The organism is Pseudomonas mangrovi, from assembly GCF_003052585.1.
GTDB classification, from domain to species: Bacteria; Pseudomonadota; Gammaproteobacteria; order Pseudomonadales; family Pseudomonadaceae; genus Aquipseudomonas; species Aquipseudomonas mangrovi.
Genome location: NZ_QASN01000002.1, coordinates 452360 through 508309, shown reverse-complemented (window position 1 = coordinate 508309; position 55950 = coordinate 452360). Strand labels below are relative to the sequence as shown.

The 55950-nt window shown below is 67.3% G+C and carries 50 protein-coding genes (2 of these 50 only partly in view); 33 read left to right on the top strand and 17 right to left on the bottom strand.

Going from position 1 to position 55950, the window contains the following annotated elements; genetic code table 11:
• The 12 genes from glnE to DBO85_RS02320 all read left to right on the top strand — a co-directional run.
• On the top strand, positions 1 to 1214 hold the 3' end of the coding sequence (gene glnE, locus DBO85_RS02375) for a bifunctional [glutamate--ammonia ligase]-adenylyl-L-tyrosine phosphorylase/[glutamate--ammonia-ligase] adenylyltransferase (protein WP_108104906.1). It extends 1690 nt beyond the left edge of the window; only the last 1214 of its 2904 coding nucleotides appear in the window; the start codon falls outside the window, past its left edge; the stop codon is at positions 1212 to 1214.
• Between the two features lie 45 nt (positions 1215 to 1259).
• Positions 1260 to 2183, top strand: coding sequence for a branched-chain amino acid transaminase (locus DBO85_RS02370; RefSeq protein WP_108104904.1), 924 nt, complete (start codon positions 1260 to 1262; stop codon positions 2181 to 2183).
• 115 nt (positions 2184 to 2298) lie between these two features.
• Positions 2299 to 3342 carry a lipopolysaccharide heptosyltransferase II gene (waaF, locus tag DBO85_RS02365; RefSeq protein ID WP_108104902.1) on the top strand — a complete coding sequence of 348 codons (1044 nt, stop codon included), beginning with the start codon at positions 2299 to 2301 and terminating at the stop codon, positions 3340 to 3342.
• Complete coding sequence (waaC, locus tag DBO85_RS02360) at positions 3343 to 4359, top strand: lipopolysaccharide heptosyltransferase I (protein WP_108104900.1); 1017 nt, start codon at positions 3343 to 3345, stop codon at positions 4357 to 4359. It abuts the gene before it with no gap.
• Positions 4359 to 5480, top strand: coding sequence for a glycosyltransferase family 4 protein (locus DBO85_RS02355; protein ID WP_108104898.1), 1122 nt, complete (start codon positions 4359 to 4361; stop codon positions 5478 to 5480). Before waaC ends, DBO85_RS02355 begins: the two co-directional genes overlap by 1 nt.
• A gap of 805 nt (positions 5481 to 6285) precedes the next feature.
• The gene (gene rfaP / locus DBO85_RS02350) at positions 6286 to 7095 is read left to right on the top strand and encodes a lipopolysaccharide core heptose(I) kinase RfaP (protein WP_108104896.1); all 810 of its coding nucleotides are present in this window, start codon (positions 6286 to 6288) and stop codon (positions 7093 to 7095) included.
• A complete protein-coding gene (locus DBO85_RS02345; protein ID WP_108104894.1) occupies positions 7092 to 7823 on the top strand; it encodes a lipopolysaccharide kinase InaA family protein in 732 nt (243 codons plus the stop codon). Before rfaP ends, DBO85_RS02345 begins: the two co-directional genes overlap by 4 nt.
• On the top strand, positions 7820 to 8572 hold the full coding sequence (locus DBO85_RS02340) for a lipopolysaccharide kinase InaA family protein (RefSeq protein ID WP_108104892.1): 753 nt from the start codon (positions 7820 to 7822) through the stop codon (positions 8570 to 8572). The genes DBO85_RS02345 and DBO85_RS02340 overlap by 4 nt, the downstream gene beginning before the upstream one ends.
• Positions 8572 to 10008: a lipopolysaccharide kinase InaA family protein gene (locus DBO85_RS02335; RefSeq protein WP_108104890.1), complete on the top strand. Its 1437-nt coding sequence runs from the start codon at positions 8572 to 8574 to the stop codon at positions 10006 to 10008. The genes DBO85_RS02340 and DBO85_RS02335 overlap by 1 nt, the downstream gene beginning before the upstream one ends.
• A 96-nt stretch (positions 10009 to 10104) precedes the next feature.
• Positions 10105 to 11859 (top strand): carbamoyltransferase family protein, encoded by a 1755-nt coding sequence (locus DBO85_RS02330; protein ID WP_108104888.1) that lies wholly within the window; start codon positions 10105 to 10107, stop codon positions 11857 to 11859.
• Complete coding sequence (locus tag DBO85_RS02325; RefSeq protein ID WP_108104886.1) at positions 11846 to 12754, top strand: glycosyltransferase family 2 protein; 909 nt, start codon at positions 11846 to 11848, stop codon at positions 12752 to 12754. Before DBO85_RS02330 ends, DBO85_RS02325 begins: the two co-directional genes overlap by 14 nt.
• 36 nt (positions 12755 to 12790) lie before the next feature.
• The gene (locus tag DBO85_RS02320) at positions 12791 to 14236 is read left to right on the top strand and encodes a hypothetical protein (protein ID WP_108104884.1); all 1446 of its coding nucleotides are present in this window, start codon (positions 12791 to 12793) and stop codon (positions 14234 to 14236) included.
• Positions 14237 to 14288: 52 nt separating this feature from the next.
• On the opposite strand, the gene DBO85_RS02315 is transcribed toward DBO85_RS02320, so the two are convergent.
• Positions 14289 to 14921 (bottom strand): phosphotransferase, encoded by a 633-nt coding sequence (locus DBO85_RS02315; RefSeq protein ID WP_108104882.1) that lies wholly within the window; start codon positions 14919 to 14921, stop codon positions 14289 to 14291.
• A 142-nt stretch (positions 14922 to 15063) separates the two neighbouring features.
• Here DBO85_RS02315 and msbA point away from each other — a divergent pair, with 142 nt between their 5' ends.
• The 6 genes from msbA (at position 15064) to DBO85_RS02285 (ending at position 23595) form a co-directional block, all read left to right on the top strand.
• A complete protein-coding gene (gene msbA / locus DBO85_RS02310; RefSeq protein WP_108104880.1) occupies positions 15064 to 16893 on the top strand; it encodes a lipid A export permease/ATP-binding protein MsbA in 1830 nt (609 codons plus the stop codon).
• Complete coding sequence (locus DBO85_RS02305) at positions 16893 to 17789, top strand: GNAT family N-acetyltransferase (RefSeq protein ID WP_108104878.1); 897 nt, start codon at positions 16893 to 16895, stop codon at positions 17787 to 17789. Before msbA ends, DBO85_RS02305 begins: the two co-directional genes overlap by 1 nt.
• Positions 17790 to 17791: 2 nt before the next feature.
• A complete protein-coding gene (locus DBO85_RS02300) occupies positions 17792 to 19186 on the top strand; it encodes a PIG-L deacetylase family protein (RefSeq protein WP_108104968.1) in 1395 nt (464 codons plus the stop codon).
• Between the two features lie 284 nt (positions 19187 to 19470).
• A complete protein-coding gene (gene hldE / locus DBO85_RS02295) occupies positions 19471 to 20895 on the top strand; it encodes a bifunctional D-glycero-beta-D-manno-heptose-7-phosphate kinase/D-glycero-beta-D-manno-heptose 1-phosphate adenylyltransferase HldE (protein WP_108104876.1) in 1425 nt (474 codons plus the stop codon).
• 3 nt (positions 20896 to 20898) lie between these two features.
• The gene (locus tag DBO85_RS02290) at positions 20899 to 21546 is read left to right on the top strand and encodes an acyltransferase (protein WP_108104874.1); all 648 of its coding nucleotides are present in this window, start codon (positions 20899 to 20901) and stop codon (positions 21544 to 21546) included.
• 105 nt (positions 21547 to 21651) lie between these two features.
• Positions 21652 to 23595 carry an acyltransferase family protein gene (locus DBO85_RS02285; protein ID WP_233356532.1) on the top strand — a complete coding sequence of 648 codons (1944 nt, stop codon included), beginning with the start codon at positions 21652 to 21654 and terminating at the stop codon, positions 23593 to 23595.
• A gap of 113 nt (positions 23596 to 23708) precedes the next feature.
• On the opposite strand, the gene DBO85_RS02280 is transcribed toward DBO85_RS02285, so the two are convergent.
• The 4 genes from DBO85_RS02280 to DBO85_RS02265 form a co-directional block, all read right to left on the bottom strand.
• Entirely contained in the window at positions 23709 to 24608 is a 900-nt protein-coding gene (locus DBO85_RS02280; RefSeq protein WP_108104872.1) for a metal ABC transporter ATPase, read from the bottom strand.
• Between the two features lie 94 nt (positions 24609 to 24702).
• On the bottom strand, positions 24703 to 25509 hold the full coding sequence (locus tag DBO85_RS02275) for an aldo/keto reductase (RefSeq protein WP_108104870.1): 807 nt from the start codon (positions 25507 to 25509) through the stop codon (positions 24703 to 24705).
• Positions 25506 to 26681 carry an NAD(P)/FAD-dependent oxidoreductase gene (locus tag DBO85_RS02270; RefSeq protein WP_108104868.1) on the bottom strand — a complete coding sequence of 392 codons (1176 nt, stop codon included), beginning with the start codon at positions 26679 to 26681 and terminating at the stop codon, positions 25506 to 25508. The genes DBO85_RS02275 and DBO85_RS02270 overlap by 4 nt, the downstream gene beginning before the upstream one ends.
• Before the next feature lie 41 nt (positions 26682 to 26722).
• Positions 26723 to 27055 (bottom strand): DMT family transporter, encoded by a 333-nt coding sequence (locus DBO85_RS02265; RefSeq protein WP_108104867.1) that lies wholly within the window; start codon positions 27053 to 27055, stop codon positions 26723 to 26725.
• A 116-nt stretch (positions 27056 to 27171) separates the two neighbouring features.
• Here DBO85_RS02265 and waaA point away from each other — a divergent pair, with 116 nt between their 5' ends.
• The 4 genes from waaA to DBO85_RS02245 all read left to right on the top strand — a co-directional run bounded on the left by waaA (position 27172) and on the right by DBO85_RS02245 (position 30573).
• Complete coding sequence (gene waaA, locus DBO85_RS02260) at positions 27172 to 28458, top strand: lipid IV(A) 3-deoxy-D-manno-octulosonic acid transferase (RefSeq protein ID WP_108104865.1); 1287 nt, start codon at positions 27172 to 27174, stop codon at positions 28456 to 28458.
• A gap of 23 nt (positions 28459 to 28481) precedes the next feature.
• Complete coding sequence (gene trhA / locus DBO85_RS02255) at positions 28482 to 29102, top strand: PAQR family membrane homeostasis protein TrhA (RefSeq protein ID WP_108104863.1); 621 nt, start codon at positions 28482 to 28484, stop codon at positions 29100 to 29102.
• A gap of 128 nt (positions 29103 to 29230) precedes the next feature.
• Positions 29231 to 29917: a class I SAM-dependent methyltransferase gene (locus tag DBO85_RS02250; RefSeq protein WP_108104861.1), complete on the top strand. Its 687-nt coding sequence runs from the start codon at positions 29231 to 29233 to the stop codon at positions 29915 to 29917.
• Positions 29914 to 30573: a lipopolysaccharide kinase InaA family protein gene (locus DBO85_RS02245; protein ID WP_233356531.1), complete on the top strand. Its 660-nt coding sequence runs from the start codon at positions 29914 to 29916 to the stop codon at positions 30571 to 30573. The genes DBO85_RS02250 and DBO85_RS02245 overlap by 4 nt, the downstream gene beginning before the upstream one ends.
• Before the next feature lie 272 nt (positions 30574 to 30845).
• Here DBO85_RS02245 and DBO85_RS19175 read toward each other — a convergent pair whose 3' ends face one another.
• The 3 genes from DBO85_RS19175 to DBO85_RS02235 form a co-directional block, all read right to left on the bottom strand.
• Positions 30846 to 31013, bottom strand: coding sequence for a hypothetical protein (locus DBO85_RS19175; protein ID WP_158268863.1), 168 nt, complete (start codon positions 31011 to 31013; stop codon positions 30846 to 30848).
• 87 nt (positions 31014 to 31100) lie between these two features.
• The gene (ppa, locus tag DBO85_RS02240; protein ID WP_108104857.1) at positions 31101 to 31628 is read right to left on the bottom strand and encodes an inorganic diphosphatase; all 528 of its coding nucleotides are present in this window, start codon (positions 31626 to 31628) and stop codon (positions 31101 to 31103) included.
• A 149-nt stretch (positions 31629 to 31777) separates the two neighbouring features.
• Positions 31778 to 32590, bottom strand: a complete 813-nt coding sequence (locus DBO85_RS02235) for a M90 family metallopeptidase (RefSeq protein ID WP_108104855.1) — start codon at positions 32588 to 32590, stop codon at positions 31778 to 31780.
• A 119-nt stretch (positions 32591 to 32709) separates the two neighbouring features.
• Here DBO85_RS02235 and DBO85_RS02225 point away from each other — a divergent pair, with 119 nt between their 5' ends.
• Positions 32710 to 34293, top strand: a complete 1584-nt coding sequence (locus tag DBO85_RS02225) for a serine/threonine-protein kinase (protein WP_158268862.1) — start codon at positions 32710 to 32712, stop codon at positions 34291 to 34293.
• A gap of 1 nt (position 34294) precedes the next feature.
• Here DBO85_RS02225 and DBO85_RS02220 read toward each other — a convergent pair whose 3' ends face one another.
• From DBO85_RS02220 to DBO85_RS02210, 3 genes are all read right to left on the bottom strand, one after another.
• Positions 34295 to 34768, bottom strand: coding sequence for a GNAT family N-acetyltransferase (locus DBO85_RS02220; protein WP_108104851.1), 474 nt, complete (start codon positions 34766 to 34768; stop codon positions 34295 to 34297).
• Between the two features lie 165 nt (positions 34769 to 34933).
• Positions 34934 to 35755, bottom strand: coding sequence for an ethanolamine ammonia-lyase subunit EutC (eutC, locus tag DBO85_RS02215; RefSeq protein ID WP_108104849.1), 822 nt, complete (start codon positions 35753 to 35755; stop codon positions 34934 to 34936).
• Between the two features lie 37 nt (positions 35756 to 35792).
• On the bottom strand, positions 35793 to 37190 hold the full coding sequence (locus DBO85_RS02210) for an ethanolamine ammonia-lyase subunit EutB (RefSeq protein ID WP_108104848.1): 1398 nt from the start codon (positions 37188 to 37190) through the stop codon (positions 35793 to 35795).
• A 313-nt stretch (positions 37191 to 37503) separates the two neighbouring features.
• On the opposite strand from DBO85_RS02210, the gene mpl reads away from it, so the two are divergent.
• The 4 genes from mpl to DBO85_RS02190 all read left to right on the top strand — a co-directional run bounded on the left by mpl (position 37504) and on the right by DBO85_RS02190 (position 40192).
• Positions 37504 to 38859, top strand: coding sequence for a UDP-N-acetylmuramate:L-alanyl-gamma-D-glutamyl-meso-diaminopimelate ligase (mpl, locus tag DBO85_RS02205; protein ID WP_108104846.1), 1356 nt, complete (start codon positions 37504 to 37506; stop codon positions 38857 to 38859).
• Between the two features lie 101 nt (positions 38860 to 38960).
• On the top strand, positions 38961 to 39590 hold the full coding sequence (gene ubiX / locus DBO85_RS02200; RefSeq protein ID WP_108104844.1) for a flavin prenyltransferase UbiX: 630 nt from the start codon (positions 38961 to 38963) through the stop codon (positions 39588 to 39590).
• Positions 39591 to 39593: 3 nt separating this feature from the next.
• A complete protein-coding gene (locus tag DBO85_RS02195) occupies positions 39594 to 39905 on the top strand; it encodes a DUF2845 domain-containing protein (RefSeq protein WP_108104842.1) in 312 nt (103 codons plus the stop codon).
• Positions 39902 to 40192: a YceK/YidQ family lipoprotein gene (locus DBO85_RS02190; RefSeq protein WP_407681432.1), complete on the top strand. Its 291-nt coding sequence runs from the start codon at positions 39902 to 39904 to the stop codon at positions 40190 to 40192. Before DBO85_RS02195 ends, DBO85_RS02190 begins: the two co-directional genes overlap by 4 nt.
• Positions 40193 to 40444: 252 nt before the next feature.
• Here the strand turns inward: DBO85_RS02190 and DBO85_RS02185 are convergent, their stop codons facing one another.
• The 5 genes from DBO85_RS02185 to DBO85_RS02165 form a co-directional block, all read right to left on the bottom strand.
• Entirely contained in the window at positions 40445 to 41311 is an 867-nt protein-coding gene (locus tag DBO85_RS02185; RefSeq protein ID WP_108104840.1) for an MBL fold metallo-hydrolase, read from the bottom strand.
• Between the two features lie 166 nt (positions 41312 to 41477).
• Positions 41478 to 42656 (bottom strand): acetyl-CoA C-acetyltransferase, encoded by a 1179-nt coding sequence (locus tag DBO85_RS02180; protein WP_108104838.1) that lies wholly within the window; start codon positions 42654 to 42656, stop codon positions 41478 to 41480.
• A gap of 138 nt (positions 42657 to 42794) precedes the next feature.
• Positions 42795 to 44567, bottom strand: coding sequence for an acyl-CoA dehydrogenase C-terminal domain-containing protein (locus tag DBO85_RS02175; RefSeq protein WP_108104836.1), 1773 nt, complete (start codon positions 44565 to 44567; stop codon positions 42795 to 42797).
• 78 nt (positions 44568 to 44645) lie between these two features.
• Positions 44646 to 46016: a solute carrier family 23 protein gene (locus tag DBO85_RS02170; protein ID WP_108104834.1), complete on the bottom strand. Its 1371-nt coding sequence runs from the start codon at positions 46014 to 46016 to the stop codon at positions 44646 to 44648.
• An 87-nt stretch (positions 46017 to 46103) separates the two neighbouring features.
• Positions 46104 to 47726, bottom strand: a complete 1623-nt coding sequence (locus tag DBO85_RS02165) for an acyl-CoA synthetase (protein WP_108104832.1) — start codon at positions 47724 to 47726, stop codon at positions 46104 to 46106.
• A 156-nt stretch (positions 47727 to 47882) separates the two neighbouring features.
• Here DBO85_RS02165 and DBO85_RS02160 point away from each other — a divergent pair, with 156 nt between their 5' ends.
• Both DBO85_RS02160 and DBO85_RS02155 read left to right on the top strand, forming a co-directional pair.
• A complete protein-coding gene (locus tag DBO85_RS02160) occupies positions 47883 to 50162 on the top strand; it encodes a PAS domain-containing sensor histidine kinase (RefSeq protein ID WP_108104830.1) in 2280 nt (759 codons plus the stop codon).
• Positions 50159 to 50794, top strand: coding sequence for a response regulator transcription factor (locus DBO85_RS02155; RefSeq protein ID WP_177429720.1), 636 nt, complete (start codon positions 50159 to 50161; stop codon positions 50792 to 50794). Before DBO85_RS02160 ends, DBO85_RS02155 begins: the two co-directional genes overlap by 4 nt.
• A 117-nt stretch (positions 50795 to 50911) precedes the next feature.
• Here DBO85_RS02155 and queG read toward each other — a convergent pair whose 3' ends face one another.
• Positions 50912 to 51988, bottom strand: a complete 1077-nt coding sequence (queG, locus tag DBO85_RS02150) for a tRNA epoxyqueuosine(34) reductase QueG (RefSeq protein WP_108104826.1) — start codon at positions 51986 to 51988, stop codon at positions 50912 to 50914.
• Between the two features lie 210 nt (positions 51989 to 52198).
• On the opposite strand from queG, the gene DBO85_RS02145 reads away from it, so the two are divergent.
• The 4 genes in view from DBO85_RS02145 to mutL are tightly spaced (at most 20 nt apart) and all read left to right on the top strand, a layout consistent with a single transcriptional unit that may run on beyond the window.
• On the top strand, positions 52199 to 53701 hold the full coding sequence (locus DBO85_RS02145; RefSeq protein ID WP_108104824.1) for an NAD(P)H-hydrate dehydratase: 1503 nt from the start codon (positions 52199 to 52201) through the stop codon (positions 53699 to 53701).
• Positions 53689 to 54243, top strand: a complete 555-nt coding sequence (gene tsaE, locus DBO85_RS02140) for a tRNA (adenosine(37)-N6)-threonylcarbamoyltransferase complex ATPase subunit type 1 TsaE (protein ID WP_108104822.1) — start codon at positions 53689 to 53691, stop codon at positions 54241 to 54243. Before DBO85_RS02145 ends, tsaE begins: the two co-directional genes overlap by 13 nt.
• 20 nt (positions 54244 to 54263) lie before the next feature.
• Positions 54264 to 55670, top strand: coding sequence for an N-acetylmuramoyl-L-alanine amidase (locus DBO85_RS02135; protein WP_108104820.1), 1407 nt, complete (start codon positions 54264 to 54266; stop codon positions 55668 to 55670).
• On the top strand, positions 55667 to 55950 hold the start of the coding sequence (gene mutL, locus DBO85_RS02130; RefSeq protein WP_108104818.1) for a DNA mismatch repair endonuclease MutL. Its footprint extends 1594 nt past the window's final position; 284 of the gene's 1878 nt are visible here — the first part of the coding sequence; it begins with the start codon at positions 55667 to 55669; its stop codon lies off the right edge, out of view. The genes DBO85_RS02135 and mutL overlap by 4 nt, the downstream gene beginning before the upstream one ends.

The window sequence follows — 55950 nt, the reverse complement described above, 5'->3', positions numbered from 1 at the left end:
TGATGCAGTTGTGTGCCGCCAGTCCCTGGATCGCCGAACAGATCGCCCGCTTCCCGCTGTTGCTCGACGAGCTGCTCAACGAGGGGCGCCTGTACAGCCCGCCGCTGGCGCCGGAGCTGGCTGCCGAGCTGCAGGAGCGGCTGATGCGCATTCCCGAGGACGATCTCGAGCAGCAGATGGAGGCGCTGCGCCACTTCAAGCTGGCCCACGGTCTGCGCGTGGCGGCGTCGGAGATCGTCGGCAGCCTGCCGCTGATGAAGGTGTCCGACTACCTCACCTGGCTGGCCGAGGCGATCCTCGCCCAGGTGCTGGCGCTGGCCTGGCGCCAGACCACCGAGAAGTACGGTGCGCCGCGCCGCGCCGATGGCAGCAGCTGCGATCCGGACTTCATCATCGTCGGCTATGGCAAGGTCGGCGGCATCGAGCTGGGCCACGGTTCGGACCTGGACCTGGTGTTCATCCATGACGGTGATCCGAATGCCGAGACCGATGGCACCAAGGCCATCGACGGTGCGCAGTTCTTCACCCGTCTGGGCCAGCGCATCATCCATCTGCTGACCACCCAGACCACCTCGGGCGCGCTCTACGAGGTCGACATGCGCCTGCGCCCGTCCGGTGCGTCGGGGCTGCTGGTCAGCTCGCTGGGTGCCTTCCAGCGTTATCAGGAGAACGAGGCCTGGACCTGGGAGCACCAGGCGCTGGTGCGTGCGCGGGTGCTGGTCGGCTGCCCGCGGGTGGCCGCCGCCTTCGAGCAGGTGCGTGCCGGTGTGCTCGGTCGGCCGCGTGACCTGACCGCGCTACGCCAGGAAGTCAGCGAGATGCGCGCCAAGATGCGCGACAACCTCGGTAGCCGCGAAACCGCCGCCGGCACTGCTGCAAACGCCTTCGAACCCGGCCAGCCGTTCGACCTCAAGCAGGACGCCGGAGGTATCGTGGATATCGAATTTATGGTGCAATACGCGGCCCTTGCCTGGTCCCACCAGCACCCGCAGCTGCTGCGCTACACCGACAACATCCGCATTCTGGACGGCCTCGGCGAAGCCGGGCTGTTGCCGCCACAGGACGTGACCCTGCTGCAGGAGGCCTACAAGGCATTTCGCGCGGTGGCCCACCGCCAGGCGCTGCAGAAGCAGCCCGGCAAGGTCGACGCCGCGCAGCTGCAGGTCGAGCGCCACGAGGTGCTGCGCATCTGGCGCGAGCTGGGGCTGCAATAGAACGATCCACGGGCAAGCAACGAATTTCTTGAGGAGCTGGCAAAGATGTCGATGGCCGACCGCGATGGCGTGATCTGGTATGACGGTGAACTGGTGCAGTGGCGCGACGCGACCACCCACGTACTGACCCACACCCTGCACTACGGCATGGGCGTCTTCGAGGGTGTGCGGGCCTACGACACCCCGGACGGCACCGCGATCTTCCGCCTGCAGGCGCATACCGATCGGCTGTTCGATTCGGCGCACATCATGAACATGAAGATCCCCTTCACCAAGGAGCAGATCAACGAGGCCACCCGCGCCGCGGTGCGCGAGAACAACCTCGCCAGCGCCTACATCCGGCCGATGGCTTTCTATGGTTCCGAAGGCATGGGCATCCGCGCCGACAACCTCAAGGTCCACGTCATCGTCGCCGCCTGGCACTGGGGCGCCTACATGGGCGAGGAAGCGCTGAAGACCGGCATCAAGGTGCGCACCAGCTCCTTCACCCGCCACCACGTCAACATCGCCATGACCCGTGCCAAGGCCAACGGCAACTACATCAACTCGATGCTGGCCCTGCAGGAAGCGGTGTCCGGCGGTGCCGACGAAGCCATGCTGCTGGACCCGGAGGGCTACGTGGCCGAGGGTTCCGGCGAGAACATCTTCCTGGTCAAGAACGGCGTGCTCTACACCCCGGAAGTCACCTCCTGCCTCAACGGCATCACCCGCGCCACCGTGCTGACCCTGGCCGAAGAGCTGGGCGTGCCGGTGGTCGAGAAGCGCATCACCCGCGATGAGGTCTACATTTCCGACGAGGCCTTCTTCACCGGCACCGCCGCGGAGGTCACCCCGATTCGCGAAGTCGACGGCCGGCAGATCGGCATCGGCAGCCGCGGCCCGGTCACCGAAAAGCTGCAGAAGGCCTACTTTGACCTGGTCAGCGGCAAGAGCGCCGGCCACGCCGAGTGGCGGACGCTGGTGAAGTGATCCGTAGGTTGGGTTGAAGCGCCTGGCGCTGAAGCCCAACGAGTGATATCCGACGCGTCGCAGGGCCCCTTGTTGGGCTGCGCTGCGCTCAACCCAACCTACCGAAAGTGCTTTTATGAATATCCTGATCATCGGCCCGAGCTGGGTAGGCGACATGGTGATGGCGCAGACGCTGTTCAGCTGCCTGCGCCAGCGCCACCCCGGTTGTGCGATCGACGTGCTGGCGCCCGAGTGGAGTCGACCGATCCTCGAACGGATGCCCGAGGTGCGCGCGGCCTTGAGCTTCCCGCTGGGCCACGGCGCACTGGAGCTGGCGACTCGCCGGCGCATCGGCAAGTCGCTGGCAGGCCAGTACGACCAGGCGATCCTGCTGCCCAACTCGCTCAAGTCGGCGCTGGTGCCGTTCTTCGCTGGCATTCCCGTGCGCACCGGCTGGAAGGGCGAGATGCGCTACGGCCTGCTCAACGACATCCGCACGCTGGACAAGGCGCGCTATCCGCTGATGATCGAGCGCTTCATGGCGCTGGCCTTCGCGCCGGGTGCCGAACTGCCGCAACCCTATCCGCGCCCGCAGCTGCAGATCGATCCGGCCAGTCGCGCGGCTGCGCTGGCGCGCTTTTCCCTGGCGCTGGATCGGCCGCTGCTGGCGCTCTGTCCCGGCGCCGAGTTCGGCGAGGCCAAGCGCTGGCCGGCCGAGCACTACGCGCGGGTTGCCGAGCAGAAGATCCGTGATGGTTGGCAGGTCTGGCTGTTCGGCTCGAAGAGCGATCATCCGGTGGGCGAGGAAATCCGCGCCGCGCTGATCCCCGGCCTGCGCGAGGAGGTCTGCAATCTGGCTGGCGAAACCTCGCTGGCCGAGGCCATCGACCTGCTCTCCTGCAGCGATGCGGTGGTGTCCAACGACTCCGGTCTGATGCACGTGGCGGCCGCACTGCAGCGGCCGCTGGTGTCGGTCTACGGTTCGACCTCGCCGGGCTTCACCCCGCCGCTGGCCGAGCAGGTCGAGGTGGTTCGCCTGGGCCTGGACTGCAGCCCCTGTTTCGATCGCACCTGCCGTTTCGGTCACTACAACTGCCTGCGCGACCTGTCGCCGGCACTGGTGCTGGAGGCGTTGCAGCGGCTGGTTGGCGATCCGCTGGCCGAACCGGGGAGCCTCTGAGTGCGGGTGCTGCTGATCAAGACGTCCTCGCTGGGCGATGTCATCCATACGCTGCCGGCCCTTACCGACGCGCTGCAGGCGCTGCCGGGCATCCAGTTCGACTGGGTGGTCGAGGAGGGCTTCGCCGAGATTCCGGCCTGGCATCCGGCGGTTGCCCAGGTGATTCCGGTGGCCATCCGGCGCTGGCGCAAGCATCTGTGGAGCACCATTCGCAATGGCGAGTGGCAGCGCTTCAAGCAGCGCCTGCGGGAAACCCATTACGACCTGGTGATCGACGCCCAGGGCCTGCTCAAGAGCGCCTGGCTGACCCGCTACGTCAAGGCGCCGGTGGCCGGCCTGGATCGCGACTCGGCGCGTGAGCCCATCGCCAGTCGCTTCTACGAGCGCCGCTATTCGGTGCCGCGCGAGCAGCATGCGGTCGAGCGGGTGCGCCAGCTGTTTGCCCAGGCACTGGGTTATCCGGTACCGGCCACGACTGGCGACTACGGCCTGGACCGTGCGCGCCTGGCCGACCCGCAGGAGGAGCCCTACCTGATCTTCCTGCACGGCACCACCTGGGCCAGCAAGCACTGGCCGGAAGCCGACTGGCGTGCCCTGGCCGAGCGCATGAGCGCCCAGGGCTGGGCGGTTCGCCTGCCCTGGGGCAATGCCGAGGAAAAGGCGCGCGCCGAACGCATCGTCGGCGGCCTGGAGAATGCCGCCGTGCTGCCGCGACTGAACCTGGCCGGCGTGGCCAAGGTGATCGCTGGCGCGCGTGCCTGCGTCGCAGTCGACACTGGCCTTGGTCATCTGGCCGCGGCGCTGGATGTGCCAAGCATTTCGCTCTACGGCCCGACCCTGCCGGGACGGGTGGGTGCCTATGGGCGTGGCCAGGTGCATCTGTGCGCCAGCGGGCCGGGCGCTGGCAGTGGCGACAGGCACAAACCCTGTTTCGACGGGCTGGATGCGCAGCGGGTGGGGGCTGAGCTCGACACCCTGCTGGCCCGTCCGCCGGCGACAGACGAGGAAGCCCGCTGATGCAGCTGGCGTTCGTGCTCTACAAGTATTTCCCCTTCGGCGGGCTGCAGCGCGACTTCATGCGCATTGCCCTGGAGTGCCAGGCGCGTGGCCACGCCATCCGCGTCTATACGCCGATCTGGGAAGGCGATGTGCCGCCCGGCTTCGACGTGCGCGTGGCGCCGGTGAAGGCGCTGTTCAACCACAGGCGCAACGAGAAGTTCAGTGCCTGGCTTGCCGCTGACCTGGCGCGCGACCCTGTAGATCGCGTGGTCGGTTTCAACAAGATGCCCGGCCTGGACGTCTACTATGCCGCCGACGGCTGCTATGAGGACAAGGCGCAGACCCTGCGCGCGCCCCTCTACAAGCGCTGGGGTCGCTACAAGCATTTCGCCGACTACGAGCGCGCGGTGTTCGGTGTGGAGTCGAAGACCGAGATCCTGATGATTTCCGAGGTGCAGCAGCCGCTGTTCATCAAGCACTACGGCACGCCGGCCGAACGCTTCCATCTGCTGCCGCCGGGCATCGCCTTCGACCGCCGGGCACCGGCGAATGCCGCCGAGATTCGTGCCGAGTTTCGGCGCGAGTTTTCGCTGGGCGAGACCGACCTGCTGCTGGTGCAGATCGGCTCCGGCTTCAAGACCAAGGGCCTGGATCGCAGCCTCAAGGCTCTGGCCGCGTTGCCCCGTGAGCTGAAGGCGCGCACCCGTCTGATCGCCATCGGCCAGGACGATCCGCGCAGCTTCCAGTTGCAGGCCAAGGCGCTCGGGGTGGCGTCGCAGGTGCAGATACTGCGTGGTCGCAGCGACATTCCACGCTTCCTGCTCGGTGCCGATCTGTTGATCCACCCGGCCTACAACGAGAACACCGGTACCGTGCTGCTGGAGGCGCTGGTCGCCGGCCTGCCGGTGCTGGTCACCGATGTCTGTGGCTATGCGCACTACATCGCCGAGGCGGATTGCGGCCGCGTGCTGGGTTCGCCCTTCGCGCAGGATGCGCTGAACAGTGCGCTGGCCGAGATGCTCGCCGACGATGCGCAGCGGCAGGCCTGGAGCCGCAACGGATTGGCCTTTGCCGATACGGCGGATCTGTATTCGATGCCGCAGAGGGCGGCGGATGTGATTCTGGGGGAGGCTCGATGATTGCGCTGCATTCGCTTCGCCCTGCATGCCCTGGTCAGCCAACGGCAGCGGTGCGGTCCGATGCTTCGGGTTGCGCCCCCTCGGGCGCCTCACTTTTCTTGACTCGCTTCGCTCGCCCTGCGGGCCGGCTGGCGCCGTTACTCCACTGCGTTTCGTTTGCTCGTGCAAAGAAAAGTCAGCAAAAGAAACACGCCCCGACATTTGGTCAGATGGCATGGGTTTCGGCCTGCTGGCCGAGTCACTTTCTCTTGCTTGGCCAAGAGAAAGTAACCAAAGAGAAGGCCACCCCGACAGGCGGCCCGGCGCTTCGCGCCGGGTGCGTTCACTCCATCACCACTCCAAGGGTCGGCATACACGGGCCATCCATGGCCCGCTATGCCTCTCGCGGCCGTCCTGGCCGCTCGTCCCTCTGCGTGGTGAATCCGTTCACCCGCCTGAAGGGGGGGGAGGTGTTACCTGACAGTATCGGGATTACCGCAAACGATCAGGCAGCGCGGACATGTGCCCGTCCAGTAGGCCGAGTGCAGGTGTCGCGCAGGCTGATGAGCGCCCTGGATGGGCGCGAAAGGCTTGGAGGGGCAGGGACGCCCCTTCCAAGCCGGTGGCCGGAGCGGCGCCGGAGCGAGGGGAGTCTGTTCGCGCAGCGGACAGACCCGAATGGTCGGGGGCCCTTCTTCTTTGGTTCCTTTCTTCTTGGGCAAGCAAGAAGAAAGGAACTCGGCCGGGGGGCCGAAACCGGCGTCCTCAGACAGCGCGTTGCACGGCAGAACTCGGTGGTCAGAGTCATGAAAGCGGAGCCACGCGCATGCGCCTGATCCTCTCCGATCCCTTCAAATCCCTCTGGGCCGACAAGGACCCCTTCGTCGAAGTCGAGCGCCTCGAAGGCGAGGTCTACCGCGAGCTGGAAGGTCGCCGCACCCTGCGCACCGACGTCGACGGTCGCGGCTATTTCGTCAAGATCCACCGCGGCATCGGCTGGGGCGAGATCGTCAAGAACCTGCTCACCGCCAAGGCCCCGGTACTGGGCGCCGGCCAGGAGTGGACGGCGATCGACCGGCTGCGCCTGGCGGGTGTGCCGAGCATGACCGCAGTGGCCTATGGCGAGCGCGGCAGCAATCCGGCCACTCAGCATTCGTTCATCATCACCGAGGAGCTGGCGCCGACCATCAGTCTCGAAGACTACTGTCTCGACTGGCGCAAAAAGCCACCGCAGCCGGCGCTGAAACGAGCGCTGATCGCCGAGGTGGCGCGGATGACCGGAACCATGCACCGCGCCGGGGTCAACCATCGCGACTGCTACATCTGCCATTTCCTGCTGCACACCGACACCCCGGTGACGCCGCGCAAGCTGCGCCTGTCGCTGATCGACCTGCATCGCGCGCAGACCCGCGACCGCACGCCGCTGCGTTGGCGCAACAAGGACCTGGCGGCGCTGTATTTCTCGGCACTCGACATCGGCCTGACGCGGCGCGACAAGCTGCGCTTCCTGCGCAGCTATTTCCGTACCCCGCTGCGCGCCATCCTGCGCGATGAAGCGCGGCTGCTGGCCTGGCTGGAAGACAAGGCGGCGAAGCTCTATGCACGCAAGGAACGCAAGGGAGATGCGATTCAATGAGCTGGACGCTGAATCCCGACTACCAGGCGCTGGCCGACGATTTCGGCAGCCTGGATGCGGTCTTCGCCCTTGAAGGCGAGCGCATCACCCGCGATCCGCTGTCGGATGTGATCCGCATCGAGCGCGGCGGTGTGCGCTACTACGTCAAGCGCTACCACAGCGCCGGCAAGGGTTTGCGCCGCTACCTGCCGCGTCCGCGGGTGCAGGCCGAGTGGGAGAACCTGCGGCGCTTCGCCGACTGGGGCATCGCCACCGCCGAGATCGTCGGCTGGGGGCTGCAGCGCCGCGCCGGTGCTTTCGTGCGCGGCGCGCTGATCACCCGCGAGCTGGCCAACACCGAGAACCTGTGGATTCTCGATTACCAGCAGGATGCGCGGCTGCGCGACCGCGCCTGGGTCGACGGCGTCAGCCGCCAGCTGGCGTCGGCGACCCGCTGCATGCACGACCATCACTTCGCCCACAACGATCTGAAATGGCGCAACCTGCTGGTCGATGACGGCGGCCGGCTGTTCTTCATCGACTGCCCCACCGGCGGCTTCTGGTATGGGCCGCTGCTGCGCTATCGCATCGTCAAGGACCTGGCGTGCCTGGACAAGGTCGCCAAGCGCGTGCTGTCGCGCAGTCAGCGCCTGCGCTTCTACCTGCAGTACAGCGGTCATGCCCGCCTGGATGCAGGTGACCGCAAGCGCATTCGGCAGATCGTGAAATTCTTCGAGGGGCGCGAATGAACGACTTCATCGCCAGCGATGACAGGGCCCTGCTGGAGCAGCACGGGCTGGCCAGTTTCGATGCGCTCTGGGGGTTGAAGCTCGAGGCGGTCGACGAGCCGAACACCGAGCGCGGTGGCTGGAGCAGCGTCTATCGGCTGGATCTGGGCGAGCGCGCCTACTACCTCAAGCGGCAGAGCAATCATCTGAGTCGCACCTTGCTGCATCCGCTGGGCGAGCCGACCTTCGCCCGCGAGTTCCGCAATATCCAGCGCTACGCGACCCTCGGCGTACCGGCGCTGCAGGCAGCGTTCTTCGCCCAGCGACGGGTGGCCGGCGAGCGGCGCGCGATTCTGCTGACCCATGCGCTGGACGACTGGGAGGATCTCTACAGCCTGTTCCAGCGCTGGCACGACCTCTCTGCGGCGCGCCGCGAGGCGCTGATCCGTGCCTGCGGCGAGCTTGCACGCCGGCTGCACGCGGCCGGCCAGATGCACGGCTGCTTCTATCCAAAACATATTTTTCTGCGCGGTCGCGAGCAATCCTGCGAGGCGTGCCTGATCGATCTGGAGAAGACCCGGCCACTGCTGCTCGGTCGGCGCGACCGGATCAAGGACCTCGAACCGCTGATCCGTCGTGCCGATCCCTGGAGTCGCGCGGACGTGGCGGCCTTTATCGCCGCCTACCTGGACGCACCGCTGGATAGTGCCGCGGTGAGCGACTGGGCTGCGCGAGTCGATGGCCGCAGGCGTGCCAAGGTGAACCGCTGATGCGGCTGTCCGAACTGAGTCGCCAGGGGCGCGAGCCGCTGCTGCCGCTGATCCTGGAGCTGGCTGACGAGCCGCTGCGTGTCGAGGTCTGGCTGCGCGTGCTGCCCGGTCAGCGTTACGTCGGCGTGGCCGACTGGCGCGGGCGCAAGGTGCTTGCCAAGCTTCTGGTCGGCAGCAAGGCGGCGCGCCAGCATGCCCGTGAACTGGAGGGTGCGCGCCTGCTGGCCACGCAGGTGCAGACGCCGGAGCTGCTGGCCGAGGGGATCGAGGCGGGGCAGGGCGGTTGGCTGCTGTTCGATTATCTGGAAGACGCCCAGAGCCTCTGGGACGCCTGGCGCGCGGTGCAGGACCAGCCTGCTGCGAGCGAAGCGCAGCAGGCTGTGCTCGGTGAGGCACTGGCGGCGATTGGCGCGTTGCATGCCGGCGGTCTGTGGCAGGAAGACCTGCACCTGGACAACCTGCTGCGCCACGCCGGCGCCGTGCAGGTCATCGATGGTGGCGGTGTGCGCGCCGAGACGCCGGGGCAGCCCTTGTCGCGCGAGCGTGTGCTGGAAAATCTCGGTGTGTTCTTCGCTCAGCTGCCGGCCAGCCTGGACGCGCATCTCGAAGAACTGCTGATCCACTACCTGCTGGCCAACGGCGAGCACGCACTGCCAATGGAGAAGCTGCAAGCGCAGATCGCTCGGGTGCGGCGCTGGCGCCTGCGCGACTATCTGCGCAAGGTCGCCCGCGACTGCAGCCTATTCGCCGCGCGGATCAACGCCTTCGGCCTGCGTGTGGTGCGGCGTGAGGTGGAGCCTTTGCTGGCGCCGCTGCTGGCTGATCCGGATGCCTACATTGCCGCCGGCACGCTGCTCAAGAGCGGTGGCACGGCTACGGTGGCGCGCGTTCGCCTCGGCGAGCGCACCCTGCTGGTCAAACGCTACAACATCAAGGGCCCGCTGCACTGGCTCAAGCGCTTCTGGCGGCCGAGCCGGGCCTGGCACAGCTGGGTAGAGGGCAATCGCCTGGATTTCCTCGGTATCGCCACGCCACGGCCGCTGGCGGTAATCGAGCGGCGCTGGCTGTGGCTGCGCGGTCAGGCCTGGCTGATTACCGATTATCTGGACGGTGAAGATATAATCGCCCGCTTCGCGCCCTGGCAGCAGACGCAGGCGCCCGAGGCAGAGCTGCTGGCTGTCGATCAGCTGTTCGCCGCGCTGCGCCGCGAACGCATCAGTCATGGCGACCTGAAGGGCTACAACCTGTTCTGGCACACCGGCCGCTGGACCCTGATCGATCTGGATGCGGTCCGCCAACATCGCCGCCAGGGCAGTTTCGAGCGGGCGTACGCGCGGGACCGGGCGCGCTTTCTGCGCAACTGGCCGGCTGAGTCACCGCTGTATCGCTCGCTGGATGAACGTATACCCACGGCTGGCTTGAAGCCCGACGCTTGAAGCTGGAACCAGGCCCTCCGGGGTCCGAACAATGATTGCTGACGCTTCAAGCTTTCGGCTTCAAGCGTCAAGCTGCTCTAGAAGAGGCTTTTATCAGTGGCACTGACCGTACTCGGCCTTTCCGGCGCCCTCAGCCATGATCCGTCCGCGGCTCTCTACATCGACGGCAAGCTGATCGCTGCCGTGGAAGAGGAGCGCTTCGTGCGCGACAAGCATGCGAAGAACCGCATGCCCTACGAGTCGGCCAAGTTCTGCCTGGAGCAGGCCGGGATCAAGCCGTCCGACGTCGACGTGGTGGCGATTCCCTTCGCGCCGATCAGCATCTTCGAGAAGGCCCGCTGGCAGTATGCCAAGCGCTACTGGTACGCCCCGGACCGCGCGCTCGACGCCATCCTGATGGGCAATCGCCGCTACCACCGCTACAAGAAGCGCATCGAGTGGTGCCTGCAGCAGCTCGGCTTCGACCTGAAGAAGATCAAGATCGAGCCGGTCGAGCACCACCTGGCGCATGCCTCCAGCGCCTACCACTGCTCGGGCTTCAAGGAGAAGACCGCGATCCTCGGCATCGACGGCAAGGGCGAGTACGCCACCACCTTCTTCGGTTATGGCGAGAACGGCAAGATCCACAAGATCAAGGAGTTCTACGACCCGGATTCGCTCGGCGGCCTGTATGGCGCGATCACCGAGTACCTGGGCTTCGAGATGCTCGACGGCGAGTTCAAGGTGATGGGCATGGCGCCCTATGGCGACGCGGCCAAGTACGACTTTTCGCGCCTGGCCAGGTTCGAGAACGGCGAGCTGATCATCAACACCGAGTACGCCAACGTCATCGGCTTCCGCCGCTACAAGGAGAAGGGCAAGGGCTACTACTTCTCGCCCAAGCTGATCGAGTGGCTGGGACCCAAGCGCGAAGGTGACATCGCCGACGACCCCTACATCCACTATGCCGCGGCCATGCAGGCGCTGTTCGAGAAGCTGGCGCTGCAGATGATGGAGCACTACCTGGGCGACATCCTCAAGGAAACCGGCAAGATCGCCTTCGCCGGCGGCTGCGCGCTGAACGTCAAGCTGAACCAGAAGATCATCGCCCGCGATGATGTGAAGGAGCTGTTCGTCCAGCCGGCTTCCGGTGACGCCGGCACCGCAGTCGGCGCCGCCGCCTACGTCTCGGTTGCCCGTGGCGTGCCGGTGGAGAAGATGGAGCACGTCTACCTCGGCCCGGCCTACAGCAACGAGGACGTCATCGCCGCCTGCGCGCGCCACCCGAACGCGCCTGTATTCAGGCAGATCGACAATGTCGAACAGCGGATCGCCAAGATCATGGTCGACGGCAACCCGGTGGCCTGGTTCCAGGGCCGCATGGAGTTCGGTCCGCGCGCCCTGGGCGGACGTTCGATCATCGGCTGCCCGAGCATTCCCGGTGTTGCCGACCGGATCAACGAGCAGATCAAGTTCCGCGAGCGCTGGAGGCCCTTCTGCCCGTCGATGCTCGACACCGTGGCGGCGCAGATGCTCAAGGTCGATCACCCGAGCCCGTTCATGACCTTCACCTTCGAGGTCAACGAGGAGTGGAAGACCCGCGTCAGCGAAGTGGTGCACGAGGACGGCACCTCGCGCGCCCAGGTGCTCGAGCGCGAGTACAACCCGCGCTGGTACGACCTGATGCTGGAGCTGGAGAAACTCACCGGCAACGGCGTATCGCTGAACACCTCGCTGAACCGCCGCGGCGAGCCGATGATCTGCTCGCCGACCGATGCGCTGAACATGTTCTACGGCTCCGATCTGCAGTACCTGATCATGCAGGACATCCTCGTCGTCAAGGACGGCAAGGATTGGTATGAGCAACTCTGATACACCGCTGATCAGCGTCGTCATTCCGGCCTACAACTATGGCCACCTGCTGCCGCGCGCGCTGGATTCGGTGCTCGCGCAGTGGGCCGCTGACCTCGAACTGATCGTCGTCGACGACGGCTCGCGTGATGACACGCCGCAGGTGCTCGCCGGTTATGTCGCGCGCCATCCGCAGCTGCGCGCGATCCGCCAGGACAACGCCGGCGCTGCCGCGGCGCGCAACCACGGCATTCGCCAGGCGCGGGGTCGCTACGCACTGCTGCTGGATGCCGACGACGAGTTGCTGCCCGATGCGCTCGCCGCCCTGCGCGAACAGATCGACCTGCATCCGCAGGCCGGCCTGTTTCTCGGTGCGCAGATCTCAGTGCATCCGGACGGCCGCGAGCGTCTGCGTCTGCCCACGCCGGTACCGTCGACGGATGCCTGCAGCCTGGCGCGCCAGTACCTGCTGGAAAAACGCATCTCGATCTCGCACTGCTGTTCGCTGTTCCGTCGCGATCTGCTGCTGAAGCGGCCTTACCCGGAGACGTTGCGCACGGGCGAGGACATCCCGGTGTTCGTGCACCTGCTGGTCAGTGCGCCGGTGGTGACGCTGGACACGCCGCTGGCGAAGATCCACAAGCACGCCGACAGCCAGCGTCATCAGCGCGATGGCGAGGAGCACTTCGCCCGGCTGCTGATCGACGAGGTTTTTGCCAGTCTGCCGGCCCAGTGCGCGCCGCTGCGCCGGCGCTACGAAGCACAGCGTTATCTGTCGTTGTTTCGCGCCGCCTGGCTGGCGGGTGACTGGTCGTTGGCGCGGCGTTTCTATCGGCATGCGCTGAGTCTCAGTCCGCTGCAATCCCTGCGCTGGACCTACGCGCGCAAGGCGTTGCGTCTGCTCGGGAAGTCGTAGCTCGCGACTGTCGTTGATTTATCCAGGACTACATTCATGCAAACGATTTTTTCTCGGCTGGAGCGGGTTTCCCCGGTGTGGCTGGCATTCTTTGGCAGCCTGCTACTGTCGATTATTGCGGTATCGGGAGAAGCGACCATTGGCAAGGACGCTGCTTTCTATATAGACATCGCCCAGCGAGTCGATGCCGAGGGGGCCAAGACCGCCATCCAGTTCTTCAACTGGCCGTGGTTTCCCATCCTCCTGGCTTGGACCCATAGCCTGCTTGGGCTGTCGTATGAGCTTACGGCCTATTTCTGGTGCGGCCTGCTGATGGCGGGCAGCAGTGCCCTTCTGCTGGCTTGCCTGCAGCGCTCGATGCCTGAGCGGCGCTGGTGGCTCTTGTTGCTGGTGCTGGCAGTGCCCGCGATGAATGCCTTCCGCAACGATATTCTGCGCGAGCAGGGATTCTGGTTTTTTTCCGCGCTTGCATTGTGGCTTGCCCTCGCGTGGGATCGGCGGGGTGGCTGGTGGCTTGCTGCCGGCATCCATCTGGCGATCCTGGGTGCGGCACTGTTCCGCCTCGAGGCGCTGATGCTGCTTGGCGCCCTGGCGGTCTGGCGCCTGCCGGATTTGTTCAGTCGCGCGGGGATGCTGCGTCTGCTGCAGCTGGCTCTGTTGCCGTTGGTCGCGCTTCTGTTTGCCGTGCTGGCGCTGGGGGTAGCTGGCGAATTCTCGCAGGGTCGCGTCGAGTACTACCTGCAGATGCTCGATCCAAGCGCTGTGCGGATGGCCTTCCAGGGCAAGGCAGATGCGCTAGCGCAGGGAGTATTCGCCCAGTACATGGATGATGAGGCCGGCCCCCTGTTGCTGGGCGTGATATTGCTGGCCGTGCTGCTGACATTCATCAAGCTGTGCGGGCCGTTGGCGCTGGTGTTCCTGCAGCGCCACGCCTGGGGTGCGCTAGCGCGCTTCTGGCGTGAGTACCGACTGTTTGCCTGGGCTGCGCTGATCTATCTGGCGGTCCTGGTGGTGTTCTTCCTGCAGCAGGGCTTCGTCAACTCGCGCTATGTCAGCTACCTGAACCTGCTGCTGCTGCCGCTATTGGCCTTTGCGATGATCGACTTCGTCGGGCGCTTCCCGCGTCTGGGCAAGGTGCTGGCGGTATTGCTCGTATTGCAGATGTTCGACAACGTCATCTCGCTGAGCGCCAGGAAAACCCATTATGTCGACGCAGGGCAATGGATGTCCCAGTACGTCGCGCCCTCAGCGCGGATCTATTACGACGACCCCCGAATCGGTTATTACGCCGGATTCGGCTATCGGGCGCTTGGTCCGAGCCTGCAGCAGGCGCTTGAGCAGCCGGATGCCTTCGACTACCTGCTGATCGAGGCGGACGGCGACGAGCCCTGGCTGCTGGAATGGCTGGAGCAGCACGACCGGCGCGTGCTGGCGCGCTTTGCCAACCGCAAGGACGATGCGGTGCTGGTGATCGGGCGCTAGCTCGGACCGCGGCGAAGGACGGGCCCTGCGGGGCCCGTTCGCGTTTTCACGGTCATTCCAGGCCGGGCAGGCGGAACTGGCGGCCGCTGGCGGCGCGATAGGTATTGGCGAAGCGGCTGTCGCCGTCGCTGCGCAGCCAGGCGAGGTCGCGCGCATCGCGCAGCATGTGACGGAAGTTGCGCAGGCGCTGGCTACCCAGCAGCGGCCAGCGCTGGATACTCAGGTCGGCAATGTCGATCAGTCCCAGTTTGCCCTGGGGGGTCAGTACCACGTTGCCCAGGTGCAGCGAGCGGAAGTACACGCCGGCCTTATGCAACTCGGCGATGAAGCGCGCCAGTTGCTCGAGCAGATCGGCCGGCGCCTCGCCCTGGCCATCGCGCAGCTGGCGCAGGGTCAGGCCGGGTAGCGGCTTGTAGTACACCAGATCGCGCTGCAGCGCTGCCATGCGGTACACCGCGATGATCCTGGGGCAGGGAACACCGAGCTGCTCCAGGCGCCTGGCGTTGTCGGCGAAGCGCTGTGCGTAGGGCCAGAACAGCGCCGAGGAGATCAGGCGTTTGCGGCGAAACAGCTTGATGTAGTTGCCGTCGGCCAGGCGCAGGACCTTCTCGCCGTGACTGTCGGCCTCTATGACCTGGGCGCCTTCGCGAAGGTGTCGGTAACGGTCCGGGGAAAGCGGCTGCATGGAGCGTCTCGATCGAGCGGGGGCGCCATCTTAGCAGGCCCCACGGAAAACGCCGCGCCCTCGCGCGTCGGCCCTCGCAGCGCGCCGTTGCGGTGCGGGCAGCGTGCTACAATCCGCGCCTTTTTCGAGCCTGGGTTCATCCATGAGCGGTACAGAAAAGAAGCCTGCGTCGAGCGTTGCGGTGTACCTGCGTCTGCTGAGCTACGTGAAGCCCTATGTCGGCCTCTTTGCCATCAGCATCCTGGGGTTTGCGATCTTCTCGTCGACGCAGCCGATGCTTGGCTACATCCTCAAGTTCTTCGTCGATGGTCTGTCCGACCCGAATGCCAGTCTGTTCGGCGAGGCGGCCTGGGTCGTCGAGCATGCCCCCTGGCTGGCCGAGCTGCGCCTGTTGCAGGCGGTGCCGCTGCTGATCGTGGTGATCGCCGTCTGGCAGGGTGTCGGCTCCTTCCTCGGCAACTACTTTCTCGCACGGGTTTCCCTGGGCCTGGTGCACGATCTGCGCGTGGCGCTGTTCAACAACCTGCTGGTTTTGCCCAACGGCTACTTCGACAAGCACAACTCCGGGCATCTGATCTCGCGCATTACCTTCAACGTGACCATGGTCACCGGCGCCGCCACCGATGCGATCAAGGTGGTGATCCGTGAAGGCATGACGGTGATCTTTTTGTTCGCCACCCTGCTGTGGATGAACTGGAAACTGACCCTGGTGATGGTGGCGATCCTGCCCGTGATCGGCCTGATGGTGACCAGCGCGAGCAAGAAATTCCGCAAGCAGAGCAAGAAGATCCAGGTCGCGATGGGCGACGTCACCCACGTAGCCTCGGAAACCATCCAGGGCTATCGAGTGGTGCGCAGCTTCGGCGGCGAGGCCTACGAACAGCAGCGCTTTCTCGAGTCCAGTGCAGGCAACACCGAGAAGCAGCTGCGCATGACCAAGACTGCGGCGGTCTATACGCCGATGCTGCAGATCGTGATCTTCAGCGCCATGGCGGTGCTGATGTTCCTGGTCCTGCTGATGCGCGGCGATGCTTCGGCGGGCGACCTGATCGCCTACATCACCCTGGCCGGCATGCTGCCCAAGCCGATTCGCCAGCTGTCCGAAGTCAGCTCCACCGTGCAGAAGGGTGTCGCCGGTGCCGAGAGCATCTTCGAGCAGCTCGACGAACCGGTGGAGATCGACGGCGGAACCCTCGAGCGCGACAAGGTGGAGGGGCGGCTGGAGGTGCGCAACCTCTCGTTCCGTTACCCGGGGACCGACAAGCAGGTGCTCGACGGCATCGACTTTTCCGTCGAGCCGGGTCAGATGGTCGCTCTGGTCGGCCGTTCCGGCAGCGGCAAGTCGACCCTGGCCGGGCTGATCCCGCGCTTCTACCAGCACAGCGAGGGGCAGATCCTGCTCGATGGCGCGGAGGTGCAGGACTACCGTCTGCGCAACCTGCGTCGGCATATCGCCCTGGTTACCCAGCAGGTCACCCTGTTCAACGACACGGTGGCTGCCAACATCGCCTACGGCGACCTGGCCGGCGCACCGCTGGAAGACATCCGCGCGGCAGCGGAGTCGGCCTATGCCGACGAGTTCATCCAGAAGATGCCAGAGGGTTACCAGACCCTGGTCGGCGAGAACGGCGTGCTGCTTTCCGGCGGCCAGCGCCAGCGCCTGGCGATTGCCCGCGCGTTGCTGAAGAACGCGCCGCTGCTGATCCTCGACGAGGCCACCTCGGCGCTGGACACCGAGTCCGAGCGGCACATCCAGGGCGCGCTGGATCACGTCATGGAGGGGCGTACCACCCTGGTCATCGCCCACCGCCTGAGTACCATCGAGAAGGCCGACCTGATCCTGGTGATGGACCAGGGGCGGATCGTCGAGCGCGGCCGGCACGCCGAGCTGCTGGCACTGAACGGCTACTACTCGCGCCTGCACGCCCACCAGTTCGAGGACGATGCACCCATCGACGAGGTCCAGCCCTGATGCTGGGCTGGCTGCGCAGCTGGCGCGAGCGGGGCTGGACGCAGATCGACGCGGCGACCTATGCCGACGCCTGGCAGCGCTTCGGTGGCAGCGTGGCGACTCATCCGCAGGTCGTCGAGCGCCTCGCCGCGCTGGCGAACATTCCGGTGCGCTACCTGGGCTGGATCGAGCAGGGCGAGCTGCGCGGCGCCATCGCCACCTGGGGGCGCCATCTGGCGCTGGCCAAGGAGGTACTGAAGAGCACCGGCAAGCGCGGACTCTTCGATCTGGGCAACGCCGAGATCATTCTGCCGCTGGCTGCCGACGCGAGGGTTCGTCTGCGCCATCGCGCGCGCTACGTCTCCGGGTTGAACGTTGCGCAGGTGCAAGGCCTGCGGGAGCAGCCGGAGGGGCTGGCACTGGCTCGGGAGCCGGAGCAGTACAGCAAGAAGTTTCGTTACAACCAGCGTCGCGAGCAGCGTCTGCTGGAAGAGGCCGGTGGCGTGATCCGGCCGATGCTGGAGCTCAGCGCCGCCGAACAGGCAGGCATCTATGCCGATCTGTTCCGCCGTCGCTGGGGTTTTGCCGCGGCCGGCGAGGGGCATCTGCAAGAGGTGTTCGAGCGGCTGCGCGAGTTCATGACCGGCTCCTTGATCTATCTTGAAGACAGGCCGGTGGCGATCCAGATTCTCTATCGCGTCGAATCTCCGGGCTGGGTCAGCCTGGAATACATCAATGGCGGGGTAGACCCGCAGAATCGCGAGTTCAGCCCCGGCAGCGTGCTCAGCTTCGTCAATACCCAGCAGGCCTGGGAAGAAGCCAGAGCCAGGAACAAGCCGCTGCGCTATTCATTCGGTCGGGCCGATCGCGAATACAAGGAGCGCTGGTGCAATCGGGTACCGAGCTATCGGGTGTGAACATGCAGGGACGCAAACAGACGCTGCTGCGCAGGCATCGGCGCAATAAACGGATTGCCATGCTCCTCGGCTTATTGCTGATCGGCCTGGCCGGAGTGTTCATCGCCGGGTGGCTGGTTCCTCTGCTGCTGGTGCTGGGCTGGGTGGCTCACGAAGCGTGGTTCGCCGACCACCTGTTCTATTCGCCGAAAGACGACTATCGCTATGCCTTTCCCGCGGGCACCCGTGAGCTCGTGGTGCACTGCGTCGAGGGGCGTCTGCAGGTCCAGGGCGACCTCGGCGAGGCTCAGACCCTGTTGCTGGAATGGCACCTGCAGGCTGACTGGCTGGGTCGCTGGCGCGACCCGCAGGTCTGGATCGGTGGCGACCGCCAGGATTTCGAGCGTGGAGTCGACGGGGTGCGCTGGCTGAACCTTTCCGGTGCCGGGGAAACGCTTGCGCTGGGTGACCTGAGCCTGCGTACGCGTTTCTGCCGTCTGCGTGGCGAGGGACGCCTGGTGGCGTTCACTCATCCCGACTATGCCGAGCAGCGCCTGATGGTGGTCGCGCCGCATGCCGATGACGCCGAACTGGCGGCATTCGGGCTCTACAGCCGCGCCCGCGAGGCCAGCATAGTCACCCTCAGCCAGGGCGAGATAGAGGCGCAGAAATACCGCCGTCTGGGACTGGACGCCGCTGCCGCGGCGCGCCTTAAAGGCCGCTTGCGGGCCTGGGACAGTCTCTCCACCCCGCTCTGGGGCGGCGTGCCGCAGTCGCGCTGCGTGCAACTTGGCTATTACTGCCTGCAACTGCCGGCGATGCGTGACGAACCAGAGCGGGGGATTGCCTCCCGCGAGTCCGGCGAAAGTGACGTTCGCACGGTGCGCCGGCACAACCCGCTACTGTTGCCCGGCGATGTCGATGGGGTGCCGAGCTGGAGCAATCTGGTTGCTGATCTTGCCGCGCTGCTCGACCATTTCCGCCCCGAGGTAGTGGTGACCCCACATCCGCAGCTCGATCCGCATGCCGATCATGTCGCCGGCACCGAGGCGCTGTTGGAGGCCATCGAGCTCAGCAGCTGGCAGCCGCAGACCCTGCTGCTGTATGCCAACCACCTGGCTGACAACGACCGCTGGCCGATGGGGCCGGCGGGCGGTGGAGTGGCCCTGCCGCCGGCGATCGAGCCCTTGCCGGCCGACCAGCTGTGGAGTCCGGTCCTGGATGAGGCCGCGCAGCAGGACAAGGCCATGGCACTGGTGATGCAACACGATCTGCAGGGTCCGCTGCAGACCAAGGCGCGCCTGCGTCGAGTGATCCAGCGGCTGCTCGCCGGGCGCAGTTGGCCGGCGACCGGCGAGGACGAGTTCTTCCGCAAGGCGGTGCGCCGACATGAGCTGTTCTGGGTGCGCCGGTTGTAGCAGGGGAGGCAGCGCGCCGCCTGGTGTCGAGCCTTGCGGCCCAACCTACGGTCAAGTGGATACGTCGACCTACACGCCGGTTGGTGTGTGCGGTGTGGTGTAGGTTGGCGCCGAGCTCCGCAAGGCCCAACAGGCGATCTCTCGGCCGCCATGCCGCGCCCCTCAGAACCTCCGGGGCTGCCACGCCGCGCCTGCGCCGGAGATTGCCGGTCCTTGCCGCCGCCCTACGGCCCGCCATGGTGGCCATGCTATGATCCGCGCCGATTTTGCCCGCCGGAGTGCCCATGAAACTGACCATGCCCCGTTACGACCAAGCCCCCGTTCTGGTGGTGGGCGACGTCATGCTCGACCGTTACTGGCACGGCGGCACCTCGCGCATCTCGCCGGAGGCGCCGGTACCGGTGGTCAAGGTCGAGCAGATCGAGGATCGTCCCGGTGGTGCGGCCAACGTCGCGCTGAACATTGCCGCCCTCGGCGCGCCGGCAATCCTGGTCGGCGTCACCGGTGACGACGAGGCGGCTGAAAGCCTGGCCGACAGCCTGGCTGCCGCCGGGGTCGAGGCGCATTTCCAGCGCATCGAGTCGCAGCCGACCATCGTCAAGCTGCGGGTCATGAGCCGTCATCAGCAACTGCTGCGGATGGATTTCGAGGAGCTCTTCGCCACTGACGCCGCCGCCCTGGCCGCCGAGGTCGACGGGTTGCTTGCCGGTGTGCGCGTGCTGGTGCTGTCGGACTACGGCAAGGGCGCGCTGCAGAACCATCAGGTGCTGATCCAGGCAGCGCGGGCGCGCGGCATTCCGGTGCTGGCCGATCCCAAGGGCAAGGATTTTTCCATCTACCGCGGCGCCAGTCTGATCACCCCCAACCTCAACGAATTCGAGACCATCGTCGGTCGCTGTGCCGACGAGGCCGAGCTGGTTGCCCGCGGTGCGGCGCTGATGCGCGAGCTGGACCTGGGCGCGCTGCTGGTCACCCGTGGCGAGCACGGCATGACCCTGCTGCGCCCGGAACATCCGGCGCTGCACCTGCCGGCGCGCGCGCGCGAAGTGTTCGACGTGACCGGCGCCGGCGACACCGTGATCTCCACCCTGGCCGCCTCGCTGGCTGCCGGCGAGGAGCTGCCGCAAGCGGTGGCGCTGGCCAATCTGGCCGCCGGCATCGTGGTCGGCAAGCTCGGCACTGCCGCCATCAGCGCGCCCGAGCTGCGCCGCGCGGTACAGCGCGAGGAAGGCTCCGAGCGCGGTGTGCTGAGCCTTGAACAACTGCAGCTGGCGATCGAGGACGCCCGCGCCCACGGCGAGAAGATCGTCTTCACCAACGGCTGCTTCGACATCCTGCATGCCGGCCATGTGACCTACCTGGAGCAGGCCCGCGCCCAGGGCGACCGGCTGATCGTCGGGGTCAACGACGATGGCTCGGTCAGTCGGCTCAAGGGCCCGGGGCGACCGATCAACAGCGTCGACCGGCGCATGGCGGTGCTCGCGGGTCTGGGCGCGGTGGACTGGGTGGTGGGCTTTGCCGAAGACACCCCGGAGAACCTGCTGCAGGCGCTCAAGCCCGACGTGTTGGTCAAGGGTGGTGACTACGGTATCGAGGGGGTGGTCGGCGCCGACATCGTCCGCGCCTACGGCGGCGAGGTGCGCGTGCTCGGCCTGGTGGAGAACAGCTCCACCACCGCCATCGTCGAAAAGATTCGCGGTCGGGACTGAGCCATGTTCGAACGAATCCGCCTGGCCCTGCGCGACCTGATCTACAAGAACCGTCGCCGGATCAAGGCCGGCAACCGGGCGGAGATTCCCGTCAGCGCGCAACGCCTGATGAAGAAGGTGACCATCAAGCTGGGCGGACGCAACAATCGCCTGGTTCTCGGTGAAGGTGCCGAGATCAGCCACTGCGAGATCCGCCTCGATGGCGAGGACAATCTGATCGAGATCGGTCCTCGCACCCGTTTCAGCTCCGGCAAGATCTATCTGCGGCATACCCGTGGCCAGCACATTCGCATCGGTGCAGACACCACGGTGGAAGGCGCCTATCTGCTGATCGACGAGGCCGCCAGCATCGACATCGGCGAAGACTGCATGCTCTCCACCGACATTCTGATCCGTACCGGTGACAAGCACTCGATCATCGAGGTGGCCAGCGGTGCGCGAATCAACCCCTCGCGTGACGTGAAGATCGCCGACCGGGTGTGGATCGGCCGTGACGTACAGATCCTCAAGGGCACGGTGCTGCATCCGGAAACCGTGGTGGGCGCCTGTTCGCTGGTGTCCAAGGCCTTCGACGAGGGCTGCTGCGTGGTCGCCGGGGTGCCGGCGAAGATCGTCAAGCGCGGCATCCGTTGGGATCGCAAGCTCATATAGGACGACGTCCTGCGCCGGCTCGGCTTCAGCTGGCCAGATCGAAACGATCGAAGAACGACAAGAATGACGGCGCCTCGAAGCGCCTTTGCTGGGGAGTGACACAAGGTGAGCGGAGCAGCAGGCGCCGACGCGCGCGAATTTCGGCTGGACATCAACGGGCTGCGCGCGTGGGCGGTAATGGCGGTGGTGCTCTACCACTTCGGCGTCGCTGGCATCGGCGGTGGATTTGCCGGGGTGGACGTGTTCTTCGTCATCTCCGGCTACCTGATGTGCGGGATCATCCTCGGCGGCATCGAGCGCGACAGCTTCTCGGTCTGGCGCTTCTACCTGGCGCGGGCCCGGCGTATCTGGCCGGCACTGCTGGTGCTGTGCCTGGTGGCACTGGCCTTCGGCTGGTTCTTCCTGATGCCGGAGGAGTACAAGCAGCTCGGCAAGCACGCTCGCGAGAGCCTGACCTTCAGCTCCAACCTGCGCTATTTCGACGAGTCGGGCTATTTCGACGTCGCCTCGCAGGAGAAATGGCTGCTGCACACCTGGTCGCTCTCGGTCGAATGGCAGTTCTACCTGATCCTGCCGCTGGTGCTGATGCTGGCAGCCAGATTCCTGCCCGGCCGGCGCACTGTCGTCATTCTGCTCGGGGCGCTCTTCGCGGTGTCTCTGGGCCTGTGCCTGTGGCGGACCCAGGTGAACCCGAGCGAAGCGTTCTACATGATCCAGACCCGCGCCTGGGAGATGCTTGCCGGCGCGCTGGTGTTCCTGGTGGGCCGCCGCGGCTGGTCCAGTGGCGTGCGCCAGGTGCTCGAACTGCTCGGCTTCGGCCTGATCATCGGCACGGTGCTGCTGCTCGACAAGCAGAGCCTGTGGCCGGGCTGGCGCGCGATTCTGCCGGTGGCCGGCGCCGCGCTGGTGCTGCTGGCGGCGCGCGAGCGGTCGTTGTGGACCGCCAGCCTGCCAGCACAGTGGCTGGGTACGCGTTCCTATTCGATCTACCTGTGGCACTGGCCGCTGGTAGTGGCGCTGGCCTACCTGGAGCGGCTCGACGATCCGCTGTGGGTTTCGGTCGCGGTGGTCGCCTCGCTACTGCTTGGCCATCTCTCCTACACCCTGGTCGAAGTGCCGGCGCAGCGTGGCCTGGTGAAGCTGCGCGCCTGGCAAGCCGGGCTGGTGCTGGTCATCGTGCTGGCGCTGGTCGCCATCGTTGCCCAGCAGGTCCGCCGCAGCGGCTTTCCCAATCGTCTGCCCGAGGCGGTGGCGCTGATCGAGGCCGAGCGCAACAGCCACAACCCGCGGCTGAAGGAATGTCTCGATCCCGAGGCCTCGTGCATCTACGGCGCAGAGCCGGTGCGCGCGATCATCATCGGCGACAGCCACGCCGACGCGGTGGTCACTGCGCTGCAGGCGGCTCTGCCGGGTGGCGAGGGCGGCATCCTGTTCCGTGGCGGCAGCGGCTGTCCGATCGCCTTCGGCCTGCGTAGCAACGAAGGCAAGGCCTACTGCGAAGAGCTCAACGAAGCGCTGCAGCAGGAGCATGCCGGGCTGCCGGCGGGTGTGCCCATGGTGATGATGGGGCGCACCGCGGAATACCTGAATGGCGGAGAGCCGGGCGAGATGAAGCCGCGCTTCCATTTCGGCGAGCCGCATGCGCAGAACAGCGCGGACTACCTGGCGGAGTTCCGTCAGCACTACATTGCCACCATGTGCAGCCTGGCTGAACACCGGCCGCTGTATCTGGTGCGGCCGACGCCGGAGATGGCCGTGGATGTGCCCACCCGTCTGGGCCGCGCCATGCTGCTGGGGCAGGAGCGCCACTTCAGCCTGCCGCTGGCCGACTACCACCGTCGCCAGGGTTTCGTCTGGGCCATGCAGGACGAGGTGGTCGAGCGTTGCGGCGCGCGCATCCTTGATCCGTTGCCGTACCTGTGCGCGGAAGGCACCTGCCAGAGCACCGAGGGCAACCGGCCGCTGTACCGCGACGGCGATCACTTCAGTGAGTTCGGCAATCGCCGCCTGGTGCTGATGTTCCGCGAGGTGTTCGCACCGGCGCACTGATGGCTCCGGGGCTTATTGCGCTGCCATCGCTTGGCGGGGAGAAGGTTGCGCGCAGGGTGTGGTGGATGGCTGCGGCCATCCACCCGACGGACCCTCGTCGCAGACTCAGCCGCTCAGGACGCCAGACGCGCCTGCTCGGCTGCGCGCAAGCGTGTCTGCCAGTCCTGCCAGCGGATGCGTTCGGCACGGACCAGCCAGCCGTCCTGCTCGGCGAAGCTTTCCGACAGCCAGATGCCGCGGGTCGAGGTCGGCAGCAGCTCGCCGCGGCGCAATTGAAACAGCTGATCGCCGGGAGCACCGCCGTTCAGCGGCAACAGATAGACGTCCGGCCGCTGGCGTTCGAGCGCCGCCACCAGTTGTCCGTCGACCAGACGTTCGTCGACATGGAACAGGCTCAGCTGGCGGACGTCCTGGGGCAGCTGCAGGGTCAGGTCGTAGACCAGTTGCAGGGAGGCGGTGGGCAGGTGGACGTAGGCGCGCGGGCGCTCGATCAGGCCCATCTCGCCGCAACGCACGCTGCGTGCCGAGCCCGACAGCGGTGACAGTTTGAACTCGCAGGTCTGCCGGTAGCGCAGGATGCTCTGGTAGGGCGTCGGCAGCCAGGTATGGCCATAGCGACCGGGCAGCCAGCCTTCCGGGGTTTCCAGCAGGCATTCTTCGGCGACTTCATGGATGGCGGTCAGTAGCGGCAGATTCAGCTCGTGCGCCGGCACGTAGCCTGATATCAGCTTGAGGACCACGTCGCCGCGGTCCTCGCGGCGCTGGCGCACCAGCACCCAGTAGTCGCGGTTCTGCCATTTCAGGGTCAGGCGTACGGAGACGCCCAGGTTGGCCAGCTGCACGCTGAAGCGTTCGCTGTCATCGACCTCGATCGGGCGGCGCCGCTCGAGCATCTGGGTGAAGTTCAACGGCAGGCCCAGGCTGCGATAGCTGAGCATGTCGGCGTTGGCATCGATCTGCAGGGGCAGGGTCTTGAAGCTGCCGGGGTCCTTGCGTGCCAGGATGCGCGTCATTGGCGGTCCTCCTTGTTGTGAGGCGGCCGCGCCGCCAGCACCTGGCGGGGACGGGGACACTGGATCGACTCTTCGACCCGGTGGCGCTGATTCCCTAGGGGCGTTGGCGGAGCACGGCTGCTGCGGTGGCGACGTTGTCTGACAGGTGCTGCGGATTGATGGTTCCGACAATCGCACTGGTGACGCCTGGCTGTGCGAACAGCAGCTCGAAACTGGCGCGTATCGGGTCTTCGCCGGCGAGGCAGGCATGGCCGCTGGCCAGTGCCTTCTTCACCAGGATGCCCTTGGCGTGACAGGCAGCATAGTCGATCACCGGCCGCTCGCCCTGTTCGTTCAGATTGAAGGTCACCATCGCGCAATCGCCGTCTTGCAGTGCCAGCAGGCCGCCTTCGACAGTCTTCCCAGAGAAGCCGAAGGCGCGCAGCTTGCCCTCGCGCTTGAGCTCGGCGAGGGTCTGGTAGACGCCGCTGTCACGCAGGATGGCGACATCGTTGCCATCGGAATGCACCAGCACCAGGTCGATGCAGTCGGTCTGCAACCGGCGCAGGCTGCGCTCCACCGAGAAGCGCGTGTGCGCCGGCGAGAAGTCGAAACGCGACTGGCCGCCCTCGAACTCCTCGCCGACCTTGCTGACGATCACCCACTGCTCGCGCTGACCGCGCAGCAGCGGGCCGAGGCGTTCCTCGCTGACACCGTAGGCCGGCGCGGTGTCGATCAGGTTGATGCCCAGCTCGCGGGCCTGGACCAGCAGGGCGCGGGCGGCGGTGTCATCCGGGATGCGAAAGCCGCTGGGGTACTTCACGCCTTGGTCGCGGCCCAGTTTGACCGTGCCCAGACCCAGCGGCGAGACGTTCAGGCCGGTGCTGCCGAGCGGGCGATGCAGTTCGTGCAGGGTGCTCATGGCAGGTCGTCCCACACCGGCTTGCCCAGCGGCGGGCGAGGAAGCGCCGGCAGCGGCGGGTAGCTGCCTGGCTGGACATCGCCGCGCGCAAGGCTGGCCAGCACGCGGTCGGCCAGGTCGGGGGCGAGGGCAAGCTTGGTCGGCCAGCCCACCAGCAGTCGACCCTGCTCGGCAAGGAAGGCGTTGTCCGGCCGCACCAGACCGGACTGCGCCGGCTCGGCGCGATCCACCCGCAGGGTGGCCCAGTGGGCCGAGGACAGATCGATCCAGGGCAGCAGTTCGCCCAGCTCCTTCTGCGCCGCGCGGATCTGCGCGGCTTCGTCGCGGGCGACGCCATCGGCCTCGGCCAGATCGCCACCCAGGTACCAGACCCACTGGCCGTCGGCCGCCGGGTGGGTGGTGACGGTGACCCGCGGCTTGGGCCCGCCACCCAGACAGTGGGCGTACAGCGGCAGCAGGGTTGGGCCCTTGACCATCACCATATGCAATGGCCGGCGCTGCATCGCAGGTTGCTGGATACCGAGCGCGGCGAGCAGATCGGCGGTGCCGGCGCCGGCGCTGAGAACGATGCGCTGGGCGCGGATCTGGCGGCCATCTACGCACAGTCCGACCAGCTCGTCATTCTCGCGTAGCGGCTCGATGCGCTGGCCGGCGAGCAGGCCGTCAGCGCAGAGTTCGGCCAGGCGTTCGACCAGGCTGGGCACGTCCAGTACCAGTTCGGTGAGGCGGTAGACCTTGCCCTTGAAGCGTGGATTGCGTAGCGCCGGCGGCAGGTCGTCGCCCTTGACCTGGTCGACCCGCGAGCGCACCGCCTTGCTGGCGAAGAAGCTGGTCAGGTTGCCGGCCAGGGTGCCGGGGGACCACAGGTAGTGGGCGTCGGAGAGCAGGCGCACGCCGGAAAGATCCAGCTCGCCGTGGCCGGCCAGCGCCTCGCGCCAGCGTCTGGGCATGTCGGCGATGGCTTCGGAGGCGCCGGTCAGCGCGCCATGCAGGGCGTACTTGGCGCCGCCGTGAATGATCCCCTGGGACTTCATGCTCTGGCCGCCGCCGAGGCTGGCGCTTTCCACCAGCAGGCTGGCGTAGCCGGCCTGGCGCAGGCGGGCGTTGAGCCAGAGGCCGGCCACGCCGCCGCCGACGATGAGGATATCGGTGCTCAGGGACTGCTGGGACATGCGCGCCTCGCTGGCAAAACAAGGCGCGCAGTATATACCGCTCAGTGTCCGGCGCTGGCCGAGAACAACTGGATCACCAGCACGCCGGCGACGATCAGCGCCATGCCGGCGAGCGCCGCCGCGTCGAGCTTCTGCCCGTAGACCAGCCAGCCGGCGAGGCTGATCAGCACGATGCCAAGGCCCGACCAGATCGCGTAGGTGACGCCGACCGGCAGGCTCTTCATCACCAGCGAGAGCATCCAGAAGGCGATGCCGTAGCCGATCACCACCGTCAGCAGCGGCCAGGGACGGCTGAATCCGTCCACTGCTTTCAGTGCCGTAGTGCCTATGACTTCGGCAATGATGGCGATGGCCAGGTAGAGATAGGCTTGCATGGCGTGCTCCGTAGGTCGGCAACGGCGAATTCTCGCACGGGTGGCGGAACTATCCAGGTGTGCGAACACCCGCGGTGCATAGGTGGATGACGTCCGGGCTGATAAGCTGCGCGGCCATGAACAGACACCTCTATTCCCTGCTGCTGCACCTGGCCCTGCCGTTCATCTTCCTGCGCCTGGCCTGGCGCGCCCGACGTGCCTCGGCCTATGGCCGGCGGATCGCCGAGCGCTTCGGTTTCGGCCTGCCGCCGCTGGCGCCGGGCGGCATCTGGGTGCATGCGGTCTCGGTGGGCGAGAGCATCGCGGCGGCGCCGATGATCCGCGCGCTGATGACGCGTCACCCGGAGCTGCCGATGACCGTCACCTGCATGACGCCGACCGGCTCGGAGCGCATCCGCGCGCTGTTCGGCGAGCAGGTCCAGCACTGCTACCTGCCTTACGACCTACCCTGGGCGGCGCGGCGCTTTCTTGCGCGACTGCGTCCGCGCCTGGCGGTGATCGTCGAAACCGAGCTGTGGCCCAATCATATCCACCAGTGCGCTCGCCGCGGCATCCCCGTGGCGTTGGCCAACGGTCGTCTCTCGGCGCGTTCGGCGCGCGGCTATGCGCGCTTTGCCGGGCTGACCGCGCCGATGCTCGGCGAGATGGACTGGCTGGCGATCCAGACTCAGGCCGAGGCCGAGCGCTTCCGCGCGCTGGGCGCGCGTGCGCAGTGCGTCGAGGTGACCGGCTCGATCAAGTTCGATCTCAAGGTCGATCCGACGCTGGCCGCCCAGGCCGCACAACTGCGCGCGGAGTGGGGTGCCCAGGAGCGACCGCTGTGGATCGCCGCGAGCACCCATGCCGGGGAGGATGAGATCATCCTCGCGGCCCACCGCCAGTTGCTGGCCGAGCGCGCGGATGCGTTGCTATTGCTGGTGCCGCGGCATCCGGAGCGCTTTGTTTCGGTGTATGAGCTGTGCCGCCGCGAGGGCTTCGATACCCGTCGCCGCGCCGCCGGCGAAGCCGTGACGGCCAGCACCCAGGTGCTGGTCGGCGACACCATGGGCGAGCTGCTGTTTCTCTACGCCCTGGCCGACATCGCCTTCGTCGGCGGTAGCCTGGTGCCCAATGGCGGGCACAACCTGCTGGAGCCTGCGGCGCTGGGCATGCCGGTACTGAGCGGGCCGCACCTGTTCAATTTTCTGGAAATCTCTGCCCAGCTGCGTGACGCCGGCGCTTTGCTGGAGGTGCAGGATGCCGATGAACTGGCGCGCCAACTGCTCGAGCTCTATAACCAGCCGCGCGCTGCCGAACGCATGGCCGACGCCGGCCTGGCCGTGCTGCGCGCCAACCAGGGCGCGCTGGAGAAGCTGCTTGCCGGGCTGGAACGATTGCTTGCGCGCACGCCGCGAGTCTCCTGAGAATCCATCTGCGTGGAGTCGCCATGTACCACGGTGAACGCTTCAATGCCTGGACCCATCTGGTCGGCACCCTGCTGGCGGCAGTCGGCGCGGTCTGGCTGATCGTCCTGGCGTCCCTTGCGGGCGGTGCGGCGAAGATCGTCGCGGTGTCCCTCTACGGCCTTACGTTGACCCTGCTCTACGCCGTTTCCACGCTCTACCACAGCGTGCGCAAGCCACGGGCCAAGCGGGTGATGCGCAAGCTCGATCATCTGTCGATCTACCTGCTGATTGCCGGCAGCTACACGCCGTTCTGCCTGGTGACGCTGGACGGTGCCTGGGGCTGGACGCTGTTCGGCATCGTCTGGGGGCTGGCAGCGGTCGGCATGCTGCAGGAGATCAAGCCCCGCTCGGAGGCGCGCATCCTGTCGATCGTCATCTACGCGGTGATGGGCTGGATCGTGCTGATCGCGGTGGGCCCGCTGCTGCGCTCGCTGGGCGGCGAGGGGTTCGCCTGGCTGGTCGGCGGCGGCGTGCTCTACACGGTCGGCATCATCTTCTTCGCCTACGACAGCCGCTTCCGCCACTGGCACGGCATCTGGCACCTGTTCGTCATCGGCGGCAGCCTGCTGCACTACGTGGCGATTCTGTTCTACGTGATCTGAGCCTTGCCTAAAGCGGTGGCGGCGCGCCGCTCGCCTGCGGCCCGAGTTAATCGCTGCTTAAGGCTCTTCGCGGATGCTCGCGGAAATCGCCCTGGGACCTTCTGCCCGGGCTTTCCGGAGTGCATGCCATGTCCCAGCAGTCGCCCATCGAACTCGAATTCTCCAGCAAGTACGACAGTGACCACGCTCGCCAGTACCTGCACAAACACCGCGACGGTCTGGCGCGACGCCTCTCTCACTGGCGTGACGAGCAATTGGCCCGATGGGCGCTGGCCGCGGTCGGTGATCCCCAGGTGGTGCTGGATCTGCCCTGTGGTGCGGGCCGCTTCTGGCCGCTGCTGGCCGAGCAGTCAGGCAGGCAACTGCTGGCCGCGGACAACTCGGCCGACATGCTGGCCGTGGCGCGGGCGGCACAGCCGCCTGAGGTAGTGGCCCGGGTGCGCACCTTTCAGACTTCGGCCTTCGCCATCGACCTGCCGGCTGCGGCGGTAGACTGCGTCTTCTGCATGCGCCTGCTGCACCACGTTGCCGAGCCAGCGCATCGCCTGGCCATGCTGCGCGAATTTCACCGCGTGAGCGGCGACAGTCTGATCGTCTCGCTCTGGGTCGACGGCAACTACAAGGCCTGGAAGCGCCGGCGGCTGGAACGGCGGCGCAGCGCGCAGGACAACCGCAACCGCTTCGTCATCCCGCGTGCGCTGATCGAATCCGAGTTCGCCATGGCTGGTTTCCGCGTACAGGGTCACTACGACTTCCTGCCGGGCTACGCCATGTGGCGGGTGTATGTGCTGCGCAAGTGCGGCAGCGGCCAGTGAGCGCGACCAGCGTGACGGCCCTCTTCGATCAGTGGTGGCAGGCGCGCGGCGAATGGGTCGAGGCGCCCAACCAGCGCCGCGCCGGCGAGAGCGGGGTGCAGCGGCTGGAGTGCGCCGGCGAGACGCTGCCGCTGTACTGCAAACGCCAGGTCGGACACCTCTACCGCAGCCTGCGCCATCCCTTTGGCGAGCCGACGGTGCTGCGTGAGCGACGTGCCCTGCTGGCGCTGGCGCGCCTCGGCGTGGGCGTGCCGGAGCTGCTCTATTGCGGCGCGCGCCGGCAGCAGGGTGAGTGGCGGGCGCTGCTGATCACCCGCGCGCTGGACGGCTTCGTCAGTCTCGAACAGTGGTATGCACAGGCTGCTGCGCCAGAAGATCGGGCACGGGTCATGGCTGCGGTCGGCAAGACGCTGGCTCGGTTGCACCGCGCCCGCTGGCAGCATGGCTGCTGCTACCCCAAACACCTGTTCGTGCGCAGCGAGGCCGACGGCCAGGTACGGGTGGCGTTGCTCGACCTGGAGAAAAGCCGCCGCCGGCTCAGTACCGCCGCCGCATCCCGGCACGACCTGCGCCAGCTCTGGCGCCATCGCCAGGCCATTCCCATGAAGGACCTGGCGATACTGCTGTCGGACTACCAGCAGGCACTCAGAGGCTGAACGACGCCTGTGCCTATGGCGCAGGGAACAGCTCCAGCGCTATCTGGGGCGGAAAGGCCAGGCAATCACGCGGGTACAGCCCTTCGGCACTGGGTACCAATTGCCTGCATTGAAAATACAGCTCGTCGCCCTTGTCGTGTGCTGCTGCGGACTCCAGCGTTGAGGCCAGCGCCATGTAGCCCTAGCGGCCGTCGCGCTCTACCCACTCCGAAGGCTGGACGGGAAACAGCACCAAAGTGGCGCGGTTGTGGTTGCCGTCCTCGGATGTTCGCTCAGGTCGCTGAGCGGCGTGCGGAGGAGAAATCCACCGAGTGCATCTGCTCAACCGCACCCACACGGCTTTGTAGCGCTTCCAGATCCACGCCGTTGACCTCGTCCTCGGCGAGTGCGATACGACCCAGGCAGGCGGTGAGCAGCAGGAGGGCGAGCCCGAGTTTCATGAGGACGCCTTGAACGATGGCTTGTCTGTGCGGGCGCCAAAATGAAAAAAGCCGGCTTGTGGCCGGCTTTGTTGGGGTGGTTTCGGCTTACTTCTGATAAGCCGCTACCGCCTTGATGATGGCCTGGCGAGCCGCTTCCGCGTTGCCCCAGCCTTCGACTTTCACCCACTTGCCCTTCTCGAGATCCTTGTAGTTCTCGAAGAAGTGCTTGATCTGCTCGAGCAGCAGCGCAGGCAGGTCGGTGTATTCCTTGATGTCCACGTAGAGCTGGGAAAGCTTGTCGTGCGGGACGGCGATCAGTTTGGCGTCGCCGCCGGCTTCGTCGGTCATGTTCAGCACGCCGACCGGACGGCAGCGGATGACCGAGCCCGGTGCGACCGGGTAGGGGGTGACGACCAGCACGTCGAGGGGGTCGCCGTCATCCGCCAGGGTGTGCGGGATGAAGCCGTAGTTGGCCGGGTAGAACATCGGCGTGGCCATGAAGCGGTCGACGAACAGGCAGTCGGTGTCGTGATCGATCTCGTACTTGATCGGCGCGTGGTTGGCCGGGATCTCGATGGCGACGTAGATGTCGTTCGGCACGTCTTTGCCGGCCGGGACTTTGCTGTAGCTCATGCGGGAGTTCTCCACGAAGGGGCGAATCGAGACGCGGCCGTCCAGGAACTGCATCAGCCCGGCCGAAAAAAGTGGCGGGATTATAGGCAGATAAACCTGCCCTGGCTACGCCGCCGTGCATAGCCTTTGGTCTTGTCGAACGCCTTGGATCAGGCCATCTCGCGATAGTTGGGGTCCTGCTCGCAGAGCCGTTGCAGGCGCGCCAGCGGGTCCTGGCGATAGAACAGCCGCAGTTGCGCGTAGACCTGCGGAAAGGCCTGCTGCAGCAGGTCGGGGGCGCTGAAGAAGTACTCGCTGGTGACCGCGAAGAACTCCGCCGGATGCTCGGCCGCGTAGGGGTCGATCGGCGTTTCCGCCGCGGGGTCGGCGTCCAGCGTGGCGTTCAGGCTGTCGTAGGCCTGCTGCATGGCCTGGGCCCAGTCGCTCACGCGCATGTCGCGGTGCAGCGGCGGCAGGCCATTGGCATCGCCGTCGAGCATGTCCAGCTTGTGCGCCAGCTCGTGGATCACCAGGTTGTAGCCATCCCAGCCGCCGCTGGCCTGCACGCCTGGCCAGGCGAGGATCACCGGGCCCTGCTGCCAGGCCTCGCCGCTGCGCGCGTCGTCATACTCGTGCTCGACACCGGCGGCATCGCGGTGGCGCTGCGGGCTGAGAAAGTCGTCCGGGTAGAGGACGATCTCGTGGAAGCCGCGGTACCAGTCCAGCTCGCCCAGGTGCAGCAGCGGCAACTCGGCCAGTGCCGCCAGGCAGGCGCGCTCGAAAGGCTCAGGCGCCAGACCGTGCAGCGGGCTCAGGTGCTTGCCATGCAGGAACAGCGCGCTGCGCTCGCGCAGCAGGGCGTCCTCTTCCTCGTCCAGGCCGTCGAGGATCGGCAGGGTCTGGCGGACCTGTTGCCAGGTCTGCTCGGGGATCGGATGGCGTTGCAGGATGCGCCGGCGGCGCCAGGCGCGCAGGGACCACATGGTCAAGGGCTCGAAAGGACACGGGGGCCAACCATACGAGGCCGGCCGTGCAGCGGCAAGCCGGCGCGGCACGAAGCCTGCACGGAGCCGGCTGTCGCGGATCGGCGGAGGGCTCGCACATGGCGCATCCCAACCTGGAGGACCTCATCCCCGGCCTCAGCGCAGGCCACGGGCCGGACCTGGACGACCGGGCGGCCCGGGTTCGTGTGCAATGGCTGGCGGGCCGGCAGGGTCGCCCGGCGGTGCTGCTGGCTGCACTGGTCTGGGTGCGCGACTGCCCTGTCGCGGTGCGTCTGGCGCAGCAGATGCTCGATGAGCTGTTCGCCGATTACCCCTGCACGCCGCCCAGCTGGAGCGAGGCACAGGCGGTGCGCCAGGTGCTGGCGCTGTTCAATCAGCGTCTGTTTCACCGGCGTGACAGCGCCGCGGCGGCGACCATCGACATCGGTGTGCTGCTGCTGCAGGGCGATGATCTGCTGTTCTTCCAGGTGGGCGCGGTCGGGCTTTTGCGCTGCCGTGGCGGTGAGCTGCAGGTGTTTCCGGCGGCCAGCGAATCGGAGCTGGGACGCAGCCCGGAGCTGGCGGTGATCCAGCACAGCCTGCATCTGGAGAACTCCGACGCCCTGCTGCTGGCGCCGCAGCCGCTGCTGGCGCTGAGTGATCCGGCGAATCTGCGTCTGGCGCGGCTGAATGCCGATGAGCTGGCGCTGCAGCGTTGGTTTCGCGGGCTGCTGGCCGCACCTGGTGCTGCGTTGCTATTGTGCGGCGCCAGCGAGCGCCAGCCGCCGCTGCTGGCCGCACCGAGCTGGCCGAAGGTCTGCGGCGCGCATCCCGGTCAGCGCCTGGATGGCTGGACGCTGCTGGGCAGATGCGACTACGGCCCGGCGCAGCGGCTGTTCCTCGCCGAGGACGAAGAGGGTCGCAAGGCATTGCTGTGCCTGGCCGAAGAGGATGGTGACGAGGCTTTCTGGCAGCGCGAGTGGGCCATCCGCCGCAGCCCGGTGCCCAGCCTGTTGCCGTTGCTCTCGTCGCGCCGTCCGCGCACCCGCGCCTACTGGCTGTGGGCGCTACCGGGGCCGGGCATGCGCACCCTCGACGAGTGGCTGGCGCAGCGCCAGAAACTCTCCGCCGGCGAGCTTCTGGTCGTGCTCGATCAATTGATCGAGGCGCTGCGCGCGCTGCAGCGCCGCGGCATGCAGGGGCTCTGGCTGGGACCGCGGCAGATCCTGCTGGATGCCGCGGGCAACCTCTGCGTACTTGCCGAAGGCGCGGTGCAGCTACCGGGCGAGCGGCGCGCCGCGGCACCGCACGGCTGGTTGCCGCTGGCTCCCGAGCTGCGTCGGGGCGAGGTCATGGAGAGTCGCGCCGAGCAGTTTCTGCTGGCGGCCTGTGCCTACTGGCTGCTGGCCGGACGCTGGCCCGGCTGCGCCATGCCGGACGGCGAGGCCCAGCATTACCAGCCGTTGGGTGGTCGATTGACCAGTGTTCCTGCTGGCTGGGACGGCGTGTTGGCCAAGGCCCTGGCGCCGCGCCCGGAGGCCCGTTTTGCGGCGCTGTCGGAGCTGCGCCGGGCACTGGAGGATGCCCTGGAGCGCGGCGAGCAGGCGCGCCGCGAAGAAGCGCTGCCGTTGTGGCGCGGCCTGGCGCTGGTGGTGATCGGTCTGCAGCTGTGCCTTGGTCTGTGGTTGGGCTTCGGCGGCTGAGTCAGTCCTCGTCCACCTCTCCCACCTCGCCCAGGGGCAGGATGAAATTGACGAACTGATCGTCCTCATGGAAACCGATCGACTCGTAGAGCCTGTGCGCCGTTTCGTTGCCGTGCAGCGTGGTGGCGCGCATGCGTACTGCCTGGGTATCGCGGGCCATCTTCTTGGCAGTCTGCAGCAGGCGGTCGGCAACCAGCTGACGGCGGGCGTCGCCGGCGACGAAGATGTCGTTGAGGATCCAGACGCGCTTGAGCGCCAGTGAGGAATAGCTCGGGTAGAGCTGGCAGAAGCCGAGCAGACGCTCCTCGTCATCGGCCAGCGCCAGGTAGATCACCGACTCCTTGCGCCGCAGACGCTTCTCGAGAAAGGTGCGCGAGGTTTCCGGGTAGGCCGGCTGACCGTGGAACTCGCGGTAGTCGACGAACATCGGCGTGAGCAGGTCGAGATGCTCGAGGGTAGCTTGGATGATGCGCATGGGGCCTCGCGTACGGCGTCAGAGGATTTTTCGATAAAACCTACGGCGAACGGCGCTGATCCTGCAGCAAAGTCTGTGACCCAGGCAACCGCTGTCCGTTCGGTCTCGAAACTGACCGGTGGGTCCCTGTGGTGGTGTCAGGGCTGTCAGCCGGCGACGCCTTCTTCAGGGCGTGCTGACGGGGCCGATGAGAAAGTTGCCGGCGCCTGCCTGGCCCTGGCCAGGCAGGCTGTTCAGCTCGCTTTCGTCCTTGAGGTCGACGCCGGAGAGGCCGCGGCGCAGCGCCTCGCTGAGCAGGTAGTGCAGGCGATGGGCGGCCAGTGGATAGCTGAGCCCGGCGGCACGGATGTTCGACACGCAGTTGCGCGCCGCATCGGTCAGCCCGACCCGTGGCGCGAAGGTGAGGTAGGCGCCGAGGCTGTCCGGCGAGCTGAGACCGGGGCGTTCGCCAATCAGGATCAGGCTGGCGCGGGCGCCGAGCAGTTCGCCGATCTCGTCGGCCACCGCGACCCGTCCCTGCTGCACCAGGCAGGGCTGCGACAGGCGCAGCCCCTGTGCCGCGCAGCGCTCGGCCAGCTGGCGCAGCAGCGGCGCGGCATGCCGTTGCACCGCCAGTGCCGAGAGCCCGTCGGCGATCACCACCGCCAGGTCGCAGTCTCTGCTGGCGTTGCCCTCTTGCAGCAGCACGGCGCGCGAGGTGTCGTCCAGGCGCCGACCCAGATCCGGGCGCTGCAGGTAGGTCTGACGATCGGTTGCGGCGCTGTGCAGCAACAGGCAGTTGCCGCCGAGCTCGCCCGCCAGTGCCTCGCTGTCGAGGCTCAGATGCACGGCGTCACGCGCCTGGGCATGGGCGAACTGGAAGTCCAGCTGGGCGCGGGTCGGAAGGCTGGTGCCGGCGTGGCCCAGGGCGATGCGCGCCGGAGTCATCCGTCGCAGCTGCTGCCACAGATCGGCTCGAGCGGGATGGATGGGTGGGTTGTCGTTCATGGTTGAACTCCGTTGCGGCAGGCAATCGCTTGCGTATTCATGACCGGGCATTCGCCAGGGCGTTGCGCAGCGGCGCTGGCAGCTCCTCAGCAAGCCGCAGACCGTTGCCGTCCTGGCGCAGGATGTTCATCCGCTCAAGCCACTGCTCGAACTCCGGCGCCGGGCGCAGGCCGAGCACCTGGCGCAGGTAGAGGGCGTCGTGGAAGGAGGTGCTCTGGTAGTTGAGCATCACGTCGTCGGAGCCGGGGATGCCCATGATGAAGTTGACCCCGGCGCTGCCGAGCAGGGTCAGCAGTACGTCCATGTCGTCCTGGTCGGCCTCGGCATGGTTGGTGTAGCAGATGTCGCAGCCCATCGGCACACCGAGCAGCTTGGCGCAGAAGTGGTCTTCCAGACCCGCGCGGATGATCTGCTTGCCGTTGTAGAGGTACTCCGGGCCGATGAAGCCGACCACGCTGTTCACCAGCAGCGGCTTGAACGTGCGCGCCACCCCGTAGGCGCGGGCCTCGCAGGTCTGCTGGTCGACGCCGTGATGGGCGTTGGCCGACAGCGCGCTGCCCTGGCCGGTCTCGAAATACATCAGGTTGTCGCCGAGGGTGCCGCGCTGCTGGGAAAGCCCGGCCTCGTAGCCCTCCTGAAGCAGCGCCAGGCTGACACCGAAGCTGGCGTTGGCGGCTTCGCTGCCGGCGATCGACTGGAACACCAGGTCCAGCGGCGCGCCGCGGTTGATTGCCTCGATCGAGGTGGTGACGTGGGTCAGCACGCAGGACTGGGTAGGGATCTCGTAGCGCTGGATCACCGCATCGAGCATGTGCAGCAGTTCGCAGATGCCATTCAGGCTGTCGGTCGCCGGGTTCAGGCCGATCACCGCGTCGCCGTTGCCGTAGAGCAGTCCGTCGAAGATGCTCGCGGCGACCCCGCCGGCATCGTCGGTCGGGTGGTTCGGCTGCAGGCGGGTGGCCATGCGGCCGCGCAGGCCAAGGGTATTGCGAAATCGGCTGATCACCCGGACCTTGCGCGCGACCAGCACCAGGTCCTGGATGCGCATGAGCTTGCTGACCGCGGCGACCATCTCCGGCGTCAGGCCGGGTGCCAGCGCGGCGAGGGCGGCGCCGTCGGCCTGCTCGGAGAGCAGCCAGTCGCGGAAGTCGCCGACGCTGAGGTGGCTGACGGCGGTGAAGGCTGCGGCATCGTGTTGGTCGATGATCAGCCGGGTCACCTCGTCCGCCTCGTAGGGAATCAGCGCCTCGTCGAGGAAATGTTTGAGCGGCAGCTCGGCCAGTGCCATCTGCGCCGCCACGCGCTGCGCATCGCTGGCGGCGGCCAGCCCGGCCAGATGGTCGCCGGAGCGCGCCGGGCTGGCCTTGGCCATCAGCTCGCGCAGGCTGTCGAACTGCCAGCGGGTGCCGCCGACGCTGTGCTGGAAACGAGGCATGGGTTCTCCGGTCGGGTACGGGCAAAAGGGTCAGTGTCTTCGCGGATTGAGTAAAGCTGACGAGCCGAACACTCGAGCAAGCAAGCGCTGTGCCTTCGACGAGGTGGCGGGCGCACGTGGCTGCCGGGCTGGTCGACGGCCGGCGCGCCGGCGACAGCGCACCTTCAGGACTCGTCACGCACCGCAGCAGGGCATGCGCCGGGCGTCTCGGGCAGGGCGCCTGTGCTAACCTGCGCGGCAGTTTTCGGCCGTGCCCGTCCGGGTCTGCGGCCACCGCTCAGGGCTGCGCAGCAGCGTTTCGCAGGGGTTGTTCATGCACATCCACATTCTTGGCATCTGCGGCACCTTCATGGGTTCGCTGGCGGTGCTGGCCAAGGAGCTCGGCCATCGCGTCACCGGCTCCGATGCCAATGTCTACCCACCGATGAGTACCCAGCTCGAAGCCCAGGGCATCGAGCTGATGCAGGGTTATGACGCGGCGCACCTGCAGCCGGAGCCGGATCTGGTGGTGGTCGGCAACGCACTGTCGCGCGGCAATCCGGCGGTCGAGTACGTGCTCAACAAGGGGCTGCCCTATGTCTCCGGGCCGCAGTGGCTGGCCGACCACGTATTGCAGGGGCGCTGGGTACTGGCCGCCGCCGGCACCCACGGCAAGACCACCACCAGCAGCATGCTCGCCTGGGTGCTGGAACATGCCGGGATGAGCCCGGGCTTTCTGATTGGCGGGGTGCCACAGAACTTCGGTATTTCCGCGCGACTGGGCGATACGCCGTTCTTCGTGGTCGAGGCCGACGAGTACGACAGCGCCTTCTTCGACAAGCGCAGCAAGTTCGTCCACTACCGCCCGCGCACCGCGATCCTCAACAACCTGGAATTCGATCACGCGGACATCTTCCCGGATCTGGCGGCCATCGAGCGGCAGTTCCACCATCTGGTGCGCACCGTTCCCGGTGACGGCCTGATCATTCATCCGCAGACCGAGTCTGCGCTGGTGCGGGTGATCGAGATGGGCTGCTGGACGCCGGTGCAGACTACCGGTGATGGCGGCCAGTGGCAGGCACGGCTGCTCAGCGAGGACGGCTCGCGCTTCGAGGTGCTCTTCAATGGTCAGCCCGAAGGCGTGGTGGACTGGCCGCTGACCGGACTGCACAACGTCGCCAACGCCCTGGCCACCCTGGCCGCGGCGCGGCATGTCGGCGTGCTGCCGAAGCAGGGCACCGAAGCCCTCGGTGAGTTCCGCAGCGTCAAGCGGCGTATGGAGAAGGTCGCCGAGGTGGCTGGCGTGACCCTCTTCGACGACTTCGCCCACCACCCGACCGCCATCGCCACCACCCTCGACGGCCTGCGCAAGCAGGTCGGCGATGCGCCGATCATCGCGATCATCGAACCACGCTCCAACTCGATGAAGCTCGGCGCGCACCGCGATGGCCTGGCCGAGTCCGCCGAGCAGGCCGACGCGGTGTTCTGGTATGCGCCGCCGAACCTGGGCTGGGACCTGGCCGGCACCGTCGCCGGAGCGAAGAACGCCACCCAGGTCTGTGATTCGCTGGAAGCCATCATCGAAGGCGTCAAGGCGCGCGTCAGCCCCGGCACCCAGGTGGTGGTGATGAGCAACGGCGGCTTCGGCGGCCTGCACGGCAAGCTGGCCGCGGCGCTGGCACAGCACTAGCCGAGCCGTAGGGTGGACAACCGCGCAGCGTTGTCCTCCAGGCTGTCCGATGGAACATCCGCAGATGGCGTTCGCCAGCCTGCGCAGCAAGGGGAGATTTGATGAACGGTCCCGAACGCATCACTCTGGCCATGACCGGCGCCTCCGGCGCCCAGTACGGCCTGCGCCTGCTCGACTGCCTGGTGCAGGAGGACCGCGAGGTGCATTTCCTGATTTCCAAGGCGGCGCAGCTGGTGATGGCCACCGAGACGGACGTCACCCTGCCGGCCAAGCCGCAGGCGATGCAGCAGTTCCTCACCGAGTACACCGGTGCGGCCGCCGGGCAGATCCGCGTGTTTGGCAAGGAGGACTGGATGGCTCCGCCGGCCTCCGGCTCGGGCGCGCCCGGTGCCATGGTGGTAGTGCCGTGCAGCACCGGCACGCTGTCGGCCATCGCCAGCGGTGCCTGCAACAACCTGATCGAGCGGGCCGCCGACGTGGCGCTGAAGGAACGTCGCCAGCTGATCCTGGTACCGCGCGAGGCGCCCTATTCGAGCATCCATCTGGAGCACATGCTCAAGCTCTCCAACCTGGGCGTGATCATCCTGCCGGCCTCGCCGGGCTTCTATCACCAGCCGCAGACCCTCGACGACCTGATCGACTTCGTCGTCGCGCGCATCCTCAACTGTCTGAACATCCCCCAGGACATGCTGCCGCGCTGGGGAGAACATCATCTGGTCAGCGAGGACTGAGCCATGTCACGGACTCCCGCAACAGCGCTCTGTCTGCTGGCGCTACTGGTCAGTACCCCGGGCATGGCTTCGATGCGCTGCGGCAGCGGGCTGATCAACGAGGGCCAGAGCAGGCAGGAGGTGCTAGCCACCTGCGGCGCGCCCGTCGGTCGGCAGGTTTCCCCGGCGGTACTCGGGCCGAACGGTTACCCGCAGCCGGGTGCAGTGAACGTGGAGCGCTGGGTCTACGGCCCCACCAACGGCATGTTCCGCATTCTGCATTTCATCGACGGCCGCCTGGTTCGGATCGAAAGCCAGCGCGAGCGCGGGCCTTGAGACACCTGCGGCGGGTGCTGCTGGGGGTCCTGCTGAATCTTCCGGGCTGCGCGACCGTCAGCACCCTGGACGCTGCCAAGCCCGGCGCGCCGCTGGTCTACGCCGGCACCCGGCTGGACTGGTACGCGCTGCACGGCGGTTGCTGCGCGCAGGAACGCTTCGGCACCGAGGCGCCCAGGCATCCGCGCCTGGACCTGCCCGCCAGTCTGCTGCTGGATACCCTGCTGCTGCCGCTTTCGCTAGCGGCTGTGCTGGGATTCAATCTGGGTGTCAGCGGCGGCTTGTGACGCTCCTGCTGGCCGGGTGCAAGACGGATGGCTCCCAGACAATCGGCGGATTACGCCGCGCGCGGCTAACCCGCCCTACGGCCACCGTGTAGGGCGCAATAAGCGCAGCGCATTGCGTCGAGGTCGTTGGGCTCCGCACCAGAGTCGACCGTGTGCCACCTCGCGCAGTCGGCCACTTTGGCGGATTACGCCGCCAGCGGCTAATCCGCCCAACGGCCTGGGTAAGGCGCAATAAGCGCCGCCAAGTCTGGCTCAGCGCGCCAGCGCGACCACCTCGCCGGCCAGTGGCTCCACGCCGTAGCGTCCGGCCGGATCGCGCACCAGACGGCCCATGGCCACGCGCGGGTCGTGGGTGAATACCAGTCGGCCGCCGCGCTGCAGCAGGTCAGCCAGCAGGCTTTCCTTTTCCTCGATCAGGCCTTCCGGGAAGCGGTCGTAACCCATGGTGATCGGCAGGTGCACCCAGGGCGCGCCGGGGACCAGGTCGCCGGCGAACAGCACCGGTCCGTCGGCCATCGCCACCTCCGGCAGCAGCTGTCCCGGGGTGTGGCCATCGCTCCAGTGCAGTCGCCAGTCATCGCCGAGGATGGCCGAGCGGTTGCCGTCGTCGATCAGCTCCAGGCGCCCGCTGGCGGCCAGCAGGTTGAGCAGTTCGGGAATGTAGGAGGCGCGGTCGCGGGCGTGCGGGTTGCAGGCACGCTGCCACTGGCGGCGGCCGGTGACGAAGCGCGCGCGGGGGAACAGCAGGCGTGGCGAACGGCCTTCTTCCCAGGCCGCGAGCAAACCGCCGGCATGATCGAAGTGCAGGTGAGTCAGCACCACCACGTCGATATCGGCATCGCTCAGCCCTTGCGCGGCAAGGCTGTCGAGCAGCACGTGACGCTCCTCGACGACGCCGAAGCGCTGCTTCAGGTCCGGGCTGAAGAAGGCGCCGATGCCGGCCTCGACCAGGATGTTGCGGCCGTCCTCGCGCACCAGCAGGGCGCGGCAGCCGAGGTCGATGCGGTTCTGCGCATCGGGCTGCATCCAGCGCTCCCAGAGTGCGCGCGGGGCGTTGCCGAACATGGCGCCGCCGTCGAGTTTCTGGCTGTTGCCGGGCAGGGTGGTCAGGGTACGCATGCTTTCTCCTTGTTGTTGTCGGTGCTTCGGGTGTGCGTCTGTGGTGGGCACCGCGCGCGCGAGTAGGTGGGCCTGGTCTTCGACTCGGCGCCAACCTAGGTACCCGCCGGTTGCCGCCTACGGGGTAGGTTGGCGCCGAGCATCGCGAGGCCCAACAGATCGGGGGCTAGCGTTCGATGGCCAGGGCCACGCCCTGACCGCCGCCGATGCACAGGGTGGCCAGGCCCTTTCTGGCGTCGCGGCGGATCATCTCGTGCAGCAGGCTGACCAGAATGCGGCAGCCGGAGGCGCCGATCGGGTGGCCCAGGGCGATGGCGCCGCCGTTGACGTTGACCCGCTCGGCATCCCAGCCCAGCTCGTGGGCCACCGCCAGCGACTGGGCTGCGAAGGCCTCGTTGGCCTCGACCAGGTCGAGCTGGTCGAGCGTCCAGCCGGCGCGGGTCAGCGCCTGGCGTGTCGCCGGCACCGGGCCGATGCCCATGTAGGCCGGGTCGACGCCGCTGCTGGCGTAGCCGGCGATGCGCGCCAGCACCGGCAGGCCCAGCTCGGCGGCACGCGCCGCGCTCATCAGCAGCACCGCGGCGGCGCCGTCGTTGATGCTCGAGGCGTTGCCGGCGGTGACGCTGCCGTCGCTGCGGAACGCCGGCCGCAGCCTGGCCAGCGACTCGGCGCTGGTGGCCGCGCGCGGCTGTTCGTCCTGCTGGAACAGCACCGCCTCGCCATAGCGCTGGGCGATGCTCACCGGAACGATCTCGGCGGCGAAACGGCCGGCCTCGATGGCGGCGCAGGCGCGCTGCTGCGAGCGCAGGGCGAAGGCGTCCTGGGTCTCGCGGCAGATGCCGTAGCGCTGCGCCAGGTTCTCCGCGGTGATGCCCATGTGGTAGTCGTTGAAAGCATCCCACAGGCCGTCCTGGATCATGCTGTCGAGGGTGCGCGCATGGCCCATGCGCAGGCCGCTGCGGGCGTTGGGCAGCACGTAGGGCGACAGGCTCATGTTCTCCTGGCCGCCGGCGATCAGCGTCTGGGCATCGCCGCAGCGGATCGCCTGGGCGGCCATGATCACCGCCTTGAGCCCCGAGCCACAGACCTTGTTCAGCGTCAGCGCCGGCACCGCATGCGTCAGGCCGGCGCGGATCGCCGCCTGGCGTGCGGGGTTCTGTCCGCTGCCGGCGGTGAGCACCTGGCCGAGCAGCACTTCGTCGACCTGCGTGCCTTCCAGACCGCTGCGTTCGAGCAGGCGGCGGATGACGATGGCACCCAGCTCGGGCGCGGGTACGCTGGACAGCGAGCCCTGGAAGGCACCGATGGCGGTGCGGGCGGCGGCGACGATGACGACCTCGGACATGGCAGGTGAAACTCCCTCGGCAGAACCGGCGCGGCGCCGGTTGCAGGCAATAAAAAGGCGCGGCGCCGAAAGGGGAGTGGCACCGCGCACGCTCAAAAGGGTGAGCCCGTGGCAAGCACGGGCAGGGTTGTCAGGGGACTAGAACAGCTCCGCCGCCAGCTGCATCAGCGGTGCACTGCCGGCGCGGATGCTCGCTTCCAGTGCCAGGCTGCGCGGCAGCAGGCGGCGGAAGAAGAACTCGGCGGTGGCCAGCTTGGCCTGGCAGAAGTCCGGGTCCTCGGCATGGTGCTGGCGTGCGGCGCTGACCATGCGGGCCCACATGTAGGCGTAGGCGACATGGCCGAACAGCTGCAGGTACTCCACCGAGGCGGCGCCGACCGCGCAGGGGTCGGCCTTGGCCTGCTGCAGCAGCCAGCCGGTGAGCGCTTCCAGCCGCTCCAGCGCCTCGATGAGTTCGCTGGCATAGGGATGCTCGCGGCCATGGACGAAGGCGCGGATTTCCGCGGCGAACAGGCGCAGCGCCTCGCCGCCGCTGCCGAGCACCTTGCGTCCGAGCAGGTCGAGGGCCTGGATGCCGTTGGTGCCCTCGTAGATCTGCGCGATGCGCACATCGCGCACCAGTTGCTCCTGGCCCCACTCGCGGATGTAGCCGTGGCCGCCGAACACCTGCTGGCCGTGGACGCAGCTGTCCAGCCCGGTGTCGGTGAAGAAGGCCTTGGCCACCGGGGTGAGCAGCGCCACCAGGGTCTCGGCGCGGGCCTTCTCGGCGGCGTCCTCGGCGTACTTGGCCAGGTCCAGCTGCTGGCCGACGTAGCAGGCGAAGGCACGGCCGCCCTCGGTCATGGCCTTCATCGACAGCAGCATGCGGCGCACGTCGGGGTGCACGATGATCGGGTCGGCGACCTTGTCCTGCGCCTGCGGGCCGCCCGGCGCACGGCTCTGGATGCGCTCGCGGGCATAGGCCACGGCGTTCTGGTAGGACGCCTCGGCACAGCCGATGCCCTGGATGCCGATCGACAGGCGCTCGTAATTCATCATGGTGAACATCGCCGCCAGGCCCTTGTTGGCCTCGCCGATCAGCCAGCCGCGGGCGCCGTCGAAGTTCAGCACGCAGGTGGCCGAGCCCTTGATACCCATCTTGTGTTCGATCGAGCCGCAGTTCACCGCGTTGCGCGCACCCAGGCTGCCGTCGTCGTTGACCAGCACCTTGGGTACCAGGAACAGCGAGATGCCCTTGGGCCCGGCCGGTGCGTCGGGCAGTTTGGCCAGGACCATGTGGATGATGTTCTCGGTCAGGTCCTGCTCGCCGCCGGTGATGAAGATCTTGGTGCCGCTGATCAGGTAGCTGCCATCGGCCTGGGGCTCGGCGCGGGTACGGATGATCCCCAGGTCGGTGCCGGCGTGGGGCTCGGTCAGGCACATGGTGCCGGCCCAGCGCCCGGCGTAGATGTTGCCCAGGTAGGTGTCGCGCAGTGCCGGGGTGGCGTGGGCATCGAGCGCCAGGCAGGCGCCGGCGGACAGCGCCGAGTAGAGCGCAAAGCTCGAATTGGCCGCGTAGAGCATTTCCTCGAACTGCACCGCAAGCATCTTCGGCATGCCCATGCCGCCGTGTTCGGGGTTGCCGGCCAGGCCGACCCAGCCGCCCTCGGCATAGGTCTTCCAGGCGTCCTGAAATCCGCTCGGAGTAACGACCGCGCCGTCGCGCCACTGGGCGCCTTCCTCGTCGCCGCTGCGGTTGAGCGGGGCGATCAGCTCGCCGGTGACCTTGGCCGCTTCCTCGAGGATGGCGTCGGCGGTCTGCGCGTCGATGTGACCGGCCAGCGCTGGCAGGCGCGCCCACAGGCTCGGGCCGTCGAACACCTGGTGCAGGACGAAGCGCAGGTCGCGCAGGGGAGCGTTGTAACTGGGCATGGGTCACCTCGTGGCAGTGCGCCGCGCAGGGCGCGGCGGTTCGTCGATGAAAAGGGCCGCGCGGTGGCGGCCGAAGGGTCAGTCGGCGTCGGGTGCGCTGACCGGGTCTTTCGATGTGGCGAACTTCAGCAGATGGGTGCGCTCCACCAGTATGTACAGCGCAGCCCCGGCCGCCAGGCCCCAGCCGGCGCCGTAGACCGCCAGCACCACGCCCATGGTTCCGGCGATGCCGCGCTCGGTGTTGTTGGTCAGCTGCTCGAAGCCCACCATCAGGCAGATGTAGCCGGTGAGGATCAGCGTCAGCGACAGGGCGATGGGCAGCACCGGCTGGAAGAAACTGACCAGCGGCAGCATGAACAGCGCGATGAAACCGGTAATCCAGAAGGTGCCGGCGCCGCTGTAGATCGAGTCCATCGCCTTGCGGCCGTACTTGTAACGCTCGGCCATGGTTGCCGCGACGGCGGTCCAGAGCGGGCCGGCGAGGCCGGGATAGGGCGCGAAGAAGGCGTGCAGGGCGTTGCGGATGGCGGTGACCAGGTGGACGCGATCGACGTTGTCGTCGATCTTCTCGTCGGTGCGCAGCTCGTCGGCGCGCTGCATCAGCGACTGGCCGACGATGATGTCGCCGAAGGCGATCACATAGGCGATCACCGCGGTGGGTACCGCCAGCAGGAACACGTCCAGGCCGGGGAAGCCGACGTTGAACGGCAGGTAGTTCCACATCTCGCCGAAGGCCGGCGCGGTGATGCCCCATTTGATGTCGGGCATCTTGTACTCGCCTACGCCGATGCCGATGAAGATGGCGATCAGCATGCCCGGCACCATGCCGTAGTTGACGATCTTGCGCGCCAGCGGCAGGCGCTCGGTAAGGCCTTTGAAGGACACCGAGAACATCAGGTACAGGCAGATCAGGCTGCCCAGCGCCAGGGAGATCGGCGTGTTGGCCAGGCGGCCGCCGGCGCTGATCTCGCCCATCAGCGCGGCGATGCCGGCACCGATGATGATCCCGCCCTTCATCGAGTTGGGGAACAGCCGCACCAGGGTGCTGCCCAGGCGGGTGACGCCGAGGATGAGGAAGATCACGAAGACCAGGAACTGCAGGGCGAACAATGCCTGGATCGCCTGCGGGCCGGGCTCGAACTTGCCAAGGAACAGCAGCACCACCGGGATGCCCGGGGTGATCCAGCCGGGCACGAAGGGCACGCCGAGCAGCGCCGGCAGCATGAAGCCGATACCGCAGACCACCACGTAGGCCAGCGCCACGTCATAGGGCAGGCCGAGGTATTTCTCCAGCAGCGGGATCATCGCCAGGCTGACCACGAACATGATCAGGGCCTGGAGCATCTCCGCGGTTTCCCAGCGGTAGTGGACGAACGGCAGGCGCAGCTTGAACGGGCCGGCCTTCCAGTACGGCTGCTCGTCGCCGTCCTTTCGGTGAATCAGTTGCATGTGTGCCTCCATCGGTCAGGCAGGGCGTGACCGCATCTTGTTGTTGTTGAAAGCGCAGGGGCGGCCGCGCCGGGCGGCCTTCCGGGATCAGAGGGCGCGGGCCATGTCGCGCAGCACGTATTTCTGGATCTTGCCGGTGCTGGTCTTGGGCAGCTGGGTGAAGACCACGCTGCGCGGCACCTTGAAGCCGGCCAGGTGCTCGCGGCAGAAGGCGATGATGTCGCTCTCGCGCACATCGGCGTGGTCGGCCTTGAGGGTGATGAAGGCGCAGGGCGTCTCGCCCCACTTCTCGTCCGGTCGCGCCACCACCGCTGCCTCCAGCACGCCGTGGTGGCGATAGAGCACGCCTTCCAGCTCGATGGTGGAGATGTTCTCGCCGCCGGAGATGATGATGTCCTTGAGGCGGTCGCGGATCTCCACGTAGCCGTCGGGGTGGCACACCGCCAGGTCGCCGGTGTGGAACCAGCCGCCCTCGAAGGATTCGGCGGTGGCGGTCGGGTTCTTCAGGTAGCCCTTCATCACGGTGTTGCCGCGCATGAAGATCTCGCCGATGGTCTGGCCGTCGCGCGGTACCGGTTCCAGGGTCTTGGGGTCGCCGACCATGACGCCTTCCAGGGTCGGGTAGCGCACGCCCTGGCGCGCCTTGATCTGTGCGCGCTGATCCAGCGGCAGTTCATCCCACTCGGCGTGCCAGGCGCACAGGGTCACCGGGCCGTAGACCTCGGTCAGGCCGTAGACGTGGGTCACGCGGATGCCCATTTCCTCGACCGCGCCGATGACCTTGGCCGGCGGCGCGGCGCCGGCGACCATGGCGTTGACCGGATGATCGATGGCCGCCTTGGCCTCGGCCGGCATGTTGACCAGCGCATTGAGCACGATGGGCGCGCCGCACAGGTGGCTGACCTGCTCGTCGCGGATCAGGGTGAGGATGCGCGCCGGGTCCACCCGGCGCAGGAACACGTGCACGCCGGCCAGCGCGGTGATCGTCCAGGGGTAGCACCAGCCGTTGCAGTGGAACATCGGCAAGGTCCACAGGTAGACCGGATGGTTGCCCATGTTCCAGGTCATCTGGTTGCCCATGGCGTTGAGGAAAGCGCCGCGGTGGTGGTAGACCACGCCCTTGGGATTGCCGGTGGTGCCGGAGGTGTAGTTGAGGCTGATCGCCTGCCACTCGTCGTCCGGCCACTGCCAGGCGAATTCGGGATCGCCCTCGGCGAGGAAGGCTTCGTAGTCCAGGTCGCTGACTGCCTGGCCTTCGCCATATTCCGGATCGTCGACGTCGATCACCAGCGGCGGATGGTCGAGCATGCCGACGGCGGCGTGGATCACGTCGAAGAACTCGCGGTCGGTGATCAGCACCTTGGCTTCGCCGTGCTGCAGCATGAAGGCGATGGCCTCGGCGTCCAGGCGCACGTTGAGGGTGTTGAGCACCGCGCCGATCATCGGCACGCCGAAGTGCGCTTCGAGCATCTGCGGAATGTTCGGCAGCATCACCGCCACGGTGTCGCCCTTGCCGATGCCGCGCCCGGCCAGCGCCGAGGCCAGGCGCCGGCAACGGGTATAGGTCTGCGCCCAGGTGCGGCGGATCGAGCCGTGCACCACTGCCGGATAGTCCGGGTAGATGGCCGCGGTGCGCTCGATGAAGCTGAGCGGCGAGAGGGCGATGTGGTTGACGGCGGAGCGGGGCAGGCCCTGTTCGTAGATCGACATGCTTATACCTGTGGCGAATTGTTGGCTCTGGGTATTCAGGTATCTTCCGCGCGGAGCGGCCGATTTGCTGATGTGCTTTATAGGTTTATTTGGCTTTTGATGGTAGTTAAACCATAGTTGTATAGGTTAATTACTAGATCTGTATCGGGAGGGTTCATGGCGGGCGATCAGGCGTTGCAGCTGGAGGGCCTGCTGCATGCGGTGCGGGCGCAGCGACCGGCGGCCGAGGCTGCTGCCGCACTGTGCCGGGTGCTGCGCGCCTATCCGCAGGTGCATGGCGTCTGGTACCTGCACTGGCAGGCGGGCAGTGGCACCTATGCCCATCTCGGTCAGACGGCGCAATTGCCGCCGGGCCAGGGTGATCCGCTGCAGGCCAGTGACCTGCCGCTGCGCGCCTGGCTGGCCGAACAGCACTGCCTGACCCTGGCCGAGCTGCGTAATCTGGATTGCTGGCTGGCCGGGCGTCTGCGTCGGGCCGGCCTGGCCCACGGTCTGGCCCAGGCGCTGGAGCTGGCACCTGGCGAGCCGGGGCTGTTGCTGGTGCAGCTGGAGGACGATGCGGACGATGCCTGGCTGCGCGGCTGGCTGCTGCTGTTGCGCCAGACCCTGCCGCTGGCGCTGGGTCTGGCGCGCGCCGCGCCGCTGCTCGCCGACGATCCGCAACCGAGCCTGCTGCTCGACGATGCGGCGCGACCGCTGGAATTCAACGCCGCGCTGCAGCGCCTGCTGGACAGCGAAGGTGGCGTGGTCGAGACACTGCTGCCGGTCAATCACGCGCCGCTGGTGCGTGCCTGCCTGGCCCAGGGCCGCGCCATCGAGCAGGTCGAGGCCCAGGTGGGCGAGCGCAGCCTGATCTGGTGCTTCATTCCCGATACCACCGAAGGCCGGGTGCTGGCGCGCTGCCGCGAGGCCACCGAGGAAATCCGCACCGGTCGCGAGGCGGCCCAGGCCCGCCGGCTGTACCGGCTGATCACCGAGAACACCACCGACCTGATCTCCCGTCACACCCCCGACGGGCGCTACCTGGACGCCTCGCCGGCGAGCTGGACGCTACTTGGCATCTGGCCTGAGGCCCTGCGCGGGCAGCCGGTGGGCGAGCTGATCCATCCGCAGGACGCGCCGCTGCTGCAGCAGGCGCAGGCTGCTCTGGAGCAGGACGGCTACCACACCATGACCTTCCGCATCCGTCATCGTGATGGCCACTACCTGTGGTTCGAGACTGCCAGCCGGGCGATCCGCGAGACTTACACCGGGGCGGTGGTGGAGGTGGTCAGCGTGTCGCGCGACATCACCGCGCGGGTGCGCGCCGAGGAAAATCGTCGGCGCCTGGCCGAGGTGGTTGAAGCCAATACCGATCTGGTGCTGTTCGTCGAGCCCGGCGGCCAGTTGAGCTATCTGAATCCGGCGGCGCGGCGCGCCCTGGCGCTGCAGGATGGGGTCGCTGCACCGCGCCTGGAACAGTTGCTCGGCGCCGATGATCTGCAGCGGCTGCAACGCGATGGCTGGGCCAGCGCCGAGCGCGTCGGCGTCTGGTCCTGCGAGGCACGCCTGCTGCCTTGCGACGGATCGGCGAGCCTGCCGGTGTCGCTGGTGCTGCTGGCGCACAGCTCGGCAGGCGGCGAGCACTACCATTCGCTGGTGGCGCGCGACATGACCGAACGCGAGCTGCGCGAGGCGCAGCAGCGCCGCCACCAGGACGAGCTGGCGCACACCGCGCGGCTGGTCACGCTCGGCGAGCTGGCCTCGGGCATCGCCCACGAGATCAACCAGCCGCTGGCGGCCGTGGTCAACTATGCCGGCGCCAGCCAGCGCTACCTGCAGGCGCTGGGCAGCAACCCGCAGGCGGCCGAGCGCATCGCCCAGGGTCTGGAGCGCATTACCGCCCACGCCAACCACGCCGCCGAGGTGATCAAGCGGCTACGCGGCTTTTTGCGCAAGGGCCAGCGGCGCATGCAGGCGCTGCAGGCGGATGCCGTGGCGCGCGAGGCCGTGCGCCTATGCCAGTGGGAGGCGGGCACCCGTCAGGTGCGTATCATCGAGGACTTCGCGTCGCAGCTGCCGTCGGTGTATGCCGACCGGGTGCTGCTTGAACAGGTGTTGCTCAATCTGTTGCGCAACGCCATGGATGCCAACGGCGAGGCCCATCCGGGGCAGCCTTCGAGTATCGAATTGAGCGCGCTGCAGCAGGACGATGTCCTGTGCATTCGCGTGCGTGACCAGGGGCCGGGCGTCGCCGCCGAAGCCCTGCAGCACATCTTCACCCCTTTCTACACCAGCAAGGCCGAGGGGCTTGGCCTGGGCCTGTCGATGAGCCGCAGCATCATCGAAGGCTTCGGCGGCGCGCTCGAGGCCTTTGCGGCCGAAGGCGGTGGCCTGTGTCTGGAATGCCGGCTGCCGGTCGGGCGCCAGGAATCAGCGGAGGAAACAGACGAATGACGATTCAGCAACAGCGGGTCTACGTGGTCGATGATGACCAGGGCATGCTCGATTCCACCGTCTGGCTGCTCGAATCGGTGGGCCTGAAGGCGCTGCCGTTCACCAGCGGACGGGCTTTTCTCGATGCCTGCGAGCCGGCGGCAGCGGCCTGTGTGCTGCTCGATGTGCGTATGCCCGGCATGGGGGGGCTCAACGTGCAGGAAGAGATGCGCCAGCGTGGCCTCGATCTGCCGGTGATCTTCGTCAGCGGGCATGCCGACGTGCCCATCGTGGTGCGGGCGTTTCGCGCCGGCGCGGTGGACTTCATCGAGAAGCCGTACAACGAGCAACTGCTGCTCGACAGCGTGCAGCAGGCGCTCAGCCGCCAGGTCCAGCGGGCGCCAACCGGCGCCGGACTGGCCGAGGTGCAGGCACGCCTGGACGGCCTGACCCCGCGCGAGCGCGATGTGCTGCTGCCACTGGTGCGCGGCTACAGCAACCGCGAGATTGCCGAGCAACTGGGCATCAGCGTGAAGACCGTCGACCTCTACCGTGGCCGGGTGATGAAGCGCATGCAGGCACAGAGCCTGCCCGAACTGGTCGGCATGGTCATCGCCGCCGGCCTGGTCGATCCGCTGCGGCTGCGCGGGTGAATCCAACGCCCAGCGGTGGATTACGCCGCGCGCGGCTAATCCACCCTACATCAGCGACCGGCGTCCCGTAGGGCGCAATAAGCGCAGCGCATTGCGCCATGAGGCTCGGTTGGTCGCTCAGACCGGCGCCCCGCGCCGACGATGCTCCTCCAGTGCCCAGGCGACATGCTCGCGCACCAGCTCGGACGGATCATCCTGGCGTGCCTTCAGCGCTTCCAGCACCGGCAACGTCGAGGGCGCATTGCCCAGGCCCACGGCCAGGTTGCGCAGCCAGCGCTGGTAGCCGGCACGGCGCAGCGGTGAGCCTTCGGTGCGGCTGAGAAACTCTTCCTCGCTCCAGCGGAACAGCTGTGCCAGCTCGGCATTGTCCAGGCTGTGCCGCGGCTGGAAGTCCCCCTGCTCGGTCGGCCGGGCGAAGCGGTTCCAGGGGCAGACGATCTGGCAGTCGTCGCAGCCGAACACGCGGTTGCCGATCAGGCTGCGCAGCTCGCTGGGAATGGCGCCCTTGAGCTCGATGGTCAGGTAGGAGATGCAGCGCCGTGCATCCAGCAGCCGCTCGCCGACGAAGGCAGCGGTCGGGCAGATGTCCAGGCAGGCCGTGCAGCGACCGCAATGGTCGCTGTCCTGCGGCGCATCCACTGGCAGCGGAATGTCGACGAACAGCTCGCCGAGGAAGAACCAGCTGCCGGCCTGGCGATTGAGCAGCAGGGTGTTCTTGCCGATCCAGCCCAGCCCGGCCTGTTCGGCCAGGGCCTTTTCCAGCACGGGTGCGCTGTCGACGAAGGCGCGGTAGCCAAACGGGCCGACTTCCTGCTGGATGCGCTCGGCCAGCTGTTGCAGGCGCTTGCGGACCAGCTTGTGGTAGTCGCGGCCCAGCGCGTAACGCGACACGTAGGCCTTCTCCGGCTCGGCCAGGCGCTGCGCCATGCGCGTGTCGCCCGGCAGGTAGTCCATGCGCAGCGAAATTACCCGCAACGTGCCGGGCACCAGTTCGTCGGGGTGCGAACGCTTGCTGCCGTGGGCGGCCATGTAGTCCATCTCGCCCTGGTAGCCGGCCTCCAGCCAGCGCTGCAGGTGCGCTTCGTGCTCGCCCAGCTCGACGCCAGCGATGCCCACCTGCTGAAAACCCAGCGCCTGGCCCCAGCTGCGGATGCTGCTGGCGAGCTGGTCGAGGTCGAGTGTGGGTGCGGTCATGCGGGTGCGCCGGCTGCGGAATGCCGGCAATTCTGCCAGAGCTGCCGGCAACAGGCCCGCGCCGCTGCTCGTCGGTCGATGCAGCAGGCTCGATTTCTACGCGCCCCGGCCCGATACTGCGCGGCATTGCCAGGCAACGTAGCGACGAGCGCCTGGTCCAAGCGCCAGACCGCCGCCGTCAAGCGGCATCGACTCGACAGGCCCATCGATATGCTCCAGCCCCGGGATGAGCTTCCTTCCGTGTTGTACAGCGCCGCGCAGGTCCGTGACCTCGATGCGCGCCTGATTGCCGCCGGCACGGCTGGTTTCGAGCTGATGCAGCGCGCCGCCCAGGCCGCGTGGCGGGCGCTGCGCCGCCGCTGGCCGCAGAGCACGCGCGTGGATGTGCTGGCCGGCAGCGGCAACAACGCCGGCGATGGCTATCTGCTGGCGGCGCTGGCGCAGAAGGCCGGCTGGACGGTGCGGGTGCTGGCCGTTGGCGATCCGCAGCGTCTGGCTGGCGATGCGCGTCTGGCCTTCGAGGCGGCGCAGGCGGCGGGGGTTGCCGTCCTGCCGTGGGCCGCCCGGACTTCGCTGCAGGGCGTGCTGGTGGATGCGCTGCTCGGCACCGGGCTCAGTGGCGAGGTACACAGTCCCTATCGTGAAGCGATCGAAGCGATCAATGCCAGCCGGCTGCCGGTCCTGGCGCTGGATGTCCCGTCCGGGCTCTGTGCCGACAGTGGGCGGGTGCTCGGCTGCGCGGTGCGCGCCGAGCTGACGGTGACCTTCATCGGCCTCAAGCTCGGGCTGTTCAGCGGCGATGGTCCGACCCTGGTCGGCGATCTCGTGTTCGACGACCTGCGTGCCGATCCGGCGATTCTCGCCGGTGTTCCCGTGAAGGCGCGACGGTTGACGGCGGCCGGTCTGCAAGCGTTACCACCGCGGCAGCGTGATGCGCACAAGGGCGACTTCGGTCGGCTGCTGGTGATCGGTGGCGACAGCGGGACCGGTGGCGCCGCGCTGCTGGCGGCGCAGAGCGCGCTGCGCTGCGGTGCCGGGCTGGTCAGTGCGGCGACCCGCGAGGTGCATGTGGGCGCCTTTCTGGCGCGTTGCCCGGAGCTGATGGTGCGCGGCCTGGCCTCGGCCAATCAGGTGCTGCCGCTGGTCGAGGCGGCCGACGTGCTGGTGGTCGGGCCGGGGCTCGGGCAGAGCGCCTGGGGCCGCAGCCTGCTCAGTGTCGCCGCCAGCCGCAGTGATAAGCGTCAAGTCTGGGATGCCGATGCGCTCAATCTGCTGGCTGCCGGCGTGGTCCAGGCCCCAGCAGGGCTGGTGCTGACGCCGCATCCGGGCGAGGCCGCGCGTCTGCTCGGATGTAGCGGCGCCCAGGTCCAGGCTGACCGGCCTCAGGCGGCGCTCAGCCTGGCGCAGAAGTTCGCCGCCTGTGTCGTGCTCAAGGGCGCCGGCAGCCTGATCGCTACGCCGGAGGGCGAGCTGGCGCTCTGTGATCACGGTCATCCGGCGATGGCCGGCGCCGGACTGGGCGACGTGCTGGCGGGTATCATCGGCGCCCTGCTGGCCCAGGGCATGAGTGCGCAGGCGGCCGCACACCTGGCGGTCTGGTTGCATGCGCGTGCCGGCGAGCGGCTGGGTAGCCAGGGGCGCGGCATTGCGGCCAGCGATCTGATTGCACCTGTTCGAGAATTGCTTGAGGAACATTCGCCATGCCTGGACTGACTCCGCCCGGACCGGCGGACCCCGAGTCGGCTGTACCTGCACCGGCCGTACCTAAACTGGCCGTACCTAAACCGGTCGTACCCGAACTGACCCTGCAGGCTGCCGATGAGGCGGCGATGCTCGAGCTGGGCGCGCGCATCGCCCGCGCATGCGCCGGGCGTGGCGTGATCTATCTGCATGGCGATCTGGGTGCCGGCAAGACCACGCTGTCACGCGGCATCCTGCGCGGACTCGGCCATGCAGGCGCGGTGAAAAGCCCGACCTTTACCCTGGTCGAGCCCTACGAGGGCGAGGGCTTGCGCGCGTATCACTTCGACCTGTATCGCCTGGTCGACCCGGAAGAGCTGGAGTTCATGGGCATCCGCGACTACTTCGACGGCGACAGTCTGTGCCTGGTGGAGTGGCCGGAACGTGGCGCGGGCGTTTTGCCAAAGGCCGACCTGGACATTACCATTGCCCCCCATGCGGGCGGACGCGTCCTGAGCTTGCGACCGCACAGCCCGGCCGCAGAGGCCTGGTGTGCTCTACTGGCCCGCACATGAATAACAAGACGAGGGTGAGTATGCGCTTGCGCGCGCTGTTGATCGGGCTGTTCGTACTCTTCGGCGCATCGGCTCAGGCCTTTGCCACCTCCGAAGTCCGCAGCGTGCGCCTGTGGCGCGCGCCGGACAATACCCGGCTGGTCTTCGACCTGAGTGGCCCGGTGCAGCACAACGTCTTCACCCTCAGCGCGCCGGACCGCATCGTCATCGATGTCTCCGGCGGCCGTCTGGCAACCAGCTTCGACCAGCTTTCATTGAGCAATACCCCTATTACCAGCGTGCGCTCGGCGCAGCGCTCGGCCAACGAGCTGCGGGTGGTGATCGATCTGTCGCGGGCGGTCTCGCCGAAAAGCTTCAGCCTGGCGCCCAATCAGCAGTACGGCCACCGTCTGGTGCTCGACCTGTTCGATCAGGGCGCGGATGCAGCCCCCGGCCCCAGCGTGGCTGCGCCCACTCCGCCGCGGCCGGTCACCCCGAGTCAGCCGCCGTCCAAACTGCCGGTTCTGCCCAGCGACAAGCGCGACATCATCATTGCCATCGACGCCGGCCACGGCGGCGAGGACCCCGGTGCCATCGGCCCCAAGGGCGTGCGCGAGAAGAACGTGGTGCTGCAGATCTCCCGGGAGTTGCAGCGCCAGATCAACGCCGAGAAGGGCTTTCGCGCCGAGCTGGTGCGTACCGGTGACTACTTCATTCCATTGCGCCGGCGCACCGAGATTGCCCGCAAGCAGGGCGCCGATCTGTTCGTTTCCATTCACGCTGACGCCGCGCCGCGGGCAGCAGCCTTCGGTGCCTCGGTGTTCGCCCTTTCCGACGGCGGCGCCACCTCGGAGACGGCGCGCTGGCTGGCCGACAGCGAGAACCGCTCCGACCTGATCGGCGGCGCCGGCAACGTCACCCTCGATGACAAGGACCGCATGCTCGCCGGCGTGCTGCTCGATCTGTCGATGACCGCCACGCTGTCGTCGAGCCTCAACGTCGGGCAGAAGGTGCTCGGCAACATGGGGCGCATCACGCCGCTGCACAAGCGCCGGGTCGAACAGGCCGGATTCATGGTGTTGAAATCACCTGACATCCCGTCGATCCTGGTCGAGACCGGCTTCATCTCCAATCCCAACGAAGCCAGCAAGCTGCAGACCAAGGCGCATCAACAAGCCCTGGCGCGAGCGGTGCAGAGTGGGGTCAAGCAGTTCTTCGAGCAGAACCCACCGCCCGGAACCTACATCGCCTGGATGCGCGACTCGGGCAAGATCGCCCAGGGTCCGCGCGAGCATCGGGTCACCTCTGGCGAGAGCCTGGCGCTGATCGCCCAGCGCTATCAGGTCAGCCTTGCAGTGCTGCGCTCCGCGAATAACCTGCGTTCGGATGTGATCAAGGTCGGCCAGATCCTCATCGTTCCTGCCACGACGCTGGCGGCACAGCCATGAGCGAAGCCTCGCGCATCCAGCTGCTGAGCCCGCGCCTGGCCAACCAGATTGCCGCCGGCGAGGTGGTCGAGCGGCCTGCCTCGGTGATCAAGGAATTGCTGGAGAACAGTCTGGATTCGGGCGCGCGGCGGATCGACGTCGAAATCGAGCAGGGCGGTATCAAGCTGCTCAAGGTGCGCGACGACGGCAGCGGCATTGCCGCCGACGACCTGCCGCTGGCTCTGGCGCGGCATGCCACCAGCAAGATCCGTGATCTGGAGGATCTGGAGCAGGTCCGCAG

What these genes read in the sequence shown, in the direction of transcription:
- DBO85_RS02370 (WP_108104904.1), top strand. Translation starts at nt 1,260, where the DNA reads ATGTCGATGGCCGACCGCGATGGCGTGATCTGGTATGACGGTGAACTG.
- waaF (WP_108104902.1), top strand. Translation starts at nt 2,299, where the DNA reads ATGAATATCCTGATCATCGGCCCGAGCTGGGTAGGCGACATGGTGATG.
- DBO85_RS02355 (WP_108104898.1), top strand. Translation starts at nt 4,359, where the DNA reads ATGCAGCTGGCGTTCGTGCTCTACAAGTATTTCCCCTTCGGCGGGCTG.
- rfaP (WP_108104896.1), top strand. Translation starts at nt 6,286, where the DNA reads ATGCGCCTGATCCTCTCCGATCCCTTCAAATCCCTCTGGGCCGACAAG.
- DBO85_RS02345 (WP_108104894.1), top strand. Translation starts at nt 7,092, where the DNA reads ATGAGCTGGACGCTGAATCCCGACTACCAGGCGCTGGCCGACGATTTC.
- DBO85_RS02340 (WP_108104892.1), top strand. Translation starts at nt 7,820, where the DNA reads ATGAACGACTTCATCGCCAGCGATGACAGGGCCCTGCTGGAGCAGCAC.
- DBO85_RS02335 (WP_108104890.1), top strand. Translation starts at nt 8,572, where the DNA reads ATGCGGCTGTCCGAACTGAGTCGCCAGGGGCGCGAGCCGCTGCTGCCG.
- DBO85_RS02325 (WP_108104886.1), top strand. Translation starts at nt 11,846, where the DNA reads ATGAGCAACTCTGATACACCGCTGATCAGCGTCGTCATTCCGGCCTAC.
- DBO85_RS02320 (WP_108104884.1), top strand. Translation starts at nt 12,791, where the DNA reads ATGCAAACGATTTTTTCTCGGCTGGAGCGGGTTTCCCCGGTGTGGCTG.
- DBO85_RS02315 (WP_108104882.1), bottom strand. Translation starts at nt 14,921, where the DNA reads ATGCAGCCGCTTTCCCCGGACCGTTACCGACACCTTCGCGAAGGCGCC.
- msbA (WP_108104880.1), top strand. Translation starts at nt 15,064, where the DNA reads ATGAGCGGTACAGAAAAGAAGCCTGCGTCGAGCGTTGCGGTGTACCTG.
- DBO85_RS02305 (WP_108104878.1), top strand. Translation starts at nt 16,893, where the DNA reads ATGCTGGGCTGGCTGCGCAGCTGGCGCGAGCGGGGCTGGACGCAGATC.
- DBO85_RS02300 (WP_108104968.1), top strand. Translation starts at nt 17,792, where the DNA reads ATGCAGGGACGCAAACAGACGCTGCTGCGCAGGCATCGGCGCAATAAA.
- hldE (WP_108104876.1), top strand. Translation starts at nt 19,471, where the DNA reads ATGAAACTGACCATGCCCCGTTACGACCAAGCCCCCGTTCTGGTGGTG.
- DBO85_RS02290 (WP_108104874.1), top strand. Translation starts at nt 20,899, where the DNA reads ATGTTCGAACGAATCCGCCTGGCCCTGCGCGACCTGATCTACAAGAAC.
- DBO85_RS02280 (WP_108104872.1), bottom strand. Translation starts at nt 24,608, where the DNA reads ATGACGCGCATCCTGGCACGCAAGGACCCCGGCAGCTTCAAGACCCTG.
- DBO85_RS02275 (WP_108104870.1), bottom strand. Translation starts at nt 25,509, where the DNA reads ATGAGCACCCTGCACGAACTGCATCGCCCGCTCGGCAGCACCGGCCTG.
- DBO85_RS02270 (WP_108104868.1), bottom strand. Translation starts at nt 26,681, where the DNA reads ATGTCCCAGCAGTCCCTGAGCACCGATATCCTCATCGTCGGCGGCGGC.
- DBO85_RS02265 (WP_108104867.1), bottom strand. Translation starts at nt 27,055, where the DNA reads ATGCAAGCCTATCTCTACCTGGCCATCGCCATCATTGCCGAAGTCATA.
- waaA (WP_108104865.1), top strand. Translation starts at nt 27,172, where the DNA reads ATGAACAGACACCTCTATTCCCTGCTGCTGCACCTGGCCCTGCCGTTC.
- trhA (WP_108104863.1), top strand. Translation starts at nt 28,482, where the DNA reads ATGTACCACGGTGAACGCTTCAATGCCTGGACCCATCTGGTCGGCACC.
- DBO85_RS02250 (WP_108104861.1), top strand. Translation starts at nt 29,231, where the DNA reads ATGTCCCAGCAGTCGCCCATCGAACTCGAATTCTCCAGCAAGTACGAC.
- DBO85_RS19175 (WP_158268863.1), bottom strand. Translation starts at nt 31,013, where the DNA reads ATGAAACTCGGGCTCGCCCTCCTGCTGCTCACCGCCTGCCTGGGTCGT.
- ppa (WP_108104857.1), bottom strand. Translation starts at nt 31,628, where the DNA reads ATGAGCTACAGCAAAGTCCCGGCCGGCAAAGACGTGCCGAACGACATC.
- DBO85_RS02235 (WP_108104855.1), bottom strand. Translation starts at nt 32,590, where the DNA reads ATGTGGTCCCTGCGCGCCTGGCGCCGCCGGCGCATCCTGCAACGCCAT.
- DBO85_RS02225 (WP_158268862.1), top strand. Translation starts at nt 32,710, where the DNA reads ATGGCGCATCCCAACCTGGAGGACCTCATCCCCGGCCTCAGCGCAGGC.
- DBO85_RS02220 (WP_108104851.1), bottom strand. Translation starts at nt 34,768, where the DNA reads ATGCGCATCATCCAAGCTACCCTCGAGCATCTCGACCTGCTCACGCCG.
- eutC (WP_108104849.1), bottom strand. Translation starts at nt 35,755, where the DNA reads ATGAACGACAACCCACCCATCCATCCCGCTCGAGCCGATCTGTGGCAG.
- DBO85_RS02210 (WP_108104848.1), bottom strand. Translation starts at nt 37,190, where the DNA reads ATGCCTCGTTTCCAGCACAGCGTCGGCGGCACCCGCTGGCAGTTCGAC.
- mpl (WP_108104846.1), top strand. Translation starts at nt 37,504, where the DNA reads ATGCACATCCACATTCTTGGCATCTGCGGCACCTTCATGGGTTCGCTG.
- ubiX (WP_108104844.1), top strand. Translation starts at nt 38,961, where the DNA reads ATGAACGGTCCCGAACGCATCACTCTGGCCATGACCGGCGCCTCCGGC.
- DBO85_RS02195 (WP_108104842.1), top strand. Translation starts at nt 39,594, where the DNA reads ATGTCACGGACTCCCGCAACAGCGCTCTGTCTGCTGGCGCTACTGGTC.
- DBO85_RS02185 (WP_108104840.1), bottom strand. Translation starts at nt 41,311, where the DNA reads ATGCGTACCCTGACCACCCTGCCCGGCAACAGCCAGAAACTCGACGGC.
- DBO85_RS02180 (WP_108104838.1), bottom strand. Translation starts at nt 42,656, where the DNA reads ATGTCCGAGGTCGTCATCGTCGCCGCCGCCCGCACCGCCATCGGTGCC.
- DBO85_RS02175 (WP_108104836.1), bottom strand. Translation starts at nt 44,567, where the DNA reads ATGCCCAGTTACAACGCTCCCCTGCGCGACCTGCGCTTCGTCCTGCAC.
- DBO85_RS02170 (WP_108104834.1), bottom strand. Translation starts at nt 46,016, where the DNA reads ATGCAACTGATTCACCGAAAGGACGGCGACGAGCAGCCGTACTGGAAG.
- DBO85_RS02165 (WP_108104832.1), bottom strand. Translation starts at nt 47,726, where the DNA reads ATGTCGATCTACGAACAGGGCCTGCCCCGCTCCGCCGTCAACCACATC.
- DBO85_RS02160 (WP_108104830.1), top strand. Translation starts at nt 47,883, where the DNA reads ATGGCGGGCGATCAGGCGTTGCAGCTGGAGGGCCTGCTGCATGCGGTG.
- DBO85_RS02155 (WP_177429720.1), top strand. Translation starts at nt 50,159, where the DNA reads ATGACGATTCAGCAACAGCGGGTCTACGTGGTCGATGATGACCAGGGC.
- queG (WP_108104826.1), bottom strand. Translation starts at nt 51,988, where the DNA reads ATGACCGCACCCACACTCGACCTCGACCAGCTCGCCAGCAGCATCCGC.
- DBO85_RS02145 (WP_108104824.1), top strand. Translation starts at nt 52,199, where the DNA reads ATGCTCCAGCCCCGGGATGAGCTTCCTTCCGTGTTGTACAGCGCCGCG.
- tsaE (WP_108104822.1), top strand. Translation starts at nt 53,689, where the DNA reads ATGCCTGGACTGACTCCGCCCGGACCGGCGGACCCCGAGTCGGCTGTA.
- DBO85_RS02135 (WP_108104820.1), top strand. Translation starts at nt 54,264, where the DNA reads ATGCGCTTGCGCGCGCTGTTGATCGGGCTGTTCGTACTCTTCGGCGCA.